At 34.8% G+C, this 57,430-nt stretch carries 65 protein-coding genes and 7 pseudogenes (1 of these 72 cut by a window edge); 22 read left to right on the top strand and 50 right to left on the bottom strand.

Going from position 1 to position 57,430, the window contains the following annotated elements; translation table 11 throughout:
* Positions 1-85: pseudogene (locus MHB74_RS29005) on the top strand (CPBP family intramembrane glutamic endopeptidase); its annotated part reaches 35 nt to the left of the window's first position; the annotation flags it as partial.
* A gap of 210 nt (positions 86-295) precedes the next feature.
* Here MHB74_RS29005 and MHB74_RS29290 read toward each other — a convergent pair.
* From MHB74_RS29290 to MHB74_RS28995, 3 genes and pseudogenes are all read right to left on the bottom strand, one after another.
* Entirely contained in the window at positions 296-592 is a 297-nt protein-coding gene (locus MHB74_RS29290; protein WP_372684182.1) for a methyl-accepting chemotaxis protein, read from the bottom strand.
* A 129-nt stretch (positions 593-721) separates the two neighbouring features.
* A pseudogene (locus MHB74_RS29285) lies at positions 722-1,036 on the bottom strand (PAS domain-containing protein); the annotation flags it as partial.
* Positions 1,037-1,260: 224 nt separating this feature from the next.
* On the bottom strand, positions 1,261-2,931 hold the full coding sequence (locus MHB74_RS28995) for a M4 family metallopeptidase (protein WP_000754399.1): 1,671 nt from the start codon (positions 2,929-2,931) through the stop codon (positions 1,261-1,263).
* A gap of 580 nt (positions 2,932-3,511) precedes the next feature.
* Between MHB74_RS28995 and MHB74_RS28990 the strand changes: the two genes are divergently transcribed.
* The 4 genes and pseudogenes from MHB74_RS28990 (at position 3,512) to MHB74_RS28975 (ending at position 6,396) form a co-directional block, all read left to right on the top strand.
* Complete coding sequence (locus tag MHB74_RS28990) at positions 3,512-4,324, top strand: papain-like cysteine protease family protein (protein WP_061678416.1); 813 nt, start codon at positions 3,512-3,514, stop codon at positions 4,322-4,324.
* A 26-nt stretch (positions 4,325-4,350) separates the two neighbouring features.
* Positions 4,351-4,986: pseudogene (locus MHB74_RS29280) on the top strand (hypothetical protein).
* Positions 4,987-5,277: pseudogene (locus MHB74_RS28980) on the top strand (recombinase family protein); the annotation flags it as partial. It abuts the pseudogene before it with no gap.
* Positions 5,278-5,439: 162 nt separating this feature from the next.
* Positions 5,440-6,396: a hypothetical protein gene (locus MHB74_RS28975; RefSeq protein ID WP_000511678.1), complete on the top strand. Its 957-nt coding sequence runs from the start codon at positions 5,440-5,442 to the stop codon at positions 6,394-6,396.
* An 88-nt stretch (positions 6,397-6,484) separates the two neighbouring features.
* Here MHB74_RS28975 and MHB74_RS28970 read toward each other — a convergent pair whose 3' ends face one another.
* From MHB74_RS28970 to MHB74_RS28950, 5 genes are read right to left on the bottom strand one after another with little or no spacing between them, the layout of a single operon-like run.
* Positions 6,485-6,877 carry a NucA/NucB deoxyribonuclease domain-containing protein gene (locus tag MHB74_RS28970; RefSeq protein WP_061678415.1) on the bottom strand — a complete coding sequence of 131 codons (393 nt, stop codon included), beginning with the start codon at positions 6,875-6,877 and terminating at the stop codon, positions 6,485-6,487.
* Between the two features lie 22 nt (positions 6,878-6,899).
* A complete protein-coding gene (locus tag MHB74_RS28965; RefSeq protein ID WP_000389052.1) occupies positions 6,900-7,151 on the bottom strand; it encodes a YueH family protein in 252 nt (83 codons plus the stop codon).
* 10 nt (positions 7,152-7,161) lie between these two features.
* A complete protein-coding gene (locus tag MHB74_RS28960; RefSeq protein WP_000658017.1) occupies positions 7,162-7,392 on the bottom strand; it encodes a hypothetical protein in 231 nt (76 codons plus the stop codon).
* A 24-nt stretch (positions 7,393-7,416) separates the two neighbouring features.
* Entirely contained in the window at positions 7,417-7,827 is a 411-nt protein-coding gene (locus MHB74_RS28955; protein WP_002028802.1) for a tyrosine-type recombinase/integrase, read from the bottom strand.
* A 31-nt stretch (positions 7,828-7,858) separates the two neighbouring features.
* Complete coding sequence (locus MHB74_RS28950; RefSeq protein WP_000160190.1) at positions 7,859-7,984, bottom strand: hypothetical protein; 126 nt, start codon at positions 7,982-7,984, stop codon at positions 7,859-7,861.
* Positions 7,985-8,282: 298 nt separating this feature from the next.
* Here MHB74_RS28950 and MHB74_RS28945 point away from each other — a divergent pair, with 298 nt between their 5' ends.
* Both MHB74_RS28945 and MHB74_RS28940 read left to right on the top strand, forming a co-directional pair.
* On the top strand, positions 8,283-8,855 hold the full coding sequence (locus tag MHB74_RS28945) for a DUF6037 family protein (protein ID WP_001177549.1): 573 nt from the start codon (positions 8,283-8,285) through the stop codon (positions 8,853-8,855).
* Between the two features lie 24 nt (positions 8,856-8,879).
* Positions 8,880-9,908 carry a hypothetical protein gene (locus tag MHB74_RS28940; protein ID WP_000878402.1) on the top strand — a complete coding sequence of 343 codons (1,029 nt, stop codon included), beginning with the start codon at positions 8,880-8,882 and terminating at the stop codon, positions 9,906-9,908.
* 175 nt (positions 9,909-10,083) lie between these two features.
* Here MHB74_RS28940 and MHB74_RS28935 read toward each other — a convergent pair whose 3' ends face one another.
* On the bottom strand, positions 10,084-10,968 hold the full coding sequence (locus tag MHB74_RS28935) for an Rpn family recombination-promoting nuclease/putative transposase (RefSeq protein ID WP_000070879.1): 885 nt from the start codon (positions 10,966-10,968) through the stop codon (positions 10,084-10,086).
* Between the two features lie 245 nt (positions 10,969-11,213).
* On the opposite strand from MHB74_RS28935, the gene MHB74_RS28930 reads away from it, so the two are divergent.
* The gene (locus MHB74_RS28930) at positions 11,214-11,849 is read left to right on the top strand and encodes a DUF6338 family protein (RefSeq protein ID WP_001033845.1); all 636 of its coding nucleotides are present in this window, start codon (positions 11,214-11,216) and stop codon (positions 11,847-11,849) included.
* 31 nt (positions 11,850-11,880) lie between these two features.
* Positions 11,881-12,003 (top strand): hypothetical protein, encoded by a 123-nt coding sequence (locus MHB74_RS28925; protein ID WP_012580577.1) that lies wholly within the window; start codon positions 11,881-11,883, stop codon positions 12,001-12,003.
* Positions 12,004-12,064: 61 nt separating this feature from the next.
* On the opposite strand, the gene MHB74_RS28920 is transcribed toward MHB74_RS28925, so the two are convergent.
* From MHB74_RS28920 to MHB74_RS28785, 27 genes and pseudogenes are all read right to left on the bottom strand, one after another.
* On the bottom strand, positions 12,065-13,015 hold the full coding sequence (locus MHB74_RS28920; protein ID WP_000274130.1) for a caspase family protein: 951 nt from the start codon (positions 13,013-13,015) through the stop codon (positions 12,065-12,067).
* Between the two features lie 15 nt (positions 13,016-13,030).
* On the bottom strand, positions 13,031-13,444 hold the full coding sequence (locus MHB74_RS28915; RefSeq protein WP_000157351.1) for a TIR domain-containing protein: 414 nt from the start codon (positions 13,442-13,444) through the stop codon (positions 13,031-13,033).
* Between the two features lie 257 nt (positions 13,445-13,701).
* Positions 13,702-13,830: pseudogene (locus tag MHB74_RS28910) on the bottom strand (Rpn family recombination-promoting nuclease/putative transposase); the annotation flags it as partial.
* Positions 13,831-13,850: 20 nt separating this feature from the next.
* On the bottom strand, positions 13,851-14,057 hold the full coding sequence (locus MHB74_RS28905; RefSeq protein WP_012580580.1) for a hypothetical protein: 207 nt from the start codon (positions 14,055-14,057) through the stop codon (positions 13,851-13,853).
* Positions 14,058-14,088: 31 nt separating this feature from the next.
* A complete protein-coding gene (locus tag MHB74_RS28900; protein ID WP_000600086.1) occupies positions 14,089-14,409 on the bottom strand; it encodes a hypothetical protein in 321 nt (106 codons plus the stop codon).
* A gap of 127 nt (positions 14,410-14,536) precedes the next feature.
* Positions 14,537-14,833, bottom strand: coding sequence for a hypothetical protein (locus tag MHB74_RS28895; RefSeq protein WP_000636253.1), 297 nt, complete (start codon positions 14,831-14,833; stop codon positions 14,537-14,539).
* A gap of 25 nt (positions 14,834-14,858) precedes the next feature.
* Positions 14,859-15,179: a hypothetical protein gene (locus tag MHB74_RS28890; RefSeq protein WP_000248033.1), complete on the bottom strand. Its 321-nt coding sequence runs from the start codon at positions 15,177-15,179 to the stop codon at positions 14,859-14,861.
* Positions 15,180-15,197: 18 nt separating this feature from the next.
* Positions 15,198-15,782 (bottom strand): hypothetical protein, encoded by a 585-nt coding sequence (locus MHB74_RS28885; RefSeq protein WP_061678413.1) that lies wholly within the window; start codon positions 15,780-15,782, stop codon positions 15,198-15,200.
* 24 nt (positions 15,783-15,806) lie between these two features.
* On the bottom strand, positions 15,807-16,934 hold the full coding sequence (locus MHB74_RS28880) for a peptidoglycan DD-metalloendopeptidase family protein (protein WP_061678412.1): 1,128 nt from the start codon (positions 16,932-16,934) through the stop codon (positions 15,807-15,809).
* A gap of 27 nt (positions 16,935-16,961) precedes the next feature.
* Complete coding sequence (locus MHB74_RS28875) at positions 16,962-17,360, bottom strand: hypothetical protein (RefSeq protein WP_000683510.1); 399 nt, start codon at positions 17,358-17,360, stop codon at positions 16,962-16,964.
* Between the two features lie 56 nt (positions 17,361-17,416).
* A complete protein-coding gene (locus tag MHB74_RS28870; protein ID WP_061678411.1) occupies positions 17,417-20,140 on the bottom strand; it encodes a CD3337/EF1877 family mobilome membrane protein in 2,724 nt (907 codons plus the stop codon).
* The gene (locus tag MHB74_RS28865) at positions 20,137-20,646 is read right to left on the bottom strand and encodes a hypothetical protein (protein ID WP_061678410.1); all 510 of its coding nucleotides are present in this window, start codon (positions 20,644-20,646) and stop codon (positions 20,137-20,139) included. The genes MHB74_RS28870 and MHB74_RS28865 overlap by 4 nt, the downstream gene beginning before the upstream one ends.
* A gap of 58 nt (positions 20,647-20,704) precedes the next feature.
* Entirely contained in the window at positions 20,705-23,275 is a 2,571-nt protein-coding gene (locus MHB74_RS28860; RefSeq protein WP_061678409.1) for an ATP-binding protein, read from the bottom strand.
* The gene (locus MHB74_RS28855; protein WP_061678408.1) at positions 23,235-23,783 is read right to left on the bottom strand and encodes a TcpE family conjugal transfer membrane protein; all 549 of its coding nucleotides are present in this window, start codon (positions 23,781-23,783) and stop codon (positions 23,235-23,237) included. Before MHB74_RS28855 ends, MHB74_RS28860 begins: the two co-directional genes overlap by 41 nt.
* A 27-nt stretch (positions 23,784-23,810) precedes the next feature.
* The gene (locus MHB74_RS28850; RefSeq protein ID WP_000281809.1) at positions 23,811-24,062 is read right to left on the bottom strand and encodes a TcpD family membrane protein; all 252 of its coding nucleotides are present in this window, start codon (positions 24,060-24,062) and stop codon (positions 23,811-23,813) included.
* Between the two features lie 9 nt (positions 24,063-24,071).
* Positions 24,072-25,049 carry a conjugal transfer protein gene (locus tag MHB74_RS28845; RefSeq protein WP_061678407.1) on the bottom strand — a complete coding sequence of 326 codons (978 nt, stop codon included), beginning with the start codon at positions 25,047-25,049 and terminating at the stop codon, positions 24,072-24,074.
* Positions 25,050-25,062: 13 nt separating this feature from the next.
* Positions 25,063-25,320, bottom strand: a complete 258-nt coding sequence (locus MHB74_RS28840) for a hypothetical protein (protein WP_033685378.1) — start codon at positions 25,318-25,320, stop codon at positions 25,063-25,065.
* The gene (locus MHB74_RS28835) at positions 25,317-25,691 is read right to left on the bottom strand and encodes a hypothetical protein (protein WP_061678406.1); all 375 of its coding nucleotides are present in this window, start codon (positions 25,689-25,691) and stop codon (positions 25,317-25,319) included. Before MHB74_RS28835 ends, MHB74_RS28840 begins: the two co-directional genes overlap by 4 nt.
* A 23-nt stretch (positions 25,692-25,714) precedes the next feature.
* Positions 25,715-25,948 carry a hypothetical protein gene (locus MHB74_RS28830; protein WP_061678405.1) on the bottom strand — a complete coding sequence of 78 codons (234 nt, stop codon included), beginning with the start codon at positions 25,946-25,948 and terminating at the stop codon, positions 25,715-25,717.
* 223 nt (positions 25,949-26,171) lie between these two features.
* Positions 26,172-27,014 carry a replication-relaxation family protein gene (locus MHB74_RS28820; RefSeq protein ID WP_061678404.1) on the bottom strand — a complete coding sequence of 281 codons (843 nt, stop codon included), beginning with the start codon at positions 27,012-27,014 and terminating at the stop codon, positions 26,172-26,174.
* A 5-nt stretch (positions 27,015-27,019) separates the two neighbouring features.
* Positions 27,020-29,824 carry a hypothetical protein gene (locus tag MHB74_RS28815; RefSeq protein ID WP_061678403.1) on the bottom strand — a complete coding sequence of 935 codons (2,805 nt, stop codon included), beginning with the start codon at positions 29,822-29,824 and terminating at the stop codon, positions 27,020-27,022.
* Between the two features lie 32 nt (positions 29,825-29,856).
* Entirely contained in the window at positions 29,857-30,096 is a 240-nt protein-coding gene (locus MHB74_RS28810) for a hypothetical protein (RefSeq protein WP_061678402.1), read from the bottom strand.
* Between the two features lie 59 nt (positions 30,097-30,155).
* Positions 30,156-30,338, bottom strand: coding sequence for a hypothetical protein (locus tag MHB74_RS28805; protein WP_061678401.1), 183 nt, complete (start codon positions 30,336-30,338; stop codon positions 30,156-30,158).
* A gap of 60 nt (positions 30,339-30,398) precedes the next feature.
* On the bottom strand, positions 30,399-30,935 hold the full coding sequence (locus MHB74_RS28800; protein WP_061678400.1) for a type IV secretion system DNA-binding domain-containing protein: 537 nt from the start codon (positions 30,933-30,935) through the stop codon (positions 30,399-30,401).
* Between the two features lie 31 nt (positions 30,936-30,966).
* The gene (locus tag MHB74_RS28795; protein ID WP_016099495.1) at positions 30,967-31,152 is read right to left on the bottom strand and encodes a hypothetical protein; all 186 of its coding nucleotides are present in this window, start codon (positions 31,150-31,152) and stop codon (positions 30,967-30,969) included.
* A 34-nt stretch (positions 31,153-31,186) separates the two neighbouring features.
* Positions 31,187-33,703 (bottom strand): SpaA isopeptide-forming pilin-related protein, encoded by a 2,517-nt coding sequence (locus tag MHB74_RS28790; protein WP_061678399.1) that lies wholly within the window; start codon positions 33,701-33,703, stop codon positions 31,187-31,189.
* A 181-nt stretch (positions 33,704-33,884) separates the two neighbouring features.
* Positions 33,885-34,118 carry a helix-turn-helix domain-containing protein gene (locus MHB74_RS28785; protein WP_061678398.1) on the bottom strand — a complete coding sequence of 78 codons (234 nt, stop codon included), beginning with the start codon at positions 34,116-34,118 and terminating at the stop codon, positions 33,885-33,887.
* A 106-nt stretch (positions 34,119-34,224) separates the two neighbouring features.
* Between MHB74_RS28785 and MHB74_RS28780 the strand changes: the two genes are divergently transcribed.
* Positions 34,225-34,617 carry a helix-turn-helix domain-containing protein gene (locus MHB74_RS28780; protein WP_061678397.1) on the top strand — a complete coding sequence of 131 codons (393 nt, stop codon included), beginning with the start codon at positions 34,225-34,227 and terminating at the stop codon, positions 34,615-34,617.
* Positions 34,618-34,672: 55 nt separating this feature from the next.
* On the opposite strand, the gene MHB74_RS28775 is transcribed toward MHB74_RS28780, so the two are convergent.
* The 3 genes from MHB74_RS28775 to MHB74_RS28765 all read right to left on the bottom strand — a co-directional run bounded on the left by MHB74_RS28775 (position 34,673) and on the right by MHB74_RS28765 (position 36,242).
* Complete coding sequence (locus MHB74_RS28775; protein WP_163248476.1) at positions 34,673-34,813, bottom strand: hypothetical protein; 141 nt, start codon at positions 34,811-34,813, stop codon at positions 34,673-34,675.
* A 134-nt stretch (positions 34,814-34,947) separates the two neighbouring features.
* On the bottom strand, positions 34,948-35,076 hold the full coding sequence (locus MHB74_RS28770; protein ID WP_255259297.1) for a hypothetical protein: 129 nt from the start codon (positions 35,074-35,076) through the stop codon (positions 34,948-34,950).
* Positions 35,073-36,242: an AimR family lysis-lysogeny pheromone receptor gene (locus tag MHB74_RS28765; RefSeq protein WP_061678396.1), complete on the bottom strand. Its 1,170-nt coding sequence runs from the start codon at positions 36,240-36,242 to the stop codon at positions 35,073-35,075. The genes MHB74_RS28770 and MHB74_RS28765 overlap by 4 nt, the downstream gene beginning before the upstream one ends.
* A gap of 453 nt (positions 36,243-36,695) precedes the next feature.
* Between MHB74_RS28765 and MHB74_RS28760 the strand changes: the two genes are divergently transcribed.
* From MHB74_RS28760 to MHB74_RS28720, 9 genes are all read left to right on the top strand, one after another.
* Complete coding sequence (locus MHB74_RS28760) at positions 36,696-37,697, top strand: hypothetical protein (protein ID WP_061678395.1); 1,002 nt, start codon at positions 36,696-36,698, stop codon at positions 37,695-37,697.
* A 1,077-nt stretch (positions 37,698-38,774) separates the two neighbouring features.
* Entirely contained in the window at positions 38,775-39,701 is a 927-nt protein-coding gene (locus MHB74_RS28755; protein WP_061678394.1) for a tyrosine-type recombinase/integrase, read from the top strand.
* 197 nt (positions 39,702-39,898) lie between these two features.
* Positions 39,899-40,342 carry a molecular chaperone DnaJ gene (locus MHB74_RS28750; protein ID WP_061678393.1) on the top strand — a complete coding sequence of 148 codons (444 nt, stop codon included), beginning with the start codon at positions 39,899-39,901 and terminating at the stop codon, positions 40,340-40,342.
* A gap of 45 nt (positions 40,343-40,387) precedes the next feature.
* A complete protein-coding gene (locus MHB74_RS28745; RefSeq protein WP_061678392.1) occupies positions 40,388-40,813 on the top strand; it encodes a hypothetical protein in 426 nt (141 codons plus the stop codon).
* A complete protein-coding gene (locus MHB74_RS28740) occupies positions 40,797-41,078 on the top strand; it encodes a helix-turn-helix domain-containing protein (RefSeq protein WP_001189040.1) in 282 nt (93 codons plus the stop codon). The genes MHB74_RS28745 and MHB74_RS28740 overlap by 17 nt, the downstream gene beginning before the upstream one ends.
* A gap of 230 nt (positions 41,079-41,308) precedes the next feature.
* Positions 41,309-42,469: a ParM/StbA family protein gene (locus tag MHB74_RS28735; RefSeq protein WP_000996173.1), complete on the top strand. Its 1,161-nt coding sequence runs from the start codon at positions 41,309-41,311 to the stop codon at positions 42,467-42,469.
* A complete protein-coding gene (locus tag MHB74_RS28730; protein ID WP_000101420.1) occupies positions 42,469-42,852 on the top strand; it encodes a hypothetical protein in 384 nt (127 codons plus the stop codon). The genes MHB74_RS28735 and MHB74_RS28730 overlap by 1 nt, the downstream gene beginning before the upstream one ends.
* A gap of 111 nt (positions 42,853-42,963) precedes the next feature.
* A complete protein-coding gene (locus tag MHB74_RS28725; RefSeq protein WP_061678391.1) occupies positions 42,964-43,521 on the top strand; it encodes a MerR family transcriptional regulator in 558 nt (185 codons plus the stop codon).
* A 358-nt stretch (positions 43,522-43,879) separates the two neighbouring features.
* The gene (locus MHB74_RS28720) at positions 43,880-44,101 is read left to right on the top strand and encodes a helix-turn-helix domain-containing protein (RefSeq protein ID WP_061678390.1); all 222 of its coding nucleotides are present in this window, start codon (positions 43,880-43,882) and stop codon (positions 44,099-44,101) included.
* Between the two features lie 34 nt (positions 44,102-44,135).
* Here the strand turns inward: MHB74_RS28720 and MHB74_RS28715 are convergent, their stop codons facing one another.
* From MHB74_RS28715 to MHB74_RS28695, 5 genes are all read right to left on the bottom strand, one after another.
* Entirely contained in the window at positions 44,136-44,354 is a 219-nt protein-coding gene (locus MHB74_RS28715; protein WP_061678389.1) for a hypothetical protein, read from the bottom strand.
* Between the two features lie 25 nt (positions 44,355-44,379).
* Positions 44,380-46,938, bottom strand: coding sequence for a hypothetical protein (locus MHB74_RS28710; protein WP_061678388.1), 2,559 nt, complete (start codon positions 46,936-46,938; stop codon positions 44,380-44,382).
* A 1-nt stretch (position 46,939) separates the two neighbouring features.
* A complete protein-coding gene (locus MHB74_RS28705; protein ID WP_000668764.1) occupies positions 46,940-47,293 on the bottom strand; it encodes a hypothetical protein in 354 nt (117 codons plus the stop codon).
* Between the two features lie 14 nt (positions 47,294-47,307).
* Positions 47,308-47,670 (bottom strand): hypothetical protein, encoded by a 363-nt coding sequence (locus tag MHB74_RS28700; protein WP_000167718.1) that lies wholly within the window; start codon positions 47,668-47,670, stop codon positions 47,308-47,310.
* 117 nt (positions 47,671-47,787) lie between these two features.
* Positions 47,788-48,120, bottom strand: coding sequence for a hypothetical protein (locus MHB74_RS28695; protein ID WP_061655298.1), 333 nt, complete (start codon positions 48,118-48,120; stop codon positions 47,788-47,790).
* Between the two features lie 392 nt (positions 48,121-48,512).
* On the opposite strand from MHB74_RS28695, the gene MHB74_RS28690 reads away from it, so the two are divergent.
* The 3 genes from MHB74_RS28690 (at position 48,513) to MHB74_RS28680 (ending at position 49,951) form a co-directional block, all read left to right on the top strand.
* A complete protein-coding gene (locus tag MHB74_RS28690; protein WP_061678387.1) occupies positions 48,513-49,370 on the top strand; it encodes a hypothetical protein in 858 nt (285 codons plus the stop codon).
* Positions 49,367-49,555, top strand: a complete 189-nt coding sequence (gene hfq, locus MHB74_RS28685; RefSeq protein WP_016123539.1) for an RNA chaperone Hfq — start codon at positions 49,367-49,369, stop codon at positions 49,553-49,555. Before MHB74_RS28690 ends, hfq begins: the two co-directional genes overlap by 4 nt.
* A 210-nt stretch (positions 49,556-49,765) precedes the next feature.
* Positions 49,766-49,951: an aspartyl-phosphate phosphatase Spo0E family protein gene (locus MHB74_RS28680; protein WP_061678386.1), complete on the top strand. Its 186-nt coding sequence runs from the start codon at positions 49,766-49,768 to the stop codon at positions 49,949-49,951.
* Positions 49,952-50,321: 370 nt separating this feature from the next.
* On the opposite strand, the gene MHB74_RS28675 is transcribed toward MHB74_RS28680, so the two are convergent.
* From MHB74_RS28675 to MHB74_RS28650, 6 genes and pseudogenes are all read right to left on the bottom strand, one after another.
* Positions 50,322-50,849 carry a hypothetical protein gene (locus MHB74_RS28675; protein ID WP_061676393.1) on the bottom strand — a complete coding sequence of 176 codons (528 nt, stop codon included), beginning with the start codon at positions 50,847-50,849 and terminating at the stop codon, positions 50,322-50,324.
* A gap of 1,338 nt (positions 50,850-52,187) precedes the next feature.
* The gene (locus MHB74_RS28670) at positions 52,188-52,544 is read right to left on the bottom strand and encodes a hypothetical protein (protein WP_061678385.1); all 357 of its coding nucleotides are present in this window, start codon (positions 52,542-52,544) and stop codon (positions 52,188-52,190) included.
* 55 nt (positions 52,545-52,599) lie between these two features.
* Positions 52,600-53,103 (bottom strand): hypothetical protein, encoded by a 504-nt coding sequence (locus tag MHB74_RS28665; protein WP_061678418.1) that lies wholly within the window; start codon positions 53,101-53,103, stop codon positions 52,600-52,602.
* 94 nt (positions 53,104-53,197) lie between these two features.
* Positions 53,198-53,341 (bottom strand): hypothetical protein, encoded by a 144-nt coding sequence (locus tag MHB74_RS28660; protein ID WP_000690451.1) that lies wholly within the window; start codon positions 53,339-53,341, stop codon positions 53,198-53,200.
* A 145-nt stretch (positions 53,342-53,486) separates the two neighbouring features.
* Positions 53,487-56,449 (bottom strand): annotated as a pseudogene (locus MHB74_RS28655) (Tn3 family transposase).
* Between the two features lie 309 nt (positions 56,450-56,758).
* Positions 56,759-57,430 (bottom strand): annotated as a pseudogene (locus MHB74_RS28650) (collagen-like protein); the annotation flags it as partial.

Below are 57,430 nucleotides of genomic sequence, written 5' to 3'. Positions count from 1 at the left end.
CCTTATTTTCACACGAGGCAACCTTGGATATAAGCAAAATTCTAATCAGGTAGGATTCAGTAACAGCCAAACTATAAGTGAATAGAAACGAAAACCATAAAATAGTGTTAATGGATTTAGGGCGGTATCCCTACTATTTTAATATTTACGTATCCGATTAGAGCGAGTTTACTATTAAACATAATTATTAAAACTTTAGAAAATAGTAATCACTTGAAAGGCATGTAAGACATGCCTTTCTTTTTTATGTATAATTTATAGCTTAACTTCAAAAGATAGTTCTTTATGCTTATATTCACCCCACAATATTTTCGAACTTTTCCATAGTATTACTAATTTCAATTTGATTATTAATCACTTCTCTTTGTAATTTTTCAGTCACATTCCTAACAATGGTTACACCATTTGTGATACTCTCTACATTTAAATTTATTTTTTTTATTGCACCATCAACATTACTTGCCAATCTTCTTACCTCTTCTGCTACTACTGCAAATCCACGTCCATGTTCTCCTACTCTTGCCGCTTCAATTGCTGCATTTAAAGATAAAATATTAGTTTGGGAAGAAATTTCCTTAATCATTTGAGCAATTTCACTTACTAAGTTAATCTGTTCTTTTAAAGATTGTAGAGCTTTCATATTTTCCTTAGAATTAATGTCGACTTTACTTCCTAAATCTATAGATAAATTCTTTAAATGTGAAACAACTTCTCTTGTTTGATTTTCACGATTTGTAATATCCGTTGCAATTTTTAGTACAGCATCTACTACCCCTTGTTCATTTTTAATTGGAATATAGGTAGCCTCAAACCAAATTAAATCGCCTTTTTTACCAACTCTTTGAATTTTCTTTTGAAACTTAATTCCCTTTTTTAAATTCTCCCATAACTGATTATATTCTCTACTATTTATAAAACTATGGGGACAAAATTGTTTATGTACCATGTTCTTCATTTCACTGATTGTATAACCTAAAGCTTGTGCAAAATGATCATTTACCCAAATTACCTCTGTATCTAAGTTAAATTCTATCATTGCTAAATTGGATTCCAGTCCAACCAAAATCATTGTTTGATCTAGTACCTGATTGCTTACACTTGATGAAAGATTCATAATAACCTCCATTTATCGTTTACACATATTATAACATTTAATAAATATAATTAATACAATAAAAGGACCTACTTGTATTAACAAGACATAGGTCCTTTTATGATTTAAATGTTAAAAACATAAAAATATTATAAACGAATTTTAATTTACTTTACGCCCACTTGATTCCAAGCATTTTCTACTGCTTTATAGGTTGCACTACCATAGCCATCATAATCAGCTGCGGATTGTAATAAAGCTGTACGAGCTTGTTTAAAATCACTTGTTGGTGTTAAATATGTTGTTAACGCGCGATAATAGATCTTTTCTGCTTTCTCTTTACCAATAGCATTGATTGTCAGATATGCAGCCTTATTCGGAATACCACTATTAATATGTACCCCACCGTTATCGCCTTCTTCAGTTGCAGGAAGGTATTGATAATCCCTCATATGAGAAGGTTGGCCATATTTTTCAGGATTTGATAAACTGCGAAGTGCATCTCCAGAAATACCAGGCGTATATACAGCTTCTCCTAAATCCCAATTTGTTGGATCAACAAAATATCCAAATACATCAGAGAAAGATTCATTTAATGCACCTGATTGATTTACATAACGAAGATCAGCTGAATACTGTGTCACAGCGTGAGTTAATTCATGCGCAACAACATCAAGGGAACCTGAAAGTGGAGAGAATATGCGCCCATCACCATCTCCATAAACCATTTGCTGCCCATTCCAAAATGCATTATTTACATTTACTCCATAATTTACACCAGAGCGAATTGTTTTTCCTTTTCCATCAAAACTGTTACGATTGTGAATATTTTTATAGTAGTCATAGACTTTTCCAGCATTATAATGAGCATCGACCGCAGGTCCTTGATCTTTATTTATCCAAGCATTATCATTATCCAGTAGACGATAGTTAACTGGATAATCTGCATCACTATGATTTACCGTAAATGTTTCAATATAGCCTCCATTCATAGGCTTTGTTGTGTCTTTTAAATAGTATTTTTTCTGTACACTATCAAATGTTGTATTCAGTTCTTTTCGATCCCCTAATACTCCATATCCATATCCTTTTTGAGCGCTATCTGCGTCTGTAACTGCATTATATGAATCTATGATTGATCCATCTTCTGCATTCACATAAATTTGCCAGTTAGCTCCATAAGGTTTAATAAATTGCAGTTGCACTTTAAACGTTAGATAATACTTTCCGTCTTTTTCATATACAACTAAGTCCGCTTTTTCATTTGTAGAATCTAAGTTTTCTTTTACCTGGTCTAATGTGTTTCCATCTACTTTTACTAATGTATCATTTTTTGTAAGTTTAATATGTTTCCAAGCATTTGAAAGCGCTGTTTCTTTTGTAATCTTTGCTTCTGTATCACCTTTTAAACTTTCTGCAGCAGCCGGATGAACATCTCCATTTACTGTTTTTACCTTGCCCTCTTTATCTGTATGAACAATGAATTGTGCACCATCAACAGGCACCTTATTTACAGACCTTGTATAAACATAATGTTTCATACCTAAATCATCCGATTTCACTTCTTTCAGTGTCAGATCCGTTTGTGGATTTACCTTAAATAGTTCTTTATTTTCTTCAAGAAACTCTTTCACTGCTTTTTGAGTTTCTACCTTTTTATCAGATAATTCACCTGAAAGAAATGATGGACTTCCTTGTTCCTCATTCCAATTCTTTTGTTGCACTTCCATTTTATCCATTACTTCTTTTTGGGATGCTTGTTCTTCTGCAAATGCAGTTGAAAAAGGCGCACCTAACATTGTTCCTGCAGCAAGCAATGTAATAACAGTTTTTTTCATACATTTTCCCCCTTCAATATAAGTAAAATAAAAAATATAATTACAAAATTAAATATACAATTACTTTCAAAGTATTTATATAGATATGAATAATTACATATTCATATCTATAAAGTATTGTCTATTCCCAAAATGAATTCAGAATATTAAAATTAAAGGGCGTAAGGATGTTTCTAAAAAATGAGTTGAAGGGATGATTTTGAATACTTCATCTATAAAAAATGCCTGCAAATTTCTCTAGGGGTATTTTTATGATTTATTATTGATTGATTCCTTTTCTATCTACTATTTTCTTATAACAGCCATGTTTAACTATCTTTCTCACATTTTATGATCCTATTTATTAGCTAGAGAGCATTCCAAAACTAGATTTTAATTGTGTCATATTTATTACATATTAGAATTCCAAGAGGTATTATAAGGATATTTGAATAAATTAAAATAGTATAGAAATAAAATGAAAGGAGTATTACATCATGAGTTATAAAAAAGTAGTGTGTACTTGAAATTTTAAAAAGTTAAACAACTTAATTTTTCGTTTTAATAGTGTTTTAAACATACCATATGAGGATGTGAGAAGATGAAGCTTGCACAAAGAATTTTAATTATAGTTGCATTTATTTTATCTCTGTGGAATTTTTCTAATGTCAATGATGTGTTTGCCGAGGAAGTTGAATTTTCAGGTGTAACTGCTCCCATCGGAGTAAATGTGCGCGATAATAAAAATTTAACTGGAAATATAATAGATGTTCTTCAAGGAAATCAAACCGTTTACTTCAATGGTTGGGAATATGGAGAGGGATTAAAGGATTATTGGACTGGAAGTATAGATAATCGTTGGTTTTATTTTTTTAAAAACGGTAAAAAAGCATATGTTGCTTCGGCATTTATAAATGGAAATCCACCTAATTCTACAACAACTGTTAAATTAAATGTTCCTAATATTAAACAACAGCAGTCTAATTGGTGTTGGGCAGGTACTTCAGTATCTGTTTTAAACTATTTGGGGCAACCAACTACACAACAGCAATTTGTAGGATATGTAAAAGGTGGCTTATACAATTATCCAGCTACTTCTAGAGAAATACAAAATGGTCTTAATTATTTTGGTTTAACTTCAACAATTAATAGGGGAACTCTTTCTTATGATGGGTTTAGAAGCCAAATTAATAGCAATAAGCCAATAATTACACTTATTAACTGGAAAAATGGAGGGAATATTGGTCATTTTCTTGTGTTAGATGGTTATTTTAAAGGTATAAATAATATGAACTATATTACTTATATGGATCCTTGGTATGGAGATCATTATCAACATAACTTTGAATCATTTAAAAATAACGATAGATTTTGGTGGAATGAAACAGTTCAAGATATTAGTAGAGAATATTAAATGAAAATAAGAAGGGAAATAAGTTTATGAAAAAAATAACGAGAACTATAATTTTAGTTGTATTTTTTAGTATTGCATTAATAAGTATGAATAAAATTGCTCAAGCAACTGATAACTCTAAAGAATCACCTGAAAAGATAGCACTAAAAGATTATCAAAATAGTAAAGGCACTCTATTAAAAGATGGCAAGCAACTTCATCAAAATCATAATTTTACGTCTAATTCAACTTTAGAAATATCCACATTTTTTTCCATGTTTATGAAATACAACAACAAAACATTATAAATAATGACTCCAAAAATCTATCTGAATATTTATTGCCTACAGATGAAAAATTATGGTTTATTTTAAATAGAAACAACCCAGAGGGATTAATTTTTACAAACGAACAAGAGCCTATACGTATGGGGGGGAGAAAACCGTAGTAAAGATTTATATAAAATCTATAGGTCTATACAAACAAATGTAAAAAAAATCAAAGAAATTATATATATTGAATTTGAAGGACAAGGATTATTTGTTGTTTCTCACGAAAATGGAGAAGAAGTATATGCAAGTGAGGGTGCTTCTCTTATCTTAGGAGTTCCATCAGCAAAAAAAATTAATCCTGATGAAATCATTTTAAAAATAAAGGAAAGAATTCTCTTATCTCAACAATAAGATTTAGGAATAGATACGAGAACGCCAACAGGAAAATTCTTTTTAACCGTCATGGCCGCCTTTAGTGAACTAGATCGAGAAATGATTAAGGAGAAACAACGTGCGGGAATAAAGTTAGCGAAACAAAAAGGAGTGTATAGAGGAAGATTGAAGAAATATACAGACAAGCACCCAGGTATGAATCATGCGATTGAATTAAGGAAGCATACCAATAAAACTGTTAAGGAAATCTGCCAGATTACAGGTGTGAGTCAGGCCGCTCTGTATCGTAGATTAAAAGAACTTGAATAAAGTTCTTTCTTTAATTTGTAATTAAACCCCAGAGTGGCCCCTCATACCCAGAATCGTTTCCGTACCCCTAAAATAACTGTTTTTAAAAATAACCCATTATCTTCCTTGAAATATTTGATACTATAAAATAAAGAACATTCAATTTATATAGGAGGGTGTAAAATGGGAATTAAAATGTCTAGTGCTTATCATCCCTTTTTAAATAGAATTGTCGGGATTGATGAGATTCAAGAAAATGAAGCCTTACAAACTGATTTATACTGTACTGATGAAAATTGTCGTAAACAACTTAGTTTTGTGGATGAGTTCGAACGTAAATATAATGACAAAACAATAAAAGTAAGAGCATTTCTTCGCTTAGCTGGTAAAGAAAAACATATTGAAACTTGCCAATTCAACACTGCTGATCAAGTTAAAGTAATTGCAAGAAGTGCAGAAGACTTAATGACTAGCTTAGAAAATGGAAAGTATGAATTTAGACTACATGTTATTAAAAACGCTTTACACAAAAAGAAAAACAGCGCTGTAGCTAGTGATGTTTTAGTACCAACAGGTGCCAAACAAAAGAATCCTCAAAAAGTTTATGAAAATAAAGGGAAGCTTTCTTCTTACCTTGCATCTATGAAAAAAATTATGCAGTTACGTACTCAACTTGAAGATCAAGACAGAGAATTACGTAATCTTGTAGTATTAAAATTTCATAACAAAAAGATTGATTGGAATAAATTTTTTTATGATACCGAGAATTTTAGGGAGGCTTTCGACTACCTTTCTACATCTCCAGATCATCCCATTTGCCTTCATGGTCGAATTAAATCAATAAACAAACCAACTGAAACATTCCCATACCATAGCATTTCACTTTATTCTCCTTGGGTTGAAAAAGCAGATAAAGATAATATAAAGCGAATTCCTTCCGTTTCTATTACGATTTATAATAAATCACTTGTTGAGGAAGTTATGCAAAAGTTTGAAGAAGGGATCAAACATATAGCTATTTTTTCCGATATAAATTATAAAGTTTCAAAAATAGTAATAGATGAGAAGAAACAAGAAAAACCTCAATATTTAAATTTGCAAGGAAAGTTAAACCGTCAAAAACAAATCCATATGTATTAAGTTGATCGAAACTTTTATTAAAGATCCCTAGTTACAATTAATTCCGTAACTAGGGATCTTTAATATTATATCCATTGCAATCAATTTCCTAATTTACTTTACAACAATTTTCACCTGCGCCACGATTATCAGCTGGTTTTATATGCCTAATATCAGCACCTTTTCCGCCTTCACGACAAAGGTCCATAGGATATTCATCCCGATCATATCCTTTTTTCGTTGGAACATTTGCTAATGATTGTTTTCTTCTTTCTGCGGCTCCACCCCGATCAATTGTACAAATATCTGTTTTGCCACTTGCAATCGCATCTTTAATATGCGCCGCGGTTTCCGGATACTTATTTGATGGAAACTCTATAACTTGTGCAATATCTTGTGTTCCACTTGTTTGTTTTGCAGGATTTGAATTTTGAATTGCTGAACATCCCGAAAATAGTAATCCCATTACTAAAATACTACTTACCGCCCCTTTAAAATTCATTATGCTCCCCCTTATGAAAATCTTAATCGAATTGGCTAAACGCGTAGTCATAAAATGCATCTGCAACATTCTCCACAAGATGATAAGAAACATACTTCTCCAATGCTTTCATTAACCTAGGCTTTTCATCTATAAAATTAATCGTGTAATCTATTAAGAAACTCCAATTCCAGGATGGAATTGCAATCAAACAACTATTTTTCATCTCATGTTCGCAAAAATAAACTGTTGGTGATTCATAACTTTTTAGAATTTCAAACTCTACACATTCCATCTATACCCCCCTATTCTTTATTGCTTAAATTAGAATATTTCTTATATCTTTTTTGTATATCATTAGTAATACTTATACTGACTATAATTGCTACCGCCAAGTACTTTATGTATTTAAAACCTGTATGCCCTACAACAACTATACTTCCAATAATAAGAACTATCGTGGTAAGAAATGAGATGATAAAAATACGTTCGTACTTTCGGGATTTACTTTCCTGTTCTAATCTTCCCTCTTTCATACTCTGGTTTCCCCCTTTGGATTCTTATAAAGTGAAATCCTCCATTGTTTTACGAATTTCATCAGCTTCGACACCAATGTATTGTAAAGTTTGACCTTGCGTCGCATGGCCAAATAGTTTCATCAAATAGTACACATCTTTCTTTCTCTGATAATAGTGATATCCAAACGTTTTTCGCATACTATGTGTTCCCCATTGTTCTGAATCAATACCGCAAGCCTCGGTCGCCTTATACAAGAAATTATGTACCATTTGTCTTGTAATGGGTTTATCCCCTTGACGACTTGGAAAAATCCAATCAGAATCAGCACGATTGCTTGTGTATTTCGCAATTTCTTGTTGTAAGACTGAATTGAAATACACTTCTACCGTTGTATCTGTTTTTTCCATTTTAATTTTCATGCCATCTTTTCCACGAACATCTTTTACACACAACCGTAAAATGTCACTAATGCGTAAACCTGTGTTAATTCCAAAATAAAAAGTAATTTCGATATGAGGAATTTTGCAACAGCCAATCTTTCATTTCTTCAATTTTTTCTATTGAACGAATTAGCTCATTTGCCCCAGGTTTTCGTCCCCCTTTCGTCATAAAACTTGACCTCCTAAAACTCTGTTGTAAGCTACAATATGTAAAACTTACTTTAACAATAACTATATTTTGTTAAACTGATAATCTTTTTCTTTTTATTTTATAGCGAAAAAAAAACAGTAATACCATAGAAAATCGCATGATATCGCTAGTTCTTATGAGTTTAACATTTTGTATCTTTTGTAAAACTTGTTTTCTGTTTTTTATTTTACCTTAATTTGCAAATGGTTTATAATTATATTATTCCGAATAATTAAACGTTATAATTGGACCATTATTTTATAGGAGGGCTTTACAAATGCAATTAACAGGACTAGAGCCATTGTATAACAGTATGATCGAACAAGACCTTCAACGTGTGAAATTTTCAATAACCATTAATAAAGCTGTTTTTAGTATTATTTACATAATAGATTCTACGCCTCATGCACTTGCTATTGGAGTAAGAAATAAAAATCTCTTCTTTGAAGTTGCCGTCAAAAAAGGATTTATTATTAATCCGTATTTAGGGGACAAATACGGGGACATTTGCGAAGCACTAGGATTAACTTCAAGTCCTTCACAACCTTTTAGTCCAAAGAAATTTTATGAGGAAATTAACAGCAAAATTCCAAATACCACAAGCCCCAGACAGCTTCCAAAACCAAGAGACTTTGCACCTTATAGAAAAGATGTAGAAGAACCGGAGAAAATTTACTTTTATGACTGGAGAGACAACACAATAAGGGGGGAAAAAGTTAGACCTAAGAATCTCGCTAAAACCAAACAATGGCTGAGTGAAGAGGCATATAAAATGTGCAAAACCTATAATATTAGTAGTTGTTGGACTGCAGATCCATCTAAAGAAAAAGAATTCACATTACCAAGATAAGCACTTAATACAAGGAGAGGGCTTATGAAATACGTTCAAGATTGTGAAGACCAAGAAACATATTATTTCCATGATACAACTTCATCAAATTTGGCAAACCTCTATCGTTATCGGGTACGCTCTCCTTTAGTGGGTGCTTGTATTGAAGGTGGCACAATAAATGATATAGAAATTGTACCTTTTACCATTGATAATGAACGGTATAATTTTACTAGATATTATCTAACATCCTTAATTAAATTCGCCTTTAATATTCAAAGACGTTTAGGATATGAAGAGACATACTATATGCCCATTGAATATGGACAAAATGTTTATCGCCATAAATACTTTGAAGATACCTTGTCCTTAGCAAATTCAATTCCTGATGACATGTTTTATGAAGCGATTAGAGACATCCAGAATATCTATAATCATGTTCAATACATGCTAAAAGTATGTGAATTAGTAGAAGAGGGGGGATTTATACGAGTTTATCGCTCTTTAAATACTATCGAATTAGCACAAGTCCTACGCCAAATAGACATTGGCGGTTTAAATAATCCAGAATTTTCATTCGAAATTGATACAAATATTTTGCTATCTGGACAATGCTTTAATAGGAATTTAGATACAGCTTATGGTCACAAATTGATAAAGGTTGGTTTTAAAGTCCCAGTCGAAGACATTATTATGCACCCCGATTTTTTATTAACCAAATATGCTAAAGCCTCTTATACACCCAATAGTCTAAAATATGAAAATGAAATTTTGTTTGTAAATAGGCACCCTAGAGGTAAACTAACATTTAAAACTAAAGATATATATGACATAAAAAAAGAAGCTTGTTATAAAAATATTGAAACTTTGAATCAAAATAGAGAAAATCATACTACTTATGGGAAACAATATACACGCCATAATAAATATGTAAATGATGCTGCATATTATTTAATGCTAGATACTCAATTTTTAATGGCAAATGATCAATTACAAGATGCTTTAGCAAAGTTAAAGCCACGATTAAGAAGAAAAGTGATAAAAGCTCTTACTAAATGGTATACACAATCCTGAGAAGCCGTTATGTATAAAATCAGCAAAAATTACGCTCTTTTAATTTTCTATTCTGATGATTACGGGGTATGATGCATATACGCGAGATACCCATCATCCATATAAAAACGGATACCCTTTTTAAAAGTGCGTATCCGTTTTTATATGGCAATGGATATTCATTATTTTTAACCATTTAGGCTTGTAAAATGTTACGTATTTCTTCTATACGTAAATTTGTAAACTTTGCAATATCTTCTATTGGCATTCCGTTTTTGTGCATACCACGAATAAGCTGTATTTTCCCTTTTTCAATGCCCTTTTCAATCCCTTTTTGTTCTGCATAAGCAAATTTTGCGGCTTCATCCATCAACGCTTTCTCCCTCGCTTCATACGCTTGTCGGAAAGAAGAATCTTGACTCATACGTTCCCATTTATTCATGGCTTTTTGTAAAATCGGGTCTTGGCTCATCGCAATATCCTCCAATGTTTGGGTTAATTGTTCATCTTCATTCGCTGGAAGTAATAATAACCAACGAACAAACGAATCTTCCCAGGGATTTACTTGTTCATTCCGCCACTGTTGCATCAGCTTTGGAATCTCCACAATATGAACTTCAATATCATCACTTAACTTCTTTTGTTGCTGTTGATTCCATAGAATGCCTGTTGTATGGAATGCCTTGTATTCAGGAAACATAACGAAATTTAACAAATTAATCGTAATTGTTTTATGAAGGGAACTATACGGCATTCCCTTTTGTAGCTGGGATGTATATAGCCTTCCCCAATAATATAAACTTCTCTTAATCATATCATGATTGTTATTCAGCTGTATTTCTACATTTACCTTTGTACCTGTATCTAATGTAGCGGAAATATCTAAAATCGATAATTTATCCTCTTCATGTTCTCGGTGCAAGTGTGGATCTTCTAATTGTAACGAAACAATAGGTGATTCTAAAGAATCCTGCAACATCGCGTTTAAAAAAGCAATCAAAATATCTTCATTTCCACTTGTGCCAAATAATTGTTTAAAAGCAAAATCAATGCGTAAATTCACTAATTGTTGGTTGGACATGGGTTTTCCTCTCCCCATCTCATATGATGTTTTTCTTTCATTGTACATAAAAAAGTGATACACACGCAACTAAGCCCTTATGTCAACATATTAATTTGTATTCCTTCAGAAAAGTTCTTCAAAATCCATCTCATATAAATCTCCTTTACATTATCTATTTTACAACAAAACATACCACTTACTATACAGCTCTGTTATAATTAAATATCTAAAAATATATACTATAAATTAGCCTAAAAGGAGGATTGAACAAAATTTCAGAGTTAACAATCAGACTATTACTTATATTTTTCCCTGGCATTATTTCATTACTATTCATTGATACTCTAACACCTCATAGGGTAAGAGAGTTTAAAATGTTTCTACTTCACTCCTTTATACTAGGGTTAGCATCGTATTTTTTATTATATGTATTCATTTCTATTAATAACTTTTTCGTTATAATGAAAGGACTAATCCCTACATGGAAAGTTAGCTTCCTAAACTCTCTAGTCAACAAACAAGCATCTATAGATATCAAAGAAGTTGTAATTGCCACATTTGTGGCGATATTATTAGCCTTTGTTATTTCTACAATACTTAATCGTAAATTTCTGCATAAATTAGCAAAAAAAATAGGGGTCAGCAAAAAATTTGGTCAATTAGATGTTTGGTCATATGTATTCGATTCACCACAATCCGTTTGGGTAATTATTAGAGATTTAGAAAATGATTTAATGTATCAAGGATGGGTTGAAGCTTTTTCCGATACATTCGATAATAATGAACTTTTCATTCGAGATGTAGATGTATACAGAAATTCTGATGCTCAAAAACTTTACTCTATGCAAGCAGTGTACATCACTAAAGATAAATCTAATTTAATAATTGAATTCCCTTAAAAGCATAATATTTTGTACAGGAGGAATTATAATGGAAAAAAATAAAAGTTTACAAGAAAGTTCTATAAAAAAAGGTGGATTAAATGATAAACCTTTAACACCTAGACCTCCCGCTCCACCTGCACAACCACCTAAACAAAACAAAAATAATTAAACTAAAAAGAAGCTAGTATACTAGCTTCTTTTTAGTTTAATTATAGGTTAAATACCAACTTTTATATCTTACGTGCTTTTGCCAACTTCCAATAATGATATCCCATAGCAGTTAAACGGCAAGCTGTTGAATTCACAGCAGCATAATACATGTGTTCTGCATCAACTGGTACTACCAATCCAACACGTGCTAGCTTCTGAAGATTTCCAAAAATCTCTTCATTTATAGGATTACGTGGTTCTTCTGTTGGTTCAAACGATGGATCTAATGAGAAATACTCTTCTTGACTAGCAAAATATTCGCTTAGTTTTCTAAGGAGTTCCACAGAAATAGGCGGATTAACTGTCCTTAATGATGTAAATGTAGACACGTTTGTTTTAAATATTGGTCGTTGATCCCATGCGCCTAACGTTCTATCTATATAAGAATATACACTACTTGGTGTAATGTTCCCCATCAAATCTGAAGCTCCACCATGTAATGCTTCTACTAACAACGATGTAAATACGCTCGAACCATCAACTTCTAATGCCGGTTCATTTTTCCTACTAGCTGTTAGAACTGTCATTCCTTCACAAATAGAAGCTAATCCCGTTGTTTTATTACTGTCCTGTATACCAAACATCCCCGAATTACAACAATCTAATATAATAATTTTATTTTTAGCTTTTGATTCAGTTGCGAAACTTAAAATATCATGCATGGATACTCCTTCATTATCTGTTTGATAATCAGTTGTAGCCACATATCCACCCGTAGATGTTACAACCCCATGACCAGAGAAATACAAAAGAGCAACATCATTTTCACCTTCAAACAACTCACGTATTGCTGCTTTTAACCCAACTTTGCTACATTCGTCTGTAATAAGTTTACAATCAAAATTAGGAGAACCATCGCTATTACTTTGCAGTACACTATGTACACTATGTGCGTCGCTTATCGCTCCTTTTAAAGGAGCTGTCGGGTAATTACCCAGACCTATAATAAGTGCTTTTTTCGCACCATACATATCTACCTTCCTCCTTTACAGTTCACCCTTAATTGCCTTGATTAATGACTTTGAATTCCATTTTACAATAACATCCGCATTGTCTTTTACTTTTTTAGATGTCCTTTGAGAGCCGAAGCGTTCCACTGCTATGATTTTTTTAGGAACGATAAATCCTGTTTTAGCCAATTGAATTTCTTCATCAATCCATTTGCTGTATGAAGAGTATACTCCTGCTAAAATAATAACCACATGACACGAACTCATTTGCCTCTTAATTGCTTCGCGTAATTCTTTATCATTCTTTGCATTATGAATCGGATCATTTTTAGGAACTGAATAATTTTTATATAAAAAATCCTCATCTTTATTTAACAATTCTATTAAACCTTCATATTCGTTGCTATAAGCCCATGAATGACTTATAAACAGGTTGTACTTACTAGCCAAATCAATTTCACCCTTCCTCTATAAGTTCTCAAAAAACACGTCAATTGAGATATCTCTATTATACCTAATTTAATGTCAGGAAGAACATATATTTACCAAAATCTACACTCATTCTTTTAAACATTACACTTATAACATTTTTCAACTCTTCCATACTTAGCCAATACTAATGAACTTGAAAATACACTAAAAAGACTATCGGTATAATAGGTACAAAAACACCATCTACAAATACTGTAAATGGTGTTTTTAGTCATTTATATTTGTAAAATGTTTCGTATTTTTTCTATACGTAAATTTGTAAATTTTGTAATATCTTCTATCAGCATCCTATGTTTATGCATACCGCGAATAAGTTGCATTTTCCCTTCTTCTATTCCCTTTTTAGGGAACTTTTTTCATTATTTTATTCAATCGTATATCGACTATCTTCTGAAACACATAAATTGGCCGCATTCACTTTTATACTACACTTTCCTAATCGCCGTTTTACTTCCGATTGTAATTTTTCATTTGCTTCCTCTAGAGAACTTGCTGGAATAATTGTAGATTGTGAGCCTGTTACCTTGCCACTATACATCACTGAAAAGTTCAATTCATATTGATGTATCAAGATTTCTCCACTCCTTTTTTCATGGATTTCCTCACAGATCATTCTTATTTGTCGCTTGCTCCTGTTGTTTTTGAAGATAGGTACGCATTTGCGGTACATACCAGCTTTTTCTTAAGCGGATGATCGCAATTCCCACAATTAAAATCAAAAAGGCTTGTAGGAAAATATCTTGTGTTTCCCATAACGTGCACAAATACAGAAGACTTCCCGAACAAAAATAATACATGGCCAATAATAGGTTTATATTTGCGATTATCATTTGTTTCTTTACAATCGCGGCAATTCCTGCCAAAACAAGCGTACAAACTCCTATACTTAGCAAAATATATGCAATAACCTTAAAAAGAATCATCTTCACACCTCTTTTTCTTTAAAAATTCATTTGAACTACTTAAAAGGCTGAATAAGGGTCACAAACTCATTCGATACCAAATGTATTAACAATCCCTTTAAAATTAATTACAAGCGAATTTGAGGCGTCATTTTTTCTGGAATGGAAACTTTTTGTGTTGAAAATCATATATACTTTGTTTTCCAACACATCCAATTGAAAAACCTGTAAAAAAAGTTGCACCTATGATTTTTAAACCCCATTGCCATGTGTTTTCCTGTAAAAAATGGTGCGAAACATAGAGACATACTCCTGTACAAATAATGATCCAGATTCCATATTCATCATATTTTCTCTGTTCTAATTTTTGTTCCTGGAACGGATACACCTGGATAAACAAAAAGGCTATCAGCAAAACTGACAGCCCAATTCCCAATACAATCATTCTTTATCGCCCCATTTCCACTAGATTACACCTCTTTATAGCGCTTCTGTAACAATTGCTGTACACGTGCCGCATACATTCTAAAATAGGGAATGTTTTGCGCGGCAACCTTTCCAAAATCCATTTGCATTAATGTTTCTTCTAACAGTTTGAACTCGAATTCTAAAAATGTATCATGCTGTTTCTGAATCGAATGTGGGATGTTATGCAAGGCATCCGCAATTTCTCGCACATATGTTACACTGGATTCATCTTGGCTTGAATAGGAAAATACATTTCGAATCAATACAAACGTTTCTTGCAATATTTCATACCCGATATGATGCAATACATTTTGATTCACCAACTCCCCTCATTCCTTTCTCTATGGTCCTTCAATTCCTGTATTGATTTGGAACTCATAATTTTCTACAAACCATTTCTCACCTTCTAATACTAAATTTAATTTCATAGTGTGTTTTTCTTGTTGTTCTGTTCCATCAACCGTTACAAGATAATCATATTTAACTGTTACATCCGCTTTATTATCAGCGGTTTTGATGTAATACATATCTGTTATCTTTGCTTTCGTTTGAATGTGCATAGAGCCATCATCTTCTATATGGTTATGTGCATCCTCTGGCGCATTTAATAATTTGTTTCGTGCTTCCCCTGTTATCATTTCTTTGATCTTTTCAAATCCTGGCTTTTCTTTTTGCTTGTTATCATTCTGTATTAACAGCTCTACAAACTGTTTTGCTACTTCTTGCCCTTTATCTTGGGTATTTTCTGTTAAAACTGTTACACGCTTTTCCAATGCTCGATTCTCTGTTTTTAGCTCTTTTACTTGTTCCGTCCATTTCTTTTCTGTCTGCTCAACTTTATGCTGTAAGGTGCGATTTTGATTCCATAACCATACACTGATACCCACTAGTACAACTATGATTAAACCAACGATTCCCTTTTTCATCCCTAATCCTCCCTTTCTTTCCGCTTATTTCGGCAAATAAGGTGCTGGGTCGACTTGACCAAACGTCAAAGATGTTTTGATCTCAAAGTGAAGATGTGGCCCTGTTACTTGCCCTGTTCTTCCACAAACACCTATCTGTTGACCGACTCCAATGTTTTGACCTTCCTGTACAGTAATGGACGACATATGACCGTATAAACTCCAATATCCATTCCCATGATTGATTACAACTACGTTTCCGTATCCGCCAAACCCCGAACCGGAAGCGCCAAATTTCGCCCACTCTACAACGCCACCTTTCGACGCGGCAATTGGTGTGACACCGTCTTGGCAAGAATAATCAATACCTTTATGAATAGTGCCCCAGCGTGGCCCAAATGGGCTTGTAATCGTTGTTTGAGCGATAGGACGAATAAACCCTTGTGAGCTTGCTGATCCAGTATCTACAACGCCGCCTGGCTTTCCCGCTTCACAATTAAAAGTAAGGCCGCCCATTTGCGCCACAAACTTTGTTACTAATACAGGCCATAAACCATTTGTGCCATGCGGATCATTTGCGGCTCCTGGCGGTGCATATTTCGCTCCTATTGCTTCTATTGTTGTAATCCCCATACCGATATAATTTTTATATAAGTTTCGTGCCATAGCGTTGATTCCTTCATCTAAAGTGGCGAACTTCATGAATCCTTTCATTTGTGAACTACCAGGGTCCATGAGGCCACCAGGGTTGTTATAGTTCTTTACTGCATTAGAAGTACCATTACCCGTTTCCAATCTTGCAATGGCCGCTAGTAAAACGGGATCGATTTGGTTTTGTGTTCCTGCATTTAAAAAGGCTTGTGCTTTCCCTGTAAAAACGCCGCCCAGGTGGGGTTGTAGTTCTTCTGGTGCCACTGTTTTTCCACCTGGCCGACAAACCGTCATTCCATTACTTGGGATGGTTGCTGGTGCTTCCTCTTCTTTTTTGCCAATGCCTTGCCCCAAAACGATAAATAAAAGAAATCCAATACAAACGAACAATCCTATCGTGAAAGTAGAACTCCCAAAAAGAAATGTCAGTAACCAGGATTTCTTTTTCTTCTTCTTTTTTTGTTCTTGTGCAATCTCTTCTTGTACCGTTTTATCTACAACTTCTTTTATTTCTGGTCTCATATCATCCCTCCCCCCTTACAACATGTATCAAGATTGATTGGAATACTTTCGAACAATCAGCCCATATGTAAGGGCCAAAAGAATAGGTATAATCGCTAAAACATGAAATAGTAACGTTAAAAGAGTAGATTGCTGGTTTTGTATAAAGTCTAATAATCCAAAATGACCGATTCCTACAAACCAGATAAAAAAGGCTAGTTTGGCCCTGTCATCAATAGAGCAACGTAACTCATTATGGATAATTTGGAGAGTTAAAAGAATAAGCGTATACCAGATAAGTAACCCTAAACCAATCCATCCTAATAAATCTGTCGGCCATTCTCTCTGTATGAAAAGAATGATTATGTTCATCCACCCTAAACACCCAATACAGAGAAAAATACTGATACTCACCATTTTCATACACGTTAATCCCCAGTGTTTCATAGCTATATCGCTCCTTTTTTCGTAAAAAAATAGTAAAGTCCTAAAAGTCTAGGACTCTACTCATCTTTTTTTTGTGGCTCCAAATCATCTAAGTTATCTAAGTTTTGTGGATCAGTAGAAGGCATCCAATTTTCACTTCCCGCGGCTACAGCTCCATATTGTATATCTGGTGTATCGATTGTTTCCGCTTCTCCTTGAATCGGTTCATTTTTGCTTACTTCTTTCTCATTTACTCGTGTTAAATCAGTAGGGGAAATGGATTCCGTTGGGATAAATGAGTCAGAAGAATTTATTTCTTGTACAGTTGACTCGACATCTATATTAGGTTTTTTTGCAACAATCTCCCCAGACTCATTTACTTCTGCAGGAATAGCATCTGGAATATCTGCACTTGTTGTTTCTGGTGTATGAGGGACAATGACACCCTCCTCATTTACATCTGCACGAATTGTATGTGGTATTAAAGGATCATTTGCCTCTGTTTCAATTGGTGTTGGGATTTCTTGTTGTGGAATATGTGTTGAAGTTTCCTGTTCTGGCTGTATTTCTTCTCTTGAAATATCCATCGGAATTTCTTCTGTTGGAATGTCTTGTTGTGGGATATCGGATGGGATTTCTTCAAATGTTTCATGATCTGGTAACACTTCCTCTAATGGAAGTTCTTGTGTTGGTACTTCTGTTTGAATCTCTTCATATGCCTCCATATCGCTTGAAACTTCTTCTAGTGGCATTTCTTGTTCTGGTACCTCTGTTTGGATTTCTTCATATGCCTCCATATCAGTTGAAACCTCTTCTAATGGTACCTCTCGTTCTGGTACTTCTGGTTGTACCTCTTCGTATACTTCTATATCAGGCGGAATATCTCCTAATGGTACCTCTTGTTCTGGCACTTCTGGTTGAACTTCTTCATATCCCTCTATATCAGCTGGCATTTCCTCTCCTGTTGGAATTTCCTCATCTTCTAAAGATACAAGTTCTGGTTGAACTTCCATTTCTGATTCTTCTACTTCTGTTCCTTCTTGTTGTTCTTCCATTTCTTGTTCTAATGCTTCCTTATCTAAGCTGATAAGGTCTTGTTGCATTGGTGCCTCTTCTTCACCTGGTGTCGTTTGTTCTTTTCCTTCCTCTTCCTGCTGTGGTAAATTCCCTTCTTTATCACGATCCTGTAAGGAAATCAGCTTTCCTTTCTTTTTATTCTCTTCTTTTTCTTGTTCCGTTTGATTATTTGGTAAATCGTTCGGTATATTCGCTTGCACTAACGGGTTAGCTTTTGTCTTTTCGTTGTCTGTCCCTGCATTTTCTAACTGGCCGCCTGCCGCCGCTAATTCAGCCGCGCTGTTAAAATGTGCTCCCATTTTGTCTCCAATATAAGACATTGTATTTCCAGCGTACTCTTTTCCTTTATCTACAAAGTTTTCAGTCATAAGAGATATATTTGTGACCGTTTCATACACGCCGCGCGCTCGACTAAAGGCCGCAACAATATTTCCTCTAAACAGGTAGCAAAGAACGAAAACAAGAATTTGAAAAATCATTGTAGACACATATCCTGCAACGCCCGCTTCTGGTAATACATACAGTAATTCTGCCACCGTAAAGATGATAACAAGCATAACTGACATAAATATTTTTAATGCCAATGGGCGAATCCATTGTGAAGCCCAGCTTTCAATAACTCTGCGGTGTCCTGGCAATAGAGCCACCGCCATAACGATTGGTGAGATAATACTCATGACAAGGAACCATAATTGGAATGCTACAATTAGTAAACAAAACGCAATTACTGGAACACCTGCGAATGTATTCACGACATAATACATGACTGTAAATACAAGACGCTCTCCCACCGATGAAATAACCATCATTTGGTTTCCATCATCTGTTACTTCTTTTCTAACTAGATCATCACGTTCTTTACCTGGTGCTTTCGCTAGTAATCCATCTACTCTTTTAGTTCCTATTTTTTCTTTAGAATCTTCCCCATACTGTAGAAACAAATATGGTCGTTCAACCAATAAATCCCAAATCTGCTTTTTCACTGAAAAAATTGCATCTGCTTTAGAACGTCCTGGATCACCCGCAACCGTTCCCGTTGCTTTCGCCAATACTGTTACACTAATTTCAGAACTAATTGTATTCGCACTCTTTAAAATTGTACTTGCGTTCCCGATGTACGTAACAATAAAAGCAATGACAAATACTGTTTTTACTAATTCACTTAAACCTTTTGAGGGTTGGCGTTTAATAAAAAAGATATATCCCGCATAACAAGCGGATAACACACACGCAATGCCGATAATTGCTGGGAATAACCCCGAAGATAAAAAGCCGCCTTTTCCAATACCAGCAATATTTTGCATAGCCGCTCCTAATTTATCTGCAACCGTATCTACAATATCCAGGTTCAACGCTTGATCGACTAAAAAGATGGTTAATTGGCCCAGAATCACATTTAACTGAAAGGCCATATTCGCAAACCATTGACAAGTTGTATACAATATCCGTTGTAAGTCTTTTCCCACACTATCATCACCAAATAAGTATCCACCAACTTTTTGAAACACGTTTTTATCGTCTTCTTTCGGCTGGTACGTATCAATTTCGTAATACTTATCTTTGTAAATCCCGTCTGTGTACCCACTAAATAGATTTTCAGAAATTCGTGCTCCTTTTTGTTCTTGTTTTTCTTCTGTTTTTGTATCTTCCGCTAGGGCCACATGAGGCCCTAACGGTAGTAAAAAGAATACAAGAATCATACAAATAGAGAAAAGTTTTTTCATTCCTTTTGCCCCCATTTATGAACATGAACTGGCTCTATACTTCCCACAATAGAATCTAAACTATTATGACCATCCCAGTTCCATTCGTAATTTTTCCATTTCCCGTCCTTTTCATCTTTTACTACTTTCAATTTCATTCCCATCTGTGCATTTTCTACAGGATCAAAGTATTTCACACGATAGTAATACTCATTTTCTCCTTCTTTTAAGTCAAATCGGTATAAGTCATATCGCTCCTTCATTCCCTTACTAGCACCTGGATGTTTAATTCGATCTTCTCCAAAATCAAATTTTTTGTATTGTAATTCATTCATTTTTTTTCGATCCATTTCAATATAGGCTCTTACATAGTTCATTGCGGCTTTATCCGCTTCTTTCATGTCACGTTCTTTCTGACTCTCTTGTTGATTTACATTACTTTTCGTTTCATTTGAGCAACCCGCAATCCCCGTTACCATTAACATTCCTGCTACACATAATCCAGATAACATACGTAATTTTTTCATCGTTCCATCCTCCATATACAGATAATTTAGAATACTCTTATCTGTATTGTAATACGAATTACGCTAATTGTTGTGCGCGTTCTTCGTCTGTTTTCGTAGAGGAATCAAATGCAGTCTTTAATTCTTGGAAAACAGGATCAATTTCTACAACCGCGGTTCGCCCGAAAATATCCTGGAACAAGGCTTCGCCGCGTCTAAGCTGGCGTAACATTAAGATATTTTCTTCTGTGACCGGTAAGTTATAGTAACGCAACATTTCTTCCGCTTCCTTATCGTATTTCAATGCAAAACAGAATTTCATCCCCACATTTGCAACCTCTTTGTTTTCTGATTGATAATCGGATGCATTTTGTGTGCCTAAATACAAGCCGATATTGTGATAACGTCCTTCTCGAATGATTTTGTCAGAAGACGCCGCACCCTCTTTATTTTTCAAAATACTTGATGCTTCATCTTGTAGGTATACTTTGAAAATACTACGGTCGGAATGCATTAAGGATTTACCAAATGCCGCTAATGCAATTAAGATACTACGAGATAATTTGTCTGTAACACTTTCATTCTTTTCCTCTGATTTCGGAATGCGTAAATGTTGAATTTGTAATACTTGTAACGGACGTTCTAGACTTAATACGCGGTAATCTTGACCTTGTTTACCAAACAATAAATCTCCTAGCTGAATGCCTTCTAAAGTCGCTAAACGATTTGTAAGGGCATTTAACCGTTCTAATTCAGTTGGCAATAAGTTAGGTTCTTTCTTCATTTCCACTAGCTCTTTACGAACCAAAGTTAAACATGCATCTTCTTTTTCCGCCACTCGTTCAATCGCTTTATATAAATAGTCATATCGGATATCCTCTAAACCTACATCCGATAGGAACGTCAAAATTTCAAGTGCTAAACTCTTCGCATCTTCTATCGTTGCGCTGATTCGGAATGGGTCTAAACAGCCCGCATCTTCTTTATTCTTCCCAAGCGTCCATACTTGCAAGGTATCCTCATTGAACCCTGGCAATAATTCGGGCCATCTTGTGCGATCACCCTTAGGATCGATGATAAATGCCCTTCCGCCACTCATAACAATCCAGAAAGCGAGTAAGTTCATTAAGAAAGATTTCCCTTTCCCTGTTTGCCCCGCAAACATAACTGATAAACTTTCAAACGCTGTCACAATGTTATCTAATGCTTTCGCCGCTAGTTCGGGACGAATAAAAACAGGACGATTTAATTTCTTTGTCTTTCCAATGTAAAACCCTTGATTGTCGCCAATTTGTGTCGTTGCCCCAAACATTCCCTGTGCAAGTACGCCTGGTTCCACAAATAACTTAAAGTCTGTATTATAACGTTTAGAGCCTGGTAAGAACTCGTAGAAGTATGCTAGCTGTTCTCCAAATGGATTGACCAATTCAATTTTCATTTTGCGATATTCTGTAATGAGCGTATTGACGCGTGATTTTAATGTTTTTTCATCTTCGGCATATACACAAAACAGTACACTTAGTTCATATCCAGGTGCTCCTGTTGTTTCAAATCGATCTTTTACAATTTTGACGCCTCTTGCTTTACGATCAATTGTTAAATCTGTTGTGCGACCACCTACCATTGCTTGTTGACGTTGATCGTTTAATTCCAATTCACTATTTGAGAGCTTTTGTGTGACCATCTGGTTTTCTAAGTGATACGCTCGAATACTCATTTCAACAGGAAACTTTAATGAATGAGATTGAATGCGATAAATCCACTCTCCACCAGGAAAAGCCGATATTTCGGGCATATCTTTCGCCGCAAGAAAAGCAACATGAGAGGTTTCGATTTCTCCTTCTTCATTTTGTCTTTCGAGTATAAGAGAACGCCCTGGGCTTTCATCAATCACCGTATCCGTTAAGTGCACCATTTCTTGTAAATCTGGCCGACGTACTTTTACCGCCTTTCCTTCTTCATTTTTCAAGGTAACCGTAGAACCTACTTTCCAGTTTTGATCCCGATTTAGTTCTTTCATGCCACGTTTGAAGTTATGATGGAATAAAAAGCGTGTTGTAGATGGTTTCGCACGTCTTGTATTATGAAAGGCCCCTCTAACCTGGCTAAATAACACGTCTTCTACTTCTAAATAATTTTCAATTTCCTCTTCTAAAATATCCGTCACATTCATACCCGATATATTTTGAGCTGTCTCTGCAAATCCTTCTCTAACCTTCTTCATAAACTTCCATGTTTCTACGACAGGGTTACGAATTTGTCTTTCTTTCTGTTCCATATTCAGTTGTACTAAAACGAAAAAGCGATATTCCATGTTCTCTTTCGCAATGGCCGCATTTCGTAAGTATTCTTTTACCTTTTTAAAAAGAAAGCGTCCTGTTGGGGCCATTGGCCCTTTTAAAGTGGAAATATGTTCATCCAGAATTTCATCTGAATTTGTTGTACGAGGAATCACAAGCAAGTGGATATCATATTCTTGATGGGTAAATAGAGCGAGTTGATTGCGATAATATACTTTTTTCGTACTTTCATCTTGATGATCGTATTCAAATCCGTCTACTTCATACACTGCGGATACTTTTCCGTCTGTACTAAACGCTAAATTCTTTTCAACGTGCTTTAATGGTGGTCTTTTCATCGTTTTCAACATATTCAACTTCCTCCTTTTGGGGTAAAAATGTTACATCATAAGCGTGTATGTCGTTCTCTTCTTCACTGAATGAATGTACGATTGGTAAATCTTTGACGTCATGTTGTACACATACATGACCATAAAACACATGTTTTTTAAGTTTGGGTACATTCACCAATCGACTACTTTGATGCTTCCGTAAACGAAATGTGATCCAGGACCGAACAAAAGAGAAAAGTGATTTTCCATCTGTTTTATATTTATCTGCGCCCCATACAAGGAAAAGAGGGATCACACCATAATACATGAGCCAAACTTGATCGATCATATCCCCAAATATCCATTTAAAGGGAGGAAGGAAGCGGAAGGCTACAAGCCCCGCTTCTACCGCCGCAAAATAACCAAGTGCCCTCCATGTAACCGCACGCGGAAGACGATACCCCATAATTTCGTACTGTCTTCGCATATAGTTCATATAGCTTCCGAAACAATAGACAATGATAGATTTTGATTCTTTTTCCTTCATGTAGCCCTCTCCCTTTCCATCCCTTACTTAGACGCCAAATAATCCACCTAACCACGTTCCAATTGTTTTTAATGCATCTGGCTTGTTAATGAAGAATACAACAATCCCGCCGCCAACAATTAATGTGATCGCTTTTCCCCATGCGCGCTTTGCCGCTACGATCAAGATAACAATGATAAACGCACAATATAACGCGTATGTTCCTTGTGTCTTCATCATTTCGAAAAATCCTTCTAACCCGATTCCTAACACAAAATGATTTATATTGAACATATACATGCCCCTCTCCTATTTTGTTTTTAAGTCTGTTACGATCCATTGCTTTCCATCTTGTTTTACAAACAACGTATAACCTGTTTTCATTTTCGATTCAGAATGTGGATCAATCATAGATACCTCTGTTTGTACCTCATATGTGCCTTTTGTTTTTCCTGGATAAATCTTAGAGGAAAGTACATTTTCAAATTTCATGGCTCCTTCTAACCCTTTAATATCTGTATTGGCTAAAACATACGCGAGTTCTTTTTGTGTTGCGGTCGTATAGGATTTAAAAAAGGTTGGCAAAAATTCTCGAATGTCTTCTTTTACAGTCATTTCATGAATTTCCTCTCGTTCTTTCTCTTCTTTCCCTTCTGGTACTTCTGCTTTTTCATTCACCTTGACGATTTGAGGGAATCCACTAATCACAAAAGCCTTTCCATCTGATTGAACAGGAACCGACACTTGCTGGATCACCTCCTTATCCTCTGGCCCACTATTATCTGCTTTCATGCGGCTTAATTTGTATCTCACTTTAAAAATTACATTTGCTTCTTTATCTGTGACCTCATCTACTTTTAATACAGTTGCGTATAGAAAATGGGAATCCCATTGTATACTTGCAAAATCCAAACCAACTTGTGGATCAAATGTTTTCGGTACATAGAGCTGTAAGCGCTCTGAACGCTTCTTCTTGCCTTCATCCCCTCTTTGCCACGTAAAGTATTCTTTTACGAACCCGCGAGCAAATTCAATCGCTTCTGGACGTGAGGCAAGGTTTTGTTTTTGTGTGACTTCCTTTGGAGTGGTGCTGGCCTTTGCTTGTATATCTCCCTTCCCTTTTATTACGGTTGTGATGGATACAATGAGCATCCAACAAAACAGGAGCCAAAAGGCCCATTTTCCAATTAAGCGGCCTTTATAGGAAGGAATCTTTGTGGCTTTCCTTGCCTTCCCCTGTTTACTTTCAAATGTTTTTGCAAACCACTGTTTCACCTTTTGAACCATATTCATCCCCCTTTCAATTTCGGTACTGGCGTAAAGATCGTTCGTAGCAATCACAAGCGAATGAAGCCATGCCAACCGCGGTTGATTCATCTTTTATTTCATTTCTTGCATAATTGATAAAATTGTTGAGTTTTGTTTGACTGCCTGTGATATACGGGAATCTAGCATGAACCACATACCGTTTGTCTTCATCCCTCCCCACTTCAAAGGACGCTCCATCTGTAGCCCGAAACGCCCTTACAAACTCCAAACCTTCCAATTCGTCCATCATGCACTCTCCTTTTCTCTTAAAGCTGTAAGAAACTTGTTTGCCTTTTCTTTAAACATCCACCCTTTATCTATTCTTGCTTGCTCGAACATGTCATAACAGCTGATTTCACGCTCGATTTCTAACATGGCTTTTTCTTTTGTAAGCTCTACCCCATCACACTTCCATTCCAATTCATCTGTATTTAATCCAATTTCTATTTCGATAATTTTTCCGTTCTCCATCAGATAAAACTTCTGCATATATACATCTGTTTGAGACAAACAAATCTCATGTACTTCCTCACAACCTATTCCCTCATAGATTTCCACTAGAAATTGAGCTTCAACTTCTCCCACATTTCCTCTTTCGTAAGTGTTTTTATGGGTAAACATTGTCTATCTCCCCCTCATCTTTTTTACTTCTTATCTATCCAAAGGTGATGATCCGCCAACTTAGATGCAATATCCGCCATTTCATGCGGAAAAACTACTTTTATGAAAAGAATCATCCATGCTAAGAAACAGAAAATGAACATCTCCCATTTTTTTGTGTACATTGCATACCCGATTAACACAAACATGACGATACTGACGACAATACCTACCAAAATGGGATTTCCATGTGAAGATATTAGACTAGGATACGGCATCTTTTAGCCCCCCTTATGATCGACCATCTTCCATATTCCCACTACCACTAGGAAGAAAAGCAAAACACCTTCCCATCCTTGTGTATAGTAAATTTCCACGACCTTACTTTTCACCGCTTCCCAGGCTTCTCTTGATCCTGGTACTCTTTCAAATAACCAATCTGAAAAGATAACTAACAGAAAAATACTGGCGCTTATCGATAAAATAAACCGAAACACATTTTTACAGCCTCACTTTCTTTTCGGGATTCTGAATATTGCGATAAATATTGCCGAATGGGTCTTGTAATATATCTTGAAACAGTGTGATAAACACTGGTATCTCTGGACTACTTACCCCTTTTAAGTAGCGAATCAATTCTTTTTCTCTACTTTCACTACCCGCGATAAATACCAGGCGCCATTGCAATATTTCATACCCCATACCAACATGCGTCCGATACTCTGCCGCTTTTCCTTCTTGCGCCATGAAATCGTTATAACGGATAATCTTTTTTTCTAATACTTCTTTTGACCCGTAAGAACGTTCCATTTCCATAAATACACCAATGTTTTTATCAATCGCTTCTTTTAAACCAATCACCGCAACTCCATCTGGGCGTATGACACGACTTTTTCCTTTTGCATATTGAAATGTGGCCCGCGGTTCATTTATCCATTCCTTTAATTCCAATCTTTCTTCTCTCTTCGATATTAATGTCATGGCACATTCAATCTTTGCTAGCATTAAACTGTGATACACAAAGGATGCTGAACGTTTGGACCAACTATTTTTCCAATGCACTTCCCCTCGAAATCCACGAACCATTTCAACTCCTTTGGGTGTTAATGTATAAATCCGTTGAGGTTTCGCAAATTTTCGTTTCTGATTCCTCGATGATGTAACAGGTAAATACTCGTAACGGATATAACCCGCTTGTTCTAGCTTATATAAACGATTCGTTACCGATTTTTTGGTATAATCTACATACACCTTTTGATGAATGTACTCAATATCCAAGTAAATGTGTGTATGCAAATTCATGAGTAATTGTTCATCTGTGATTTGAAATAAAATGTTTCCCATGCCCCTTACTCCTTTTCCCAACTATCGAAAATACTTACTTCTTCTTGTGGTGTATCTTCTTTTATTTCTACATTTTCTGTTTCAATTGATACCGCTTGTTCTTTTTCGATTGTTGTAACAGGCTCTTTTACTGGCTTATTTTCTTTCTTTCCTTCTGTTGTTGTCGTAGCTTGTTTTCGGAATGGGATAATTTGCGCTTGTTGTGTGGGTTCGACTAGCTCTGTTTCTGAAACCGTTTCTTTCACCTCTTCATTAGAAGATAGTTTCTTTTCTAACTCATCAAATCCCGATGTCACAACAGGTTTTTCTTTGGTTAAATTGACTTTTTCGGCTTGTTGATACTTGCCTTTTCCATATAGGAACTCATCAATTTCTTTGTCGATCTCTAATCCTGCTTTCCCATTTTGTTGCTCTAAAGAATGAATCTTTGCTCTGGTCCATTCATTTGATGCATGAATTTCTTTTTCGTTTTTGTAATTGGCCGCTTTCCCATTTGGTAGATAGCGGTCTAATGGTGGAACACGTATGGTACACCACACATTTTTTGCTTCACCTCTGATATAATCTTGCGTTTGAATCGCTACAACTAAGTTAGGAAGGTTTTGCAAATACTCTGTACGGAATTGCTTTTGCATAATGCCCTCTAGCGTTTTCGCGGAATTATGACCTTGCCTACATACAAAGTAATTTCCGCCCGCCTCTGTTAACATGTCTGTTAGCTCTCTGTCTAACTGTCCCGAAACTTGCTGGGTAATCACCCATAATCCAAATCCATGTTTCCGATCCTTTGCAATGATTTTTGGAAGAACGGGTACTGGCACGTCATGAGCTTCATCTATCACGCCTAAATGTAGTTTGGAACCATGCGGCCGCTGTTGGGCGATACGGTGATATTGATTACAAATGTAACCGACTGTAAGTAATGTATCTTCTTTTCCCATGCCCGCTAAATCGTAAAAGATAAGGTGGCCTTCATCCATCCACTTCCGAATTTCTAAAGAAAAGCCCGTTTGCCCGTACATCCGCTTTAAATACAGCGTATTACGAAAGATATCTAATCGGTTCAAAATCGCTTGTGTGCTGTCTTCTAACGCGCTTCCCACTTCATATTTCCAAAAGTGAGAGTAATATTTTTGTTCTGGACCTTGTAAATTTGCGATTACATTTGCTCGAAACAGTTCATCACTAATAAAGAGTGGGATACTTAAAATCGTATGAATTTGACTCTTATCACAAAGTAACGTCCCAATAATCGCCCTTAGTAATCGTTCTGTTTGTTGTGCTTGCCCTTGAATCATTAACTTAATCATTTCCATAATGGATTCAACCACTGTTTGGATATCTTCATTTGGAAAACGATGAAACAAATTCAAAGCTGGCGGATGATCTGTGTTTCGAAAACGGATAAAGTGAACCTTACTCCAATCCACTTCTTTCCCATCCTTTTCCGCTTTCAATAGTCGATTCATTGCTACATATGCCAAATCTTCGGTTGGATCAAATAGAGACAATCCACCCGCTTCATTCGGATTTTCTAGCCATTTATCAATGACACTTTGCATTAACCTCATGGCAATGGTACTTTTACCAGACCCAACTTTCCCCGTAATGTAGCCATGATTCTTGAAAAAGTCTTCTCGAATTTTTACTAATCGGTCCTTGATATAAGGATGCATCACATGACCAATTGAAATGCCTTCGGCCAATAAATCATTCGGTATCATGTTTTCCCCTTTATCTAGATACAAGATGTTTCGCTCTGTCTTGCTGTTTTTATCACCCGTTACATTTGGAAGATGCAACAAGTTTAATAGCTCTGATCCCGTCCATATCATTTTTCCGTATACGGGATGTGGTACAGCTGGCATACTGCGTCTTAACCTTCTGTATCTCAGCTCATTCACATCAGCCATAATACTTGCGACCATATGTCCTAAGTTCTTAATAACAGGTACGCCAGGGTAATACTCACTTGCGAATGAAACAGATACTTGAAACGCCACTTCGTTTTTTGCAAACCGCTTATTTAATGCGCGAATTTCTTCTTTTTCAAAGGCATCTAGCCCATGCTTTTTCTTCTTTCGAATGGCCTTTTCTGCTTTTCGAATCCCTTTTGTCAGCTGATATCCGTTATCTGGTGTAAAAGCAATATCAATCCATGTTTTTTCTTCCATTGCGCTTCCTAACATCGGTAATACATCACGTGTATAGCGTGCTAGTGATAACGTGGCATCTAGCCGCTTTCTCTTTAATACCATCCGTCCTCCTACCGCTTTTCTTGTTGGAAATGGCATTTCTTCCTTTGGGACGGTATAAATTTCACTGTGGGTATAGGCGCTTTGTATCGCTTGCACAACCTGTTTGATCTTATCCTCTGGACCACCTACATAAAAGCGGACACGCTCATTTTCTCCCTCTGGACGATACATCGTCATGCGGTACCAATCGCGACCTTTTAACAGACGTTCTAAGGGCTTTCGACCCGAACCATGTACATGCCGAATCATTTGCCCTAGCTTATCTGGTGTAACTTCATCATCTATGTGCGGGATGAACAATACATATCGATACCGCTTCTTTTCTAGATATAAATAGATGCCATGTAAGACAATCCGTATGACAATTCCCAACAAGATCAATAAAGCAATACCACGAAACACACCGACTACAGTTGGCACCAGCTTCATCAATTCTGTGAGGATTTTTTCTTTAGAAAACCAGACAAATGCGACAGCTCCTATACCTAAAAGCATTTTCCAGTTCTTTTCTATGAAGTTTTCAATTTCTCTATCTAACTTGCTGTGCGCCACTTCTTCACTTCCTTTCTATCCTTGAAATGGCCTTATGCAAGGGCTAATACCTTTTCACGATGCTTTTCTGTTCGTTCTTCTGCGGCTAATTGAATCAAAATTTGAGGTTGCATGATCCCGTTTTGAGGTTGATTAATTTGATCTAAGAGTGTTTTATAGTTGAAGAGTTCTTGCTTTACTTGTTCAATATCTAATTCACCATCTACCGTTACTTGTTCTTTCCAGAACGTTTCCCAGCATTCTTGACGATTTTGATACGCTTGTTTTCCCATCTTGCTTCCTCCTTTTAAGTAGGGAGGATATTCAGTGAAAGAATGTCCTCCCATGAATATTATGATTTGTGCGCTTTTTTATAGGGGTCTAGCGTGACTAGAAGGGAAGAGAAAATCATGCCCTTTCCCATTTTTCCCGTCCATGCTTCTGTACGCTTATTTGTTGAAGGTGTATGTGTTGTATGTGGAACTCGACCAATATAAAAACCGCGTTTACTTCGCATATGCTTAATTGGTTTCATAAGAAATCCTCCTGTATTGTTTTATCCTTCTATATCGTTAAATAGAAATATTGTATAGTTTTAAGCGATGAGTGGGTCCAATTCTAAATACACATCAAATCTGTGCAATAACTCTTCTGGTATCGCTTGAAAACTCACAAAAACTCTTACATTCAGTTCCTCTAGTTCTTCTAAAAGATCGATGAATCCCTCTGGATTATTGGAATACAACCTTAATCCTTCATCTATAATAACGACATCCGATTGTTTGCATGTTTCTATTTCTGTTTGGCTTAGAAAAGAATCTTTTGATGTAAAGGTGATAATGTGAGCACCCATTTTTTCGTATTCTTTATACTCTCCTTCCCCATCTAAGACAGTCGCTTGTTGATGATCTGCCATGACAAGGTTAAGGAGTTGCTTCATCAAACCCGTTTTTCCTTTTCCTGTTCCACCTCGTACCAGAATATTTCTATTTTCTTCTCCAAATACAAATTGAGGATTCATCTTGTTCCCTTCATTCCCTATGACAATGGAATTTGACTTACTCATGTCATACCATTTTGGCTTCATAAATGTTGGAATTTGTGCACTTCTTCCAATAAATGTTCCACACATAGCAATCTCACCTTTCCATTTGTATCAGTTTTTATAAAGCTACTAAATCTAATTCCTCTAAATCTGTAGAAAGAATCTTAATTTCTTGTTGGTGCTCTTTGAATAGAACATGTTGGATATTTTTTCGCAACTGAAACCCATCTTCCACCAATGCAAGTAAATATGATTTCGTATATTTCCTATCATTGATTTGATAATGTACATCAAATATGCACATTTGATCCCGCCCTCCCTTATCAGTTGAGAGTGTTTTACACTTCTTGATTTTTACGTTTTCTAATTACGTAAACAGCTAGGATGCTACCAAGAACGACAAATGTAACACCAATCCATTTCCAATATGGATTTTCAGCTTTGCCGCCTGTTGTTGGTAAATGGCTTTCTACTTTCTTAGGTTGTTCTTTCATCGGTTGTAGTTGTTTTACAATATGTTGTGGTTTCTCTGGTGTTGGTACAGGTTTTTCAATGACCTGTGGTGTTTGTGGCTTCTCTGGTTGTGGTTTTGGTTGTTCTGGTTGTGGCGTTTCTGGCGTTGGTGGAACTTCTTTTTTCTGATCTGCTACAACATGTTTGATAATCTCACCATCTGTTTTAATTTCAAAAGAGAATGTTTCTTCATTGATTAAAAATCCCTCTGGTGCAAATGTCTCTTTATATGTGTATTTACCAGCTGGTAATTTCTCAAACTTTGCAATGCCTTGTTCGTTTGTTTTTCCTTTCACGACTTCCTGGCCTTGCTCGTTATAGATCGTAAACTCTGCACCTGGTAACTTGTTGTTTCCGTCGGCTACGTCTACTTTTGTAATTTCTAAGCTACCTTCAATCTTTTTGTTTTTTACGGTGTGTTTTATAATTTCACCATCCGTTTTAATTTCAAAGGAGAATGTTTCTTCATGTGACACATAACCTTGTGGTGCAAGTGTTTCTTTATATGTGTACTTTCCTGCTGGGAGTTTATCGAACTTCGCAATGCCTTGTTCGTTTGTTTTTCCTTTCACGACTTCCTGGCCTTGTTCGTTATAGATTGTAAACTCTGCACCTGGTAACTTGTTGTTTCCATCGGCTACGTCTACTTTTGTAATTTCAATTGATCCTCTAATCTTCGTATTCTTTGCAACTAGCTCAATTGTTTTCCCATTTTCAGTGATGCTAAACGGAATCGGCTCTTTTACTAGCACATAGCCCGCTGGTGATGTCTTTTCGATGAATTGGTACTTTCCGAATGGGATATTATCAATTTTGATGAACCCGTTTTTGTCTGTCTTATGCTCACTGATTTTCTTACCTTTTTCATCAGCTAGGATAAAAACAGCACCTTCTAATTTCGTTTTTCCGTCTTCATCTACTTTTAAGAGCTGTACATTTCCTTTTACTTGATCGTTTTTCACTTCAAACGTAAGTGTTTGATTATGCTCTTTTACTTCAAATGGATACTTTGTTTGATTTAATAAGTAACCTTCTAATCCTTTCGTTTCCTGGAAGTAATACTTTCCAAACGGAAGAGAATGTACTTTCGCAATCCCTTCTTGATCTGTTGTTACTTTTGTGACTGCCTTTCCTTCTGGCGTAAATACTGTAAATTCAACGCCTGGGAGAATCTTGCCTGTATCACTAATCTTTTTAATTTCAATATTTCCTTTGATCTGTACATTTTTCATTTCTACAACAGCAACTTCACCTGTTTTTACTTCAAAAGGCTTTGGTGTAGCGTCTAACACATATCCAACAGGTGCTTTCACTTCTTTTACAGTGTATGTGCCAAGTTCTAAGTTACCCATTTCAGCGATACCGTTTTTGTCAGCTGTAATCGTTCCCATAACTTGTTGATTGCTGTTTGCGACTTCAAATACTGCGCCTGGTAGCGGCTTTTTGTTTCCATCCACTTTCATCACTTTTAAGGCGCCATTTGCTTTCCAAAATACTTGTAAGTCTGTGCTTACTTGTTCTGTACTGCGTTCTAATAATACAGTTGCATCTTGAATCGTACTTGTTCCTTTATATACGACTGCATGAACATTCGTTAGATTTGAAACGACTTTTAGAGATAGTTCACTACTCTTAGAGGATTTTGGCACTTGAATACGGAACTTTTCTCCTAGTTGGAACGTTTCTTTTACTTCACCTTGTTCTGTGACAATGCGTGTGCCTTGTGGTGCGTTGTTCATTTCTACATGGAATGTACCTTTTTTTGCATTTGTTTGAACGTTGTATGTTGTTGTTTCAAAATATTCACCGTTTAATTGGGCTTCTTGTTTATCCGTTGGGATGACATTCATCCAGACATCTTGTGTATCCTGGCTTTGATTTGCCGCATGAATGATGTTCTTTGCCGCTTTTTCAACAGCCGCATTTTTGAACTGTAATTCATCAACGGAAATCTGGCCAAGTGCATTCCAAAGAGCTAATTGTGTCGCGTAATGGGCTTCTTTCCAATTGGAAACCCCTAAATTTTCTGGTGTTTTCTGTGGGTACCCATTCATTAAGACGCGATAGGATACATCATCTGTTTTGCCCGCTTCGGGTAAATCCTCTCCATTTGGGGATTTCAAACCGTATACCAGACAATACGCAATTTGACCACTTGCGTTCTTTAGAAGCTCTGTACGAACATCTTTCCCATACTGCGGACTATAGGCCCAATCCATCTGATACCTTTCTCGATTGATTACCTCCGCACTGGCTTGATTCAGTGGAATCAAGCAGCTCATCACAAATAAAAGTACACTCGTAAAGAGTAGTAGTGTTTGATACGATCGTTTCAAAACCATTTTTTACAGCTCCTTTAGGATTATTCAGTTTTCAAAGGACGGAATATTTAGAATTTTAACCTTCTAAATATAGAAATTTATACTTTAGTGATAATTATTTCGTCTTTTAGCCGAATTTCATTTACAATACATTTAGTAGGAATATGAACAAAATAAATGTAATCAATAACATGAGGTTAATTCATTCTGTGATGGGTATTGCACGATAATATGTTGGTCTGAAAAGTTTCTCGATTGGAACTTCAAGAAAATCAGCCATTTTTTTGGCTTTATTGGCTTTGAGACTCCTTCTCCCAATTTCAACATCATATAATGTGCCAATTGGAATTTTAGCGCCTTTAGAAACTTCCTTAATACTTAAACCTTTGGATTCCCTATATTCTCGTACAATGGTTTTATTTTCTGACGCTAGCATTTTTTCACCCTCCCTTCCCTTAATTACATTGTATTCGGCTTAAAGCCGAAAGTCAACACTTTAGTGTAAAAAATAACACTAAAGTATAAAAGGAGGATTATACCTAATGGATAACAATATATTTGGGAAAAATATACGAAAGTTAAGAGCAATGAAAGGCCTTAGTCGAAAAGAGTTTGCCCAAGCAATAAATACACCATATAGCACCGTAACAAGCTGGGAAAATGGAGATAAAGTCCCTAAGATTGAACGTCTACCGACAATCGCGAGATTTTTTAATGTTAGTGAATCAAGACTTTTACACCATCAAATGAGTGATAACGAAATTTTAGAAAAAGATAGTAGTGAAACTGATCCGATCGAACGTATGGCGCAAATTTTGATTGAAAAATATAGAAATGTTCCAGAAGAACACAAACCAAGAATCGAAAAAGAAATTCTTAGGATGGCGCAACTTCTGGAAATTGAAATAGAAATGCAATCGCAACACGAGGAGTAGAGCACATTATAATAACAAATTAGAGTACATATATTTATCTATACTTTTTAGTTAATTACGAGTAATCAATATCCAAATGGTTTGTACTATCATATAAATCAATTAATTTTCCCATGATTTCTAAATCTCCATTACATGCCTGAACAATTTGAACAATAAGTGATTCGCAATTAGATTTATTTTGAATATTTTCCATATTACCGCTCCTTTTTGGGATTAATTGATATTCTTGTTCGCTGAAATCCAGCTCAAACATTAAAAAAACTGTTTATAAAGTAACAAAAGACACCGTATAAACGGTGTCTTTTGTCGCTCTTTGTTTTTCTACAGTCAGCCCATTCCTCCGGGATCGACCATATATTGCACATTATTTGGATTTTGGACTTTATTTTTTTCTGAAATACTTAATCCACTTAATAAAATTAATGATACAGTACATAAAATGGCTAATTTTTTCATTTTACGCCTCCACATTTTAACAATTCTTTACAATCATTATACGCCTTTGTTGCATATTGGGCAAAAAAGTAATCACCATTTTCAATGAATAACTTTTTTGATTCGGCTATTATATCCAGGTCCATTTTTGCTTGACCTAAATAACAATACTGAATTGGCGTCAGTTTTTTATTTTTATTTTTTAAGTTCATTAAAATTTCTATTGCTTTTAAATACTCTTTTCTTAAAACAAAATACAACGCTAATTCTGCTGGATGAAGCTGTTCTAAGTTAATTGTATCTATTTCTATATTGTGTATAAGTTTTAAAAAGTTCATGTTATTTATAGCTATTCTATACTTAAAATCACATTTGTTTTCTAATTCTTTAAGTGCTTTTAAAGTATACTCATATGACTTTTGATAATCCGAAAATAAAAAGCTCTCTCCTAGCCTCAAATTGTTCATCGCATTCATAACGGGAAAATATTTTATATTTTCATACATCATTAATTTATTATTTTGTTCTCTAAATTCATTAACTTTTAACCTTCTTAATAAAGCATAACTCCAAATGTCAGTAATCCAGTAATTATATAGGAGTTTTAAATCTTGATTTTTAATCTTAGAAATATTGGTAACAACACGATCTTTATATGTATCAAACATTCCAAAATCTCCGATATCACCACTAGACAGTAGGTATAAAATATCACAAAATATCTCCATATCTAAATTTTCTTTTTTAGGAACTGTTTTTCGAATATCTTCTAAACACAAAAGGTGTTCCTTCGGATTTCCGCCCCTGGGACGTTCATAGAACAGTTTAAAAAGTGGAGAATATTTTTTCACATTACAATCTGTATGACTGCTAGATAAATCAACTAAATATTTTAAAATCGAGGAATAACCGTTAAGATAGGCAATAACAAATAATCTCTTCATGTTAATTTTTACATTTCTTTCATATTGAGCAAAAATGTTTATACAGCATTCTTCATGAATGTCTCTTCTATCTGGGAAAAGAACTTTCGCCATTTTAAACACACTAAACATTGAAACTTCTTTATTATACTTAAACAGATCAGTTAGAGTAGACTTAGAAACTTTTGCTTCAACAGCAAAACAATCATATGTCTTATGTGCATTATTAATTTCTTCTTGTAATTTCCTATTCCAGTAGTTCATACATTCACACCTCTTGAAAGAAAATTCAGACATATTCAATATATTATATCAAACAATTGTTCTAAATGGAGGGTTTTATTCCAGAAATAGGTAAATGTACATGTTTCTCAATATTTTTCAGACAAATAAGGGCCTTCAAACAACTGCTTTCTATATAAAATAAACACATTATTAACACTTTAGTGTAATTTTTACTTTCAAAAGATTGATATTCTGCAAGAAGAACGATAAAATAAGTTTATCAAAACAAAAAAAACCTACCTCACAAATTTTTAATTGGTTGTTCCGGTCGGCAAACTAGACACCAATTAAAAATCCCAGAAAGTAGGATTTTTAACGCATAGAATTTATTCACTTATATACGTTTATTTTAGCACAAAGTGAATCTCTTGTGAAGAAAATCCTCTACTTTTCCTTAACAAATGTGTGGTGGAAAAAATAGGAGGGTTTTTTGTGCTACTAAATAACTTTTTACTAAGTACAGCAAAACGAGAATTAAGTCCAAACCTTATTCATGTTCCTACAGGTGCTATCAATAAATCTGTTAAAAAAGTAATTAAAGCTATTGATATTATTCTGTTCGAGTATGAAGGTAAAACCACTAAAGAATACTTCGTACAAACACCACGCCGCTATCAGGCATTGGAAGTTGTTTTATCTTACCTCGTACAAGAAGGCTTCTCTCAAATGCGACAAGATCAAATCAGTAAAAAATCGGGTATCTCTGTACCAATTATCAACTTTATTCTGAAGTGGTTAGAGGACCTTGAGGTATGCCATCAAATCAAAACAAGACGTCATGGTAAGAAGGCACCATCTATTTACATATTAAGCCTCAATACCAATTATTTAAAAATCATTGAATACTTTAAGCAAAAATGGGCGTTTTCAATTGATATGTTTTCTACATTTACAAAGTTTCTATCTAAAAAACTAAGTAAAAAACAGGAGCAATCTACAGAACAAGCCGAAAAACCAACTGTGCCTACATGCCAGGGAATAGACATATTAGATTCTGTTGCTCCTTCAAATAAAGAAGTAGAAGAAAAACAGCCAATAAATGCCCCTGATTTGGGTGAAAAGTTAGAACTACGATTCCGCGAAATGGATGAGTTTATGAGTAAAGATCAAAAGAAACTGTATATGTATATCATAAGTAAAGATACAAATATTACTGAAAAAGATGCTTATACAATCGCATTGCGTATGCCGCCAGACGTAGATTGGGAAGCACGAAAGACTTTTGAGGATTGTGTACAGTTTTTTGAGATAAACAAATCACAAGAAAGTACGCCTGCACATTTCATAACAATCTATACAAAACAGTTAACTGCAAATAGGAAGCGTAGACAGCAACAAGCGAAAGAAAACATAAGAAATATAGGATTGAGAAAATCAAATAAGAGTAAAATCCCGTTTGATTTATTCAAAAAGATGCTCGATCCAAACGCTTAAATCGTATTTTTTACAAAAAAATAATTGTTTGATAGCCTTGTTCAAAAAATTCCCCCCTAACAAGGCTTTTTGTCATGCCATTCTTTATTTTAATAGATTAAACATATTATCAATCTATTATACTTTTACAAAATAAGGGTGTTTTTCACAACAAATCCACTATGAATTTAAACCCGAATTGAACCTGCTTTTAAATTAGTAATTAAATAAGAAAAATTTTCTAATCCCTTGTGAGAGTAAGGCTTATTGGGCAAAAATAAATCCTAATGTATTTAATTGTTTTAATTTTTTTTAAAACAAGATTTATTAATAAAAAGTATCCTATATTGGGAGTTTCTTTTTTTATAAACTTCTACATATCATTCCTAAATTGATCTATATACGAAAATAAAATCCTCATTTTCTCTTAATATGCAAATCTACAATATTTTAGTTACTCAACATATTTCCGAACAAACACACTATTTATGAGTAGCTTTATTCGTTTATTTTCCTACATATCATGATGATCTTTTATCTATTATCATTTCTAATCCCATCTAAACATACAGCAAAAATACTGATGCCTATGTTATGCCAAAGTGATGCAAATATGATTCCTATGTAGTGTATACATGATGAAAGGCGGCATCATTTCGGCATGAGTGCAAAGTCAGTTTGATATATGTAAACTCTAGCTTTTTTCTACTTACATAAAGAAAAAGAAAAACGAAGCTCTCCTGGTAAGGGTATCTTGATTCAGCTATGAATCAGATTCCGTTGCCAGGCAGATTTTCAAAAAACTACGTAGGCGGGGCGGCGGCCATTCCCATTCCTCGCATATCGTCCTCCCTCAATCTCGGCCCATCATTCGCCTTCTACACATTCCCGTACATCTATATATCCCCCTATATCACAACTACACGTCCTCTCTAGCCAGGCCCATATGTCTCCGCATAGCCCCGCAATGTCTCGGCTATGGCATCTCACACAAGCCCCCTCGAAAAACGTCACGACCTAGAATCCCCTATTGCTTGTTTGTATGGTTCTCGCTTATAATTGCGGTACACAATTTTTAGGACAAAGGAGTATATAAAAATGACATGGGAACTTTCTGTTGATGTTTTCCTTTCTGATTTATTAAAACATGGCCGTAAATCTTCCACCGTTAAACAATACCGCTACGATCTCACACTTTTTACATCTTGGATTCAGAAACACGTCAAATTGCCTCCAGAATCGTTTTTCCGTTCTTTTGATACAAATGTATTAGACAGATACTTAAAAGCGTTTAAAAAAGAACGTGGAGCGTCAATTTCTAATATCAAACGTGTACGAGGTATTCTAATTAACTTTTTACAATTTCATGGTGCGGCCCAGGATTTAAAAAGTGATGTCTCCCCTCCTGGATTAACTTCTAAACACTTTGCATCGGATAAAGAAATAAAAAAGCTATTCCGCGTCATGCGTAGTTATAACGGATTAACCGACTACCAAGCAACAGGAAGAAAGTTTATTCTAGAGCGTAATCTTTTATTAATTCATTTCATGTTAGATTATGGGCTATCTATCCAGGACATTCTCACGCTTTCTATGCATGATATACACTTTGGGACGAATACCATTACCCCAGGAGGGATGCACGCCTACAAACGATCTATTACCCTTTCAAAAGAGCATGTAAAACTTGCCTTATCTTATTACAACAAGATTCCTAACCTTGTAAGGCCGCGCCAACAAACGGGTGATCCCTTTTTTGTGGCGTTTGATTTTGGCCCGCAAACATTCCGATGGGACTATGAAAACGATCAACCCGCCGCTTTAACTAGAATCGCTGTACAACGCATGTTACAGAAAGAAGCGAAACGCGCTGAAATCCATATAACGCCTACTATGCTACGGAACCGTTTTATATTAAATGCCCTACAGAATGGCATGAAACCCATTGAAATTAAAGCATTTTTAGGATTAAAAAGCGTTGAGGCCCTGCATAGATACGTTCAATTCTGGAATAAACAGCAATAAAAAGAGTTTTATATAAGCATAAAAAAGCCCTGGTGCCAGCAAAACTAGGGCTTTTTTACACTATTTTTCAACCCTAAATTAATTTCTAAAAAATTCAAAATAAGTAAAAAAATGCTTGTTTTTGTGCGCTAGCGCATGATAGAATATAATTAAGAAATGCGCTAGCGCATTAAAATATTAAAAAGGAGCTGTTGACCATGAAATTTTTTCAAAGTGTCACTTCCATCGAAGAACTAAAAAAGCAATATAAGAAACTAGCAAAGAAACACCATCCAGACTTAGGCGGGAAACATGAAGACTTTATCGCATTAAAGAAAGAGTATGACAGACTTTTTGAACAACTACATAGTAACTCTGGAAAACAAAACACAGGCGCATACCAAAACATCATAGACGAACTTATCAAATACGATATTGAAATTGAGATCATTGGAACCTGGATTTGGCTCACAGGCAACACTTACTCATTGAAAACTGAATTAAAGCAACTTGGATTTAAATGGGCATCTAAGAAAAAGGCTTGGTATTGGTATGAAGGAGAGTACAAGAAGTTTCATAACAAAGACTTCTCACTCGATGAAATCAGATCAATGCACGAGGTAAAGCGAATTAAGAAAAACAAGCCGAAACTTGAAGCATAAGAGGGGTTTTCCCCTCTTATCTTTCTAAAAAAAGGAGATGCCCACATGTATATAAATGCAAATTGTGAAAAATTCAAGCACATCTATGATATGAAAAGATTAAAGAGTTATAGTGATATGGTGGATCGGGACATAGAAAGATTAGAAGAAATTATAAAAAAGCTTAAAAATTATCAAATGGATATCTACGATCACGCTCAAACTGTTGCAAATACTGAATTTAAAAGCGTTGTGACACTTGTTAGAAGAAGAGATTATTCTACAAATCATGTGAAATACCATGTACAACTAGAAATGCGACCAAACGTCAGTACAGATTATATAGAAAATGAACGGGTGTACGGTTTTTACAAACATGAAAAAATGTTTACAGGTAGAGAACGTCACCTGGCTTTAAAATATGCGGATCAGCTTGCAAAGCAATATCATTGCGAAATTGAAAGGAAGGGATTTTATGCAAAGAAAATTTAGGCTTCCAGACGATGTCTGGGAGCAATTTCTAAAAAAAACAAGTGCCCCAGGCGAAACATTACGTTTATTAGTGATTAATTACAATAATGATGATAGCGACCCATTAGAAGAAGTCATGGGCGTTGAAGAAGCCGCCGAAAAGTGGGATATGCCACCAGGAACAATTAAAAATTTATGTGCCGCGGGAGAAGTAAAAGCTAAAAAAATAGGTAACAGGTGGATTATTTCAAAAAGACAGTCGGCCCCACGATCTAAAAACAATTAAATTATGTAAAAATCAATAAAAGTCAATACAAATGAATACAAGTAAATACGAATCAATACGAAAAACACTTGTATTTTAATGATTTTTATAGATTTTCACTAATATTTTTTGTATTGACTTGTATTAAAATGTATTAATTTGTGTGTAATTGTATTGACTTTTTAAAAGAGTTTAGCATATAATGGAATTAAGTTAATCGATAAAAATTAATCTTTAGGAGGTTTTTATATATGGCAATTCTTAAAGCTGGTGCGGATGCGGGAAATAGTGGTTTAAAGTTAAATGTATTAGGTCTTGATCCTTTATTCATACCAAGTATTTATTCACATCACATTGGAGAAGCAACAAACATTTTGAGTGATGAGGATATTTCTGTTGAAGATTTAGAAAACAACATTGATGTTACAATTTCATCACCTACCTTAAAAGCAAACAATCTGCGTTACATTATTGGTCAAAAAGTGATTGATGAAAACATTAAAGGTATTGAAATGGAAAAGAAATCGGATAAATCGAAAGATGATCTTGTGCTACTTGTTACATTAGCTGGTTTAGCAATTACAGCTATGAAAAAACAACCAAATAAAAATAAAATTGATGTTACTTATGATCTTTCTGTTGCATTACCTGTAGCAACAATTACGCCTCAAACAGCACAAGAATTTGTAGAGCGTTATATGAATCATCATACGGTAAAATTCCATCACCCAAGCGGACGTGAAGTAGTAGTTAATATCCAAATTGAATTTTGCAAGTGTTTACCAGAAGGTGCGGCGGGTTCATGGGGAATCGTTTATGATGAAAAAGGTAAAACCATCAAAAGAAAAGTAGAAGCTACAGAAGGCAAAACTACAGAAATAGACTTTGTTGACAAAACAATATTATCTTTCGATATTGGCGCTGGTACGACAGAAGAAGTTGTTTCTCATGGTGTTAGTTTTAAACATAAAATGAGTCGTGGTTTACCATATGGAGTGAAAGAAACTTTACTTGATATTATCAAGGTTTGGAACTTAAACAATAAACAAAAGACAATAGACAGTATTGCTGAATTTAATGCAATTTATCTTGATTCTGAACATCCTCGTCATATTCGTTTAAAAGAGGCATCACGTGGCGCGTTATTGGGTTTAGCAAATCGAATTGCAACTGATATTATTAATAAAATTGATGATATGAAAGATGATCCGTATGTATTCATTTATGGTGGCGGTGCCGCAATCGTAAAAGAAAGCCTACAACAAATTTTAGAGCAAAAAGGACGTTTAACAAATGTTATTTTCTTAAAAGACCCACTTTTCGTAAATGCACGCGGATTACTTGTGTACACATGCTCTCCAAGATTTGAAGAATTAAAAGAAAAAGCGCTTGCTCCTGTCGGTGAAAAATAATGGCTCGTAAAATATACAAAGCTGGTGATAGAGCAAATGTCTATATTAAGAAAGACATTTCACCAGACATGATCGATTTTATTAACAAACAAAGTGATCTTACAATGTTCTTTTTGTATGCGGCGCAACAACTTCATAAACAAATTGGTAATACAGATGTAGCGGAAATTTTACCGCGTAAATACACATTTACATTAGATAACGAAACACAACCTTTACCAATCAAACACGATGAAGGTTCAAAAACTGTTCATACACCTGTTTCGGTTCAAACTCATATCGAAACAAGTCAAGAGATAACGAATCCTGGGGAATCCAATGATAAAGAAGAAAATACATCATGGAATAAACTGAATGATTTAGAAGATGATCCATATGCATAATACAATCAAAAAGAGTTGTTCTTTTATAAAAGAACAACTCTTTTTTTATTAAATACACAAGGATTCTATTAAAAAGTGTATAATATTATCCGAAAAGGAGGTGTATGTGACGTGTCACATGACGCCGTAACAGATATACAAAATGTTTACTGGACCCGCGAGGTTGCTGAATTATTAGGAGTTAAGGAAGGAACTATACGCAAGTATGCCCGTTTATTAGAAGATCGCGGCTATAACTTCCACCGTAACGACCATGACCAACGAGGTTTTTTTGACAAGGACGTTATTATTCTAAGAAAAATACAAGAATTAAGTAAAAGTAAGTCTATGACGCTAGATGATGCCGCAAATGCTATTATATCAATGAATCAGCCTAACAGTTTGGTGCCCATTACGCCCCCCGTCACAGACGAAAACACGCATCACATAACGCGTTATGAAAATGTAATGGAAGCATTACAGACTTTAACACAAGAAAATAGTGAGTTGAAACAAATTTTAGGTGTCATTTCAGAAGAAATGGTTGAACAAAAAAAACTATTACAAAAACAATCCAAACAAATTGAGCAATTGCATGTAGAGCTAAAAGAAAGTAAACAAGCTCTTAATGCTCCAAAAGAAAAACAAGGATTCTGGTCTAAGCTCTTTTCAAAAAATGAAGACGTATGATGAAAATTGTATAATACGTCTTCATTTTGTTTTAACGAAATTAATTACTTTTCTTCAAAACTAAATTTTAATTTACTGTTTGCAATTTAAGTCTTTTTTTATATTTTCTTACATGTAAATGTCAAAGTATTTCTGGAAACCGCCTTGCAAAGATTTGTTGTATGATGCGTAAGTCAAATCTTTGCATTATATGTATACCAGATTACTAGCTAAAAATTAAAAGAATCGTTCGTTTCATTGTTTCATAAAAATTTCGCTTTCTTCCCATATTTAAAAAAATATTAAACTCTAAAGAATAGATTTTAAAAAATCTGTCCAAACTTGTAACCAAATTATACAAGTTTAGGAGAGATGCAAAGTGTTTTTTAAAGATAATAAAACCATGTTAAAAAAATGGCTGGATCGTCACGGAATAGAGCAACAAAAAATTGCGCGTACCGCGGGTATTTCTTTACCAACAATGACAAAGGCTTGTCGTGATAAAACCTATATTCCAACACCCCTTGTAATGAAAAAACTCTTGAAAGCTATTAGAAAAATAGACCCTTACGCACAACCGCATGATTTTTGGAGAATGTAAAAAGCACAAGCGACAATGTCTTGTGCTTCATTTATTATTTAAGTAACCACCAACACTGATTTGTAATTTTGTTTAAGGCGTCTGCTATGCCTTCTAACCGTTCCATTTCTTCTTTTGTATATTCTTGTTCATACATCTCACGATGATCCTCTGTCATTCGTTCTAATGTGAGATACATCCAATATGCAATTTCATGCGGGCCGATCTGATACTTTTGAAATGTCTCATTGAGTTCTTTTGCTAAATCATTCATAACAAACAACTCCTTTTCATTTGAATTATCCGTACTTTTGTTGTAATTCTATCCACGATCGCCCATACATACGAGAATGCCTTTTTGTTAGGAAACTATTATCGTATTTTGCTTTAACCGGTGGAGCCATTTTACAAATGAACGATGGTTGCATTTCTCCCCCAGCTCTTACACTAATAATCGCGTGATGTGCTGGTATTTTATATGCTTGTTCTAGTGAAATTGTATCCTCAAATCGATACTTAGATAATTCAAATGTCTTTGTATGATCGTTCATAAATAGGAATTGCTGTACGCCGCCACCTTGTAAATTCTCTTGTAATGACGGTTTCAATTTGTTCCAATGGTGAAATGCATAGATGCTTCCTAGTCTCTCTTTTCTGCCCTCTGTACCCACTCTACCCATCAATTTAGTTAATCCTTCACTTTCATATTGCTCGGGTTCATTAAAAATGATAAACGCCCCATTTTCTTGCTCTTTTTTAGTCATTAATAGCCTGGTCATGAAGGTTTTTAGTGTGATCCAGTGAACCAGGGTTTTTACTGCATGTTCCCCCAATCCCCTAGCATTTGGAACCCTTAAAATAATAACTTTTCCTTCTTGCATCCATTTACCAAAATCAAGTTCTTTCAATGGGTCTTGTGCAAAGATATCATACAATCTTTCATTCCCAAAAAAGCGGTTTAATCTGGTTATGATGGGATCACACTTATTCCCTAATTGTTCATTATCTCCCCACTGTATCAGCTCATTCGCAAGACGCAAATTCCCTTCATTCACTAATTCTTGAATACGATTTACCCGAAAGTCCTCATCTTCTATAATACGTTTAATATTAAATAGACTTCCTTTACTTGCTTTGGCCGCATCCGTTAAATATTTTTCACTTCGGCTTAATCCTTCAATTTGCATGAAATCAATCATTTCATCCGCAAATCTTGAAGCACCGTTCCGCCCTAGCTTTGTAATTACTTCTGTTAAATCTAGAGGTGGGATATAATCACTGTCGTTTAAATCCAGATCAATAATGTTTTCTGGTGGTAATGCATCACGAATCCCGTCTGCCATACCCCGCCCACCTTCTTCTACAATTGCATCTGGTATGATAAAACTAATCTTATGTTTTGTATTTCCCTCAATAACAAAATTCTTAATTGATGTATCTTTACCAGCCCCCTGTCCTCCTATAAAGACGTAACCTCTATAAAAATTGTCTGGATTATCTATTGGCATATAGATTGGTATTTTGTGATCTTTCAATTCCGAATGTCCCAAAAATATTCCTTTCTCATCCCGCATAATCGCTGGTATCTCAATTTCAACTTTCTTTTTTACACTCAATGCATCTGCATATTTTCGTTGCAACTCTTTTACAGGCATTTGCAAAGCTAATTTGCTCATTTCATCGGTACTCATCAAATTTACATTCGGATCAAACTTTGTCTTGCTTGATAGTTCGAATGTGTTTAATTCCTGTAATATTTCTGTTTGGCGTTTTCTCATTCTTATTTTTACGCCATGTAGTTCATTCGTTTCTGATAAATCCATCATAGAAAGTGCTAAGGTTTCCCCCATTGTCTCCCTGGTTAACCGATCATGGGAATGTGAGGCCACCCGTATACGCGTTTTAAAAACAGGTTGATTTCCTTTGTCATAACTCACACGATTTGTTCCAACTTCATCAGCGGTTGTATGTGCCTTTTTAATGATGTGCTCTTTGCTAAATTTTTTATCTGATTTAAAAAAAGCGTTCGAGAACGCCTGGAATGTATCAGTTAATAAATCATTTATTTCATTAATAACAGCCGCAACACCAATTTTAGCCCCTGTTACAAGTCGTTTGCCGCTCATATTAACCCGTTGGGGTGGTTTACCCTTCTTTAACTTTTCAATGGCCCAGGAAGCGTTTTTCACCCATTTCTGGCGGTTTTCCGCTTCATTACAGATACTCAATCGGCAAATGTCTCCATCATAACTTAGTTCATCAATAACACTTAAAATATTACCAATAGGCGTTTTTGTATCGTTGCTATTTGTATTTAAGGAAAAGATGTCATGTTTCAAATATCGCATTTCTTGTACGATTGTATTTTCATTAGAAATTTGCAAATCTGTTATTTCGGCTTCCTTAATTGTCACACTCATTTTGTTCTCTAGTTTTCTTTTGAGCTTTAATGCTTGGTATTCGCTAGTTGCTACATAAAATTCAATTTTCTTCTGGCCCTTTTTCTGTTTGAAAACAACATCAAACCAGAAATAGTCCTTTTCACGATAATGAAATGTAATCCCTTTTCTTTCTATACGACTTCCCATACTTTCGTACATTTCATACATCTTATAGATCGCCCGCCATAAACGCTTTGTATTATTAGATACATCCGCATGAGGAATAATCCGATATACAACCATTTTGTTTTTTTCTACTTGTAAAAATTGTTTTAAAGAATATATCTCTTTTCTTTTAAACCAGGATTTTTTTATTTTCTTAGGTTCATATACTACTGGCAAATATTCATTTTGTGCCAAAACAGGAAGGTTTGTATTTTCTATATCGCATATAATAAAGCCTTCTCCCTGTATCATTTTAGGCCCCTCCTAATATACATATTGCTAAGATAAGTCCGCCTGCAAAATAGGCAAGCGGCTTCATCATTCCGCCTTTGTTTGTCATTGAACCTATCATGATAAATCCAGCTGTCACCAATGCACCATATCCCATAATATCGGGCAAATTTAGAATAAACCAATGACCTAATTCGCTTACTATATCAACCATAAATTCACCAACTGGCTTGAAAATCCATTCCATTTCCTTCCCTACAATAGCATCACTAAAATTATTTAATTGATCTAAAAAAGAACCCTCTTTTGCCTTTTCTCCAATATACCCAGCTGTATTAGCCGCAATCATTTTTCCACCTTCTAAAATGAATTTCACAAGGACCCCTCCTTTTAAATTCCCTTTAAAAAGTCTCTTATGTCAACCGCATGTCTAGCCAAGATATACCCACAACATGCACCAATTAAAATTTCTATTGCCTTTGTACGGTGACCCAATGCCCAGGCCGCGCCCGAAAAGATAATAACTAAAACTACGCCCGCATCAAACCCGTTCATAATGGCACTATGAACATTGCCAAACGTCCCGTTAACTCCCGCGGCAAATGTTACTTTTGGAAGTATTAATATTAATGAACTCCCTGTAGCGGTAAAAACCTTTTTAAGTACGTTCTTACTATTTGTTTCTTTATGTGCTTTCTTTTTATAACTTTGGTCCATAAAAGAGCGAAAAGAAATCGTTTCTGTCTTAGTCATGATGCAACACCCCTCGTATAATTTTAAAAGAACTACACATACTACTTATAAATGAAAAGTAGGAGGTCTAACGATATGCATGTTGCAATTGCTGTCGCTGTAGGCGCGATTATTGGATCACTTGTTAATGTTTTTGTTGGGTAAAAATACAGGCAGTGAGCTTTTTGAAGGCTCCTGTCTTTTTGTTTGCGCCTTAATTTGTTCAATACGTGCCGCGGCACTTAATTTCTTCTTTCCTGTTACACTCTGTTCGTCTTGTCGAATTGGTGAAGGTACTTGTTTTCTATCCTCTTCGCATGTTATTTTTTTATGTTTATCGGGTATATCGTTCCAGATTAATTTCTTTACATAACCCGAAAAATTTTTACGCTTTACATGCTGTAACATGATCCGATCCTTTTCATTCTTCTTATTAAATGCTACAGGTTTACTAAACTTTGATCTTTCCATTCTGTTCACCCTCCCCGATGTGACCGATAATATCGGTATTACTAAAACGTATTCCTTTCTGTTTGTACGTTATTCACCTTTTTATACAAAAAAATTCTCTACTTTTTTATTTAATCGATATGAGCGGTAATATCACTTTTCCCATAAAACAATGACCCTTTTAGGCCACATTTTTAATCATTAGCTATCAGCGTGCTTTACGCTATTAGCTATATGCCGACATTATGAAACTTGTGCAAGTACAACACGAAAAAGAAGCGTCTTCTCAAAAATTCCGAAATATAAGAATTTTAAAATCGTATCAAAGTATAAAATGTTATAATTATACTGTTCCTTTTGCATCCATAAGAAGGATTTTAAAACCGTAAGACACTTAGAGAGGGGAAACAACTATGTCACTTTTACAGCAACATTTTGAAGAAAGAAGAGAATACATTTTCAATCGTCTCAAACAACCAGAATACATGGAAAGAAGCATAGAAAAAGTTCGCCAAGCTCAAAAAGAGATCAAAAATACAGTGCGAACGATTAAAGATTTGTTACTCTTAGACAAAACCACTGATCCTTGTTTACCAGAGGTCGCTCAATTTTCTCTTCAACACATTACAAATTCAGAGTCGTTTGAGAATGTCAAAAACCTTGTTCCATCCTCTATAAAAAAGTTAAGTGAAGAAGAACGCGCAAAAGTGTTAGATGAAACATTAAGCGTAGCAAACCAAATCATGAATCTAGAACGTACTGTTTTTATTATGATGTTTAATGCAAAAGAAAAAATCCTTATGGATTCTTATAAGAAAAAGCGTAGGTCACAAACAGAACTTCATTATGATGTTGCTGACAAAGAAGGATTTGACAAAGCGTTTTATGAAGAGCGTATTGATTCATTACGAAATGACATTCGTGTAATATCTTTCAAAAAGCTATGTGAGAATGAATCCGCACCAGAGGACTTAGAACTATTCAAACAACGTTATGAAACAATTATTTTACCAAAGGTACAAGAAATTGTTTCTCTAATTGAACCAAGTTTAATAGATATAGACGTATTTTTAAATCCAGTAATCGAGTATGGTGTAGGGGAAATCACTTTAGATGAAATGATTGAAAAACTAAACAAAAACCTTTCTTTATTTCACGAATTATCAAAGATTGAATATTGCCCAACTGTTGAATTAACAGTAAAAGAATATGTATTCTTAGAAGCTATGAACCGTTCAAAAAAAGGAGAGGAGTTGCAACCATCAAAATGATGTATACACAAGAGAAGTTTTATGAAAAATTAATAGAAGAAAAAAAAGAAGTAACGATTTTTCTAATAAATGGTGTCAGAGTACCTGGCAAAATTATCGCTGTTGATAAATTTTCGGTATTAGTTTTAAGCAATGGAAAGCAACAGTTCCTTTATAAACAAGCAATTTCGACTGTTTCTTTATAAAATAAAAAACCTTTAAAAATATTACAATAATAACTTTTTTATCCTTTTATGGGATATCCACTTCAAAAATTACCATACATAATGTACTCTTAGATATAAGAGTTAGTTTTTTTCCTTTAGGGCAAGGCTGGTTTCAGCCTTGTTTTTGTTTGCAATTTTTTGGGTACAATTTTTTCGAGATTCTATGTATAAAGGAGTTTACAAGAAAAAGTGGAAATGAGATTACTACATGACATGATCGAAGATCAAAAAAAAGAATTGAGCAATCTTGTAAAAAAATATGGATTTAGCCATCAAAAAGTAATTGATTTTAGTCAAAAATTAGACCTTTTAATCTATGAAGCAATGGGGAAATATCGATTAGATCAAAAAATTAGGATAAAAAAGAATCCTTAATTCAATAAGGATTCATAACAGGAAGATAAGAGACAGATATAGAAATAAAAAGAATTAATTATATTATAATTCAAAAATATGAAAAGCCATATTGAGAAAAAACGTTAGATGGGTTTCTTTGCCCATCCCCTCGAAAAGGGGGAATAGCAAAAAAAAGTATCAAAAAATACTTTAAAATAAAGGTTTTTACTTCTTTTAAAAATGAATATGTCAAAACATATACAGTTTAATTGACATGTTTCAAATAAATATAAGTTGTATTTTTGAAATAAATTTAGCTAATTCCCCCTTTTCGGGGATTTGGGAAAAAACAACCTATCTTCATACTTTCCCCTACTGATCTTAATTGATTGGTAGGGGAATTTCTTGTTTATGCAAAGAATTTACTATACCCATGTTCATTTGCCCAATGTTTAAAATTATCTTTCCAAATTAACTTAGCACAATCCTCCGAACAACCTCTATCAAAATTATCAGCTTTAAAATTACGGTCATATGCTGAATAGTAACCTTCATCAGTCTTGCTAGATACTTTCTCACCACACCAATTACACTTAAAAGACCAATTTCTTTTATCACTATTAAACTTCTTATATGTATACCTAGCCTTAGGAATCAAATATTTACCCGTTTCATCTTCTTCTAACGAAATAGATACACACCTCATATAATCTAATAACTGCATATGTTTATTGTAGTCATCTATATTAGGCATATCTTCACGCATATAAAACTCTTTAATTTCCTCAAACAATGCTTTTACATCTTCTTTTGAATAAACAGTGCCTCTTTCATCAGCTAAACAAGAATATTCTCTAGATTCCCCATTATCTTCTTGTACTTCTACTGGAATAACACGATAAAACTTAGGAAATACCCTTCTTATATCAATAGCCATTTATTTCATCCCCCTTAGTTTTAATAAATTTCCCCTTTTATAATGATAGCATTACATACAAAAAGGGAACATGGATTATCTCCACATTCCCTTTTTCAAATTTCTATATGTTCAAAGATCGTTTAATCAACTCAATGATGACAGCAGAGATAACAACATCAAAATTAACATGAAAATAGAATTCTGTTGTATTTGAATCTTTATCTCTCTTAAAGAAAAACTTAAACATGTATCAGCACCCCATTTTTAATTATTTTTAATTTTAAAATGGTTGATGGTTGCTGACTGAATGACACCGCATTAAATTTCTAAAAGAATAACGAACCTCTTCATCCCATTATAGGGCAAGACATTACATAGGAATTACTCACGTACCTATATTATCTCAAATTTTGCATAATCAAACAAGTGTTTCCATGTTATTTTTTTCTAGAATCTTATTTTGATTCCTGATCTTTATTCTCTTACTCTATATTTCCCCTCATCACTTAACCAGCTTAACTATCATTTGTTTTTCTTTATAACCTGATTCTGTGATATACTCATGATAAGTAAGGGAATCACTCCCCTTCTATGTACTTATTTTAATTTATCTATTCACTTTTGGCGTTTAACTCTATGGAGTTAAGCGTCCTTTTTCGTTTTTCCCCTATATGGGTTTCTTTGCCCATCCCCTTGAAAAGGGGGAATAGCAAAAAATACTTTAAAATAAAGATTTTTACTTCTTTTAAAAATGAATATGTCAAAACATATACAGTTTAATTGACATGTTTCAAATAAATATAAGTTGTATTTTTAAAATAAATTTAGCTAATGCCCCCTTTCGGAGATTTGGGCAAAAACAACCTAGATTGAATTTTCTGATTAATTGTTTTGAAATAAAAACGAGTTGTAGTAACAAGCTGTCATTAAACCCCTTACACGAAAAAGGTTGGCAAATATCCAATCTTTTTTTATGTAAATAGGCTCTCTTGCTTTTTGCATGAGAGCCTATCTACATTCGGGAACTACCTCTCATTATTATAAAGAAATAATCCATATAAAACCAATAGGTTTTTTAATATTAAAACGCTACATTTTTTATATTCTATGTTAAAATTAGTGATTGAGGGTACAATTTTTCAAGAGAAAAAGGCAAACAATATAAATACTTTCTGAAAGTGTTCAATTCAAGTTCAACAAAAAGCATTTGTTATTCTATAGCAAATGCTTTTTGACAAATTATATTGTTTTTTATAACATAAAAAAGAATTGAGTGGTCCAGACTCAATTCTTCGGGTGAAGTCATTTGCCAACGAATACCTGGTGAAAGAATCCTTCTTTAATGATTGGATTCTTTTACTTTGTTTTGAGCATAAAATGTAATACTGTATAAGCCATTTTTCTTGTTGAACATCCTCGTTTGAGTGCCAATTGTTGTAAGAGTTTTTGCTGAAATGGTGATAATTCAATTTCTACAAAGTGCTGAAAAGCATAAGATTGCCTTACAGGTATATCCTCCATATAGATATAGTCTAAACCTTCTGTTACTAACTCCGATGCAATTTGATCTAAATTTTCGTTATACAATGCGAACTCTTCCAATCTTTCATGCAAATGTGGTTCTAATGAAATTAATAACTTCTTATTATTTTTTCGGAATTTCTGTTTTTGGCCTTTCCAGTAATTTTGCTCTTGCATAACTGCATGTAACATTTTGATTCCCCCTATTTATAATTTTAATTTGTATTTCTTCCTTAAAATCAAATCCCTACTTATTATTTCTTACGGTATCAATTGCGGCTAAACAAGCGGCTATCCCAAGACGCTTTTCACTATATATTTTCTTGTTCACTGTTAGGTACCAGCACCCTTTTTCTTTTACACTCAATAGATCGTCATATTGCCTCCCTAATTTTTCTAGAATAAAAGTGGATTCCTCAACAGGATTGAAATATTCAATTGGCATTCTAATAAATGGTGTACAATTCTTCCCCCAATATGTACCGCATTTTTCTAGCCCCAAAAACTCTTTTGCAATGACATGATCTAGCCTTTCTGTTGCAACAGATAAATCATGATAAGGTATCCACCAATTAGAATCACTCATAGCCACAAATTCTTTTGCAATACTGTTGTATAAGATTTGGCAGATACTAATACCTTCAAAGTCATCTTGTGTGACAACAAAATCAGACTGTCTTAATTTGTGCCCGTTTTTATCCGTTGTACCAATTTCAAATTCTTCACTTTTCAATAATTGAACTGTTTTCATCACATGAAATTCCCCCTTTATTTCCTAAATGAACATGCTAAAATATTTTTGAAGGCATCTTATTTCTTGTGCCCTTCACCAATACGATCACTCATCACACTTCCCCTTTCTGTTGCTTTATGGCAATGGAAAGGGATTGTTTTGTAAAGCGGCTTTTACTTTCTTGCATAGCGTTTTGAAGCAATTTCAACTTTGTTTCTTTGCAAAGAACTCTCCATACAGATACACCGATTTTCATTTTTCATTTCTCCTTTTCTTTATTTATTCAATGCCTCTCAAAGCTCTACTTAGCTTTTATATGCCCTAAAAGGGGTACAGCCAGCATTTCGGAAAAAAACCACGCTAAGCAAATTTATATGAAAAAAGAGCCGTATTTTACTCCGTTAAGAGTAAATCGGCTCTTTTATATTCAAAGGGCGTAAGGATTGTAAACTTGTTGCATGTAATCCCTCAAACTTATATTCACCTAAGAAATTGATGTGTTCCCAACCTAAAGGCCATATATACGGCATTAAATCCTCTCGAAATTCGCCTGTATCTTTTAATTCTTCTACGGCTTTTTCCATATAGACCGTATTCCATACACTTATCGCATTAATAATAATATTAAGTGCACTGGCCCGTTGCAATTGATCTTGGAGGGCTCTTTCTCTAAACTCTCCGCTCTTTCCGAAAAATATAGCTCTGGCTAAGGCATTTGTGGCTTCGCCTTTATTTAAGCCTTTTTGTATTTTTCTCCTCACTGATTTACTCGAAATATAATCTAAGGTAAAGATCGTTTTTTCTATTCGACCCATTTCACCAAGGGCGGTCGCTAATTTATTTTGTCTTGCATAAGATCCAAGTTTCCCCATTATAAGTGAGCTAGATACTTTACCTGTTCTTACGGAGTATGCTAACCGTAAAACATCATTGTAATTTTCTTGAATAACCTTTAAATTAATTTTCCCTTTTAATAGTGACTGAACATTTGGATATTCTTGCACACCGTTAATAGTAAAAAGTTTTGTATCCATTAAGTCACGAATACGTGGTGCAAAGCGGAAGCCTAGAAGATGTGTTAATCCGAAAACTTGATCTGTATATCCGGCGGTATCTGTATAATGTTCTTCAATCATGAGGTCTGTTTCATGATGAAGTAAACCGTCAAGGACGTATAGTGCATCTCGGGCATTTGTATTAATTACTATTAAATAGAAGGAAGCAAATTGATCACTTATAAACCTATAGATAGTTGCTCCTCTTCCTGTTCCATAATGCGGGTTTGAATCAGCATGTAAAGAGCGAACGCCAATAGGTACCCGCATTCCATCTGAAGACGATGTATTACCGTCTCCCCAATATGTTGCTAATTGTCGCCTGTGTTGAAAGTTAACTAGAACAGACTGAGCTCGAACCATAGCATCATCATACATTCTCCATTGCGCAGTGTTTGCCATTTGTCTATAAGAGATTCCAGGAGTAGCCTCTGCCATCTTTGTAAGACCAATATTTGTTCCCATTGCCATCAGAGTTGCTAATACTATATTCTTCTCTTCTTGATCAGGAGATTTGTTCGTTGAAGCATGAATAAATTGCTCATGAAATCCAGTCCAGCTAGCTACTTCTAATAGTAAATCTGTGAGTTTTATTCTTGGTAACATATTATGTAGGCGCATACTAAATGCTTTTGCTTCTTCTGGAGTCCCTTTATCTAACCTCTCCACATATAGCTTTCCTTGGCTGATATCAACACCTTCTAATTTTTCACTATTTTTTGATAACCAGTCCAAACGTTGGTTTAGAGAAGTAATCCTTTCTGTTAAGTACTCCTCGACCGTTAAAGGAACTGCCAAGTAATTTTCTGCATTTATTATGTTTCTCCAATCCTCTTCAGATATTAAGTAATCATCAAAAGCCTTATGCTGTCTACTGCCTGAAACAAATATATCTCCTGATCTTATATAATTTCGCAACTCTGTTAATGCTGCAAGTTCGTAATAATGTCGGTTAACATTACCTTCGTCATCATATACATGTTTTTGCCAACGATTTGATACAAAATTCAAAGGTGCACTCATCGGTACTTTTCGCTTTCCGTTTATGTTTAAATCATGTATAGTATGAAGCGCTTGAAGTACTGGATCTGCCGATTTAGTTGATCCAAACTGGAAGACCTTAATAGAGTAGGCGCATACCGCCTAATATAGGAATATCTAGTCTCCAATAAATCTAAATAATCATAACTTACAGGTCTTGATAGCTGTTTGGCTTCCTCAACCGATTCCACCATTTTATCCCACGGCATAACGTCATCTAGAGCTGTAAAAGCATCTTTTCCTACTTCTTTTGCTTCAATAAGTGCTCCACATATCTTGATAAATTGTATAAGTTTTTCATTCAGTTTTTTACCATTTACTTTTTGCATCTCATCTTGTGCTTTTTTTCCTTTTAATTGAAGATTCATCATAATACGATCGTGTATTTCAATTGCATAATCAATTAAATCTTGTGTGATTTCTAACATAAAAGCAACTAAAATACTATATCTTCTTACTTCGTCAAACCTTCTAAAGGCATATGGTTCATATTTTGATCCTAATCTTGCAAGTTGCCGAAGGCGATTAGAATTAATCTTGCTCGTATCAACTACAAGCCCTATATCTTTTACATATTCAAACCGCTCCACAACCTTGAGAAAAGACTCTGGCGATGGTTGAGAAGGAAGCTGTTTCAACCAAGCTAATGGCGAAATTCCATTGTTTGTGGGGAGAAGCAAAGCATCTATTCTTTTCTTTTGTTCAGATGTTAAGTCATCATACAAAATACTGTATATCTTTTGATCTGCTTGCTGTTTGGCTTCCCAAACTATATTTTCAATTACATACATGGCAGGAAGAATAACTTTTGATTTCCGTAACATGGACAGTGCTATTTCAATTAAATGAAGTGAATTGCTGTTTTCCATAGCTTGTTGTGTGAGATGTTTCAACAGATTTTCTTCATGGCTAGAAGAAAAATTAGTGAAATTATACTCCTCACGAATTTCACTAAGATGCTCCCATAATGTGTTATTACGATTGGCATATTTAGAAAACTCTTCTGCAGGAATCTGTAGCTGTCTTGCGATATGCTTGATTACTGACATAGGAATATCGTTATACTCAGTTAAAGCCCATCCAGGATAACGAATTAATGCCAGTTGAAGAGCGAAACCTAAACGATTATATCCTCTACGATGCTTGAAGATTAAATGTAAGTCATGTTTAGAAAAGGTATGAAATGTTACCAAATCCCATTCTGTTAAACGTGATAAATCCATTAATTCATTTCGTTGTGCCTCCGACAGTAATTGTTTAACTCCCATTCTTTCTTTTTTCCTCTCTTTAAGAATTTATTTTTATTTTTTAGTTTAAATTGTTTAAAGTTATGGAGCGCAATGTTGTATATACGGTTAATAAAGATCTCTGCAGATGCTATAAGGGGACATGAGAATAGCCTTTATTATACAAATTATAGCATTTAACTAAGTATAATTTGATTAGTATATATCAAATGTAAAATCCCAGTCTTAATCCATAAAAAAAGAGCCCTATATCCCTTGGGCTCTACCATAAATTCGTATACAATATTAGTCCTTCAAAACTAGTATTGTATGTATATAGTATTAATTTTTTTAAACTGCAGTAGATATAAATACAGAGTATACAGCACTTTGAGTAATTCCTGGAGTTATAAAAAGTGAGATAGCATCTGTCCTTGCAACTGGATTACCAGGTATTGTACTAGTCCATGTAACTGTTGCAGGGGCTACCACTGGATTAGGATTAAATACCTTTACAGGTTGTGCTCCAATATCAGTTGGTTTAATCGAAAACACTATAGTTCCAGTAATATTGGCTGTAAGTGTAAGCGTAATTGTAGAGACTATTTGACCAGCACCCGGTGAAGCTAGATTAGTAGGTACATTATCACATACTCGCAACAAATATACACCTGTACCTAAGTTATTTACATTTATAGAAGCAGAAAACGCAACAACACTACCAGCTCCTGCTGTTACATAAGGGAGCGTTTGTGAATCTGCACCAGGTGATCCTGCTATGCGCTGAAATCCCGCATTAGTACCACCAAAAAGGATAGCCTTTGTAGAAGTTGTTGCTGTAGCGCCAGTAGCTCCGGTAGGTCCTGTAGCTCCGGTAGGTCCTGTAGCTCCGGTAGGTCCTGTAGCTCCGGTAGGTCCTGTAACTCCCGTAGGACCAGTAGCTCCCGTAGGTCCTGTAACTCCCGTAGGACCTGTAACTCCGGTAGGTCCTGTAGAACCAGTTGTTCCGGTAGCTCCAGTAGG

This window comes from Bacillus sp. FSL K6-0069, from assembly GCF_038007785.1.
In the GTDB taxonomy this organism is placed as follows: domain Bacteria; phylum Bacillota; class Bacilli; order Bacillales; family Bacillaceae_G; genus Bacillus_A; species Bacillus_A mobilis.
This window is presented reverse-complemented; position numbering and strand designations above follow the sequence as displayed.

Excerpts from the sequence above, each read along its gene's own strand:
- MHB74_RS28845 (WP_061678407.1), bottom strand. The coding sequence starts at position 25,049 with ATGGTTCAAAAGGTGAAACAGTGGTTTGCAAAAACATTTGAAAGTAAA.
- MHB74_RS28765 (WP_061678396.1), bottom strand. The coding sequence starts at position 36,242 with ATGAACTACTGGAATAGGAAATTACAAGAAGAAATTAATAATGCACAT.
- MHB74_RS28870 (WP_061678411.1), bottom strand. The coding sequence starts at position 20,140 with ATGAAAAAACTTTTCTCTATTTGTATGATTCTTGTATTCTTTTTACTA.
- MHB74_RS28925 (WP_012580577.1), top strand. The coding sequence starts at position 11,881 with ATGGAAAAAAATAAAAGTTTACAAGAAAGTTCTATAAAAAAAGGTGGA.
- MHB74_RS28690 (WP_061678387.1), top strand. The coding sequence starts at position 48,513 with ATGTCACTTTTACAGCAACATTTTGAAGAAAGAAGAGAATACATTTTC.
- MHB74_RS28935 (WP_000070879.1), bottom strand. The coding sequence starts at position 10,968 with ATGTCCAACCAACAATTAGTGAATTTACGCATTGATTTTGCTTTTAAA.
- MHB74_RS28995 (WP_000754399.1), bottom strand. The coding sequence starts at position 2,931 with ATGAAAAAAACTGTTATTACATTGCTTGCTGCAGGAACAATGTTAGGT.
- MHB74_RS28670 (WP_061678385.1), bottom strand. The coding sequence starts at position 52,544 with ATGTTACATGCAGTTATGCAAGAGCAAAATTACTGGAAAGGCCAAAAA.
- MHB74_RS28745 (WP_061678392.1), top strand. The coding sequence starts at position 40,388 with ATGTATATAAATGCAAATTGTGAAAAATTCAAGCACATCTATGATATG.
- MHB74_RS28660 (WP_000690451.1), bottom strand. The coding sequence starts at position 53,341 with ATGAAAATCGGTGTATCTGTATGGAGAGTTCTTTGCAAAGAAACAAAG.
- MHB74_RS28835 (WP_061678406.1), bottom strand. The coding sequence starts at position 25,691 with ATGTTTACCCATAAAAACACTTACGAAAGAGGAAATGTGGGAGAAGTT.
- MHB74_RS28675 (WP_061676393.1), bottom strand. The coding sequence starts at position 50,849 with ATGGCTATTGATATAAGAAGGGTATTTCCTAAGTTTTATCGTGTTATT.
- MHB74_RS28940 (WP_000878402.1), top strand. The coding sequence starts at position 8,880 with ATGAAATACGTTCAAGATTGTGAAGACCAAGAAACATATTATTTCCAT.
- MHB74_RS28865 (WP_061678410.1), bottom strand. The coding sequence starts at position 20,646 with ATGAAAAAATTACGTATGTTATCTGGATTATGTGTAGCAGGAATGTTA.
- MHB74_RS28840 (WP_033685378.1), bottom strand. The coding sequence starts at position 25,320 with ATGATGGACGAATTGGAAGGTTTGGAGTTTGTAAGGGCGTTTCGGGCT.
- MHB74_RS28780 (WP_061678397.1), top strand. The coding sequence starts at position 34,225 with ATGGATAACAATATATTTGGGAAAAATATACGAAAGTTAAGAGCAATG.
- MHB74_RS28715 (WP_061678389.1), bottom strand. The coding sequence starts at position 44,354 with ATGAATGATTTAGCAAAAGAACTCAATGAGACATTTCAAAAGTATCAG.
- MHB74_RS28860 (WP_061678409.1), bottom strand. The coding sequence starts at position 23,275 with ATGTTGAAAACGATGAAAAGACCACCATTAAAGCACGTTGAAAAGAAT.
- MHB74_RS28700 (WP_000167718.1), bottom strand. The coding sequence starts at position 47,670 with ATGACTAAGACAGAAACGATTTCTTTTCGCTCTTTTATGGACCAAAGT.
- MHB74_RS28740 (WP_001189040.1), top strand. The coding sequence starts at position 40,797 with ATGCAAAGAAAATTTAGGCTTCCAGACGATGTCTGGGAGCAATTTCTA.
- MHB74_RS28880 (WP_061678412.1), bottom strand. The coding sequence starts at position 16,934 with ATGAGACCAGAAATAAAAGAAGTTGTAGATAAAACGGTACAAGAAGAG.
- MHB74_RS28895 (WP_000636253.1), bottom strand. The coding sequence starts at position 14,833 with ATGATTGTATTGGGAATTGGGCTGTCAGTTTTGCTGATAGCCTTTTTG.
- MHB74_RS28855 (WP_061678408.1), bottom strand. The coding sequence starts at position 23,783 with ATGAAGGAAAAAGAATCAAAATCTATCATTGTCTATTGTTTCGGAAGC.
- MHB74_RS28820 (WP_061678404.1), bottom strand. The coding sequence starts at position 27,014 with ATGGGAAACATTTTATTTCAAATCACAGATGAACAATTACTCATGAAT.
- MHB74_RS28785 (WP_061678398.1), bottom strand. The coding sequence starts at position 34,118 with ATGCTAGCGTCAGAAAATAAAACCATTGTACGAGAATATAGGGAATCC.
- MHB74_RS28900 (WP_000600086.1), bottom strand. The coding sequence starts at position 14,409 with ATGATTCTTTTTAAGGTTATTGCATATATTTTGCTAAGTATAGGAGTT.
- MHB74_RS28770 (WP_255259297.1), bottom strand. The coding sequence starts at position 35,076 with ATGAAAAAATTAGCCATTTTATGTACTGTATCATTAATTTTATTAAGT.
- MHB74_RS28885 (WP_061678413.1), bottom strand. The coding sequence starts at position 15,782 with ATGAAAAAGGGAATCGTTGGTTTAATCATAGTTGTACTAGTGGGTATC.
- MHB74_RS28830 (WP_061678405.1), bottom strand. The coding sequence starts at position 25,948 with ATGCCGTATCCTAGTCTAATATCTTCACATGGAAATCCCATTTTGGTA.
- MHB74_RS28805 (WP_061678401.1), bottom strand. The coding sequence starts at position 30,338 with ATGAAACCAATTAAGCATATGCGAAGTAAACGCGGTTTTTATATTGGT.
- MHB74_RS28965 (WP_000389052.1), bottom strand. The coding sequence starts at position 7,151 with ATGGAATGTGTAGAGTTTGAAATTCTAAAAAGTTATGAATCACCAACA.
- MHB74_RS28950 (WP_000160190.1), bottom strand. The coding sequence starts at position 7,984 with ATGACGAAAGGGGGACGAAAACCTGGGGCAAATGAGCTAATTCGTTCA.
- MHB74_RS28810 (WP_061678402.1), bottom strand. The coding sequence starts at position 30,096 with ATGGGAAAACAAGCGTATCAAAATCGTCAAGAATGCTGGGAAACGTTC.
- MHB74_RS28795 (WP_016099495.1), bottom strand. The coding sequence starts at position 31,152 with ATGTGCATATTTGATGTACATTATCAAATCAATGATAGGAAATATACG.
- MHB74_RS28800 (WP_061678400.1), bottom strand. The coding sequence starts at position 30,935 with ATGTGTGGAACATTTATTGGAAGAAGTGCACAAATTCCAACATTTATG.
- MHB74_RS28945 (WP_001177549.1), top strand. The coding sequence starts at position 8,283 with ATGCAATTAACAGGACTAGAGCCATTGTATAACAGTATGATCGAACAA.
- MHB74_RS28735 (WP_000996173.1), top strand. The coding sequence starts at position 41,309 with ATGGCAATTCTTAAAGCTGGTGCGGATGCGGGAAATAGTGGTTTAAAG.
- MHB74_RS28775 (WP_163248476.1), bottom strand. The coding sequence starts at position 34,813 with ATGGAAAATATTCAAAATAAATCTAATTGCGAATCACTTATTGTTCAA.
- MHB74_RS28730 (WP_000101420.1), top strand. The coding sequence starts at position 42,469 with ATGGCTCGTAAAATATACAAAGCTGGTGATAGAGCAAATGTCTATATT.
- MHB74_RS28665 (WP_061678418.1), bottom strand. The coding sequence starts at position 53,103 with ATGAAAACAGTTCAATTATTGAAAAGTGAAGAATTTGAAATTGGTACA.
- MHB74_RS28695 (WP_061655298.1), bottom strand. The coding sequence starts at position 48,120 with ATGGAAAGATCAAAGTTTAGTAAACCTGTAGCATTTAATAAGAAGAAT.
- MHB74_RS28975 (WP_000511678.1), top strand. The coding sequence starts at position 5,440 with ATGGGAATTAAAATGTCTAGTGCTTATCATCCCTTTTTAAATAGAATT.
- MHB74_RS28875 (WP_000683510.1), bottom strand. The coding sequence starts at position 17,360 with ATGAAACACTGGGGATTAACGTGTATGAAAATGGTGAGTATCAGTATT.
- MHB74_RS28970 (WP_061678415.1), bottom strand. The coding sequence starts at position 6,877 with ATGAATTTTAAAGGGGCGGTAAGTAGTATTTTAGTAATGGGATTACTA.
- MHB74_RS28850 (WP_000281809.1), bottom strand. The coding sequence starts at position 24,062 with ATGTATATGTTCAATATAAATCATTTTGTGTTAGGAATCGGGTTAGAA.
- MHB74_RS28920 (WP_000274130.1), bottom strand. The coding sequence starts at position 13,015 with ATGTATGGTGCGAAAAAAGCACTTATTATAGGTCTGGGTAATTACCCG.
- hfq (WP_016123539.1), top strand. The coding sequence starts at position 49,367 with ATGATGTATACACAAGAGAAGTTTTATGAAAAATTAATAGAAGAAAAA.
- MHB74_RS28990 (WP_061678416.1), top strand. The coding sequence starts at position 3,512 with ATGAAGCTTGCACAAAGAATTTTAATTATAGTTGCATTTATTTTATCT.
- MHB74_RS28755 (WP_061678394.1), top strand. The coding sequence starts at position 38,775 with ATGACATGGGAACTTTCTGTTGATGTTTTCCTTTCTGATTTATTAAAA.
- MHB74_RS28710 (WP_061678388.1), bottom strand. The coding sequence starts at position 46,938 with ATGATACAGGGAGAAGGCTTTATTATATGCGATATAGAAAATACAAAC.
- MHB74_RS28790 (WP_061678399.1), bottom strand. The coding sequence starts at position 33,703 with ATGGTTTTGAAACGATCGTATCAAACACTACTACTCTTTACGAGTGTA.
- MHB74_RS28960 (WP_000658017.1), bottom strand. The coding sequence starts at position 7,392 with ATGAAAGAGGGAAGATTAGAACAGGAAAGTAAATCCCGAAAGTACGAA.
- MHB74_RS28750 (WP_061678393.1), top strand. The coding sequence starts at position 39,899 with ATGAAATTTTTTCAAAGTGTCACTTCCATCGAAGAACTAAAAAAGCAA.